General features: G+C 58.5%; 64 protein-coding genes (2 of these 64 running past the window's edge). 41 read left to right on the forward strand and 23 right to left on the reverse strand.

Annotation, left to right across the window (positions count from 1 at the left end):
* The 5 genes in view from GOX66_RS07830 to GOX66_RS07850 are tightly spaced (at most 22 nt apart) and all read left to right on the forward strand, a layout consistent with a single transcriptional unit that may run on beyond the window.
* Window positions 1–382, forward strand: the 3' portion of a protein-coding gene (locus GOX66_RS07830) for a flagellar hook-basal body complex protein (RefSeq protein ID WP_170761305.1). Its footprint begins 329 nt before the window's first position; 382 of the gene's 711 nt are visible here — the last part of the coding sequence; its start codon lies off the left edge, out of view; its stop codon occupies window positions 380–382.
* Window positions 383–404: 22 nt separating this feature from the next.
* Window positions 405–1190, forward strand: coding sequence for a flagellar basal-body rod protein FlgG (gene flgG, locus GOX66_RS07835; RefSeq protein WP_170761306.1), 786 nt, complete (start codon window positions 405–407; stop codon window positions 1188–1190).
* Complete coding sequence (flgA, locus tag GOX66_RS07840; protein WP_170761308.1) at window positions 1190–1606, forward strand: flagellar basal body P-ring formation chaperone FlgA; 417 nt, start codon at window positions 1190–1192, stop codon at window positions 1604–1606. The genes flgG and flgA overlap by 1 nt, the downstream gene beginning before the upstream one ends.
* Window positions 1606–2337 carry a flagellar basal body L-ring protein FlgH gene (gene flgH / locus GOX66_RS07845; RefSeq protein WP_170761309.1) on the forward strand — a complete coding sequence of 244 codons (732 nt, stop codon included), beginning with the start codon at window positions 1606–1608 and terminating at the stop codon, window positions 2335–2337. Before flgA ends, flgH begins: the two co-directional genes overlap by 1 nt.
* Before the next feature lie 9 nt (window positions 2338–2346).
* Window positions 2347–2868, forward strand: a complete 522-nt coding sequence (locus GOX66_RS07850) for a flagellar basal body-associated protein FliL (RefSeq protein WP_170761311.1) — start codon at window positions 2347–2349, stop codon at window positions 2866–2868.
* Window positions 2869–2899: 31 nt separating this feature from the next.
* On the opposite strand, the gene GOX66_RS07855 is transcribed toward GOX66_RS07850, so the two are convergent.
* The 8 genes from GOX66_RS07855 to GOX66_RS07890 form a co-directional block, all read right to left on the reverse strand.
* Window positions 2900–3286, reverse strand: coding sequence for a hypothetical protein (locus GOX66_RS07855; protein WP_174822674.1), 387 nt, complete (start codon window positions 3284–3286; stop codon window positions 2900–2902).
* Entirely contained in the window at window positions 3283–4371 is a 1089-nt protein-coding gene (locus GOX66_RS07860; RefSeq protein WP_170761313.1) for an EscU/YscU/HrcU family type III secretion system export apparatus switch protein, read from the reverse strand. Before GOX66_RS07860 ends, GOX66_RS07855 begins: the two co-directional genes overlap by 4 nt.
* Complete coding sequence (locus tag GOX66_RS07865; protein WP_170761315.1) at window positions 4368–5141, reverse strand: flagellar biosynthetic protein FliR; 774 nt, start codon at window positions 5139–5141, stop codon at window positions 4368–4370. The genes GOX66_RS07860 and GOX66_RS07865 overlap by 4 nt, the downstream gene beginning before the upstream one ends.
* Window positions 5138–7165 carry a flagellar biosynthesis protein FlhA gene (flhA, locus tag GOX66_RS07870; protein ID WP_174822690.1) on the reverse strand — a complete coding sequence of 676 codons (2028 nt, stop codon included), beginning with the start codon at window positions 7163–7165 and terminating at the stop codon, window positions 5138–5140. Before flhA ends, GOX66_RS07865 begins: the two co-directional genes overlap by 4 nt.
* A gap of 69 nt (window positions 7166–7234) precedes the next feature.
* Window positions 7235–7930, reverse strand: a complete 696-nt coding sequence (locus tag GOX66_RS07875; protein ID WP_170761319.1) for a lytic transglycosylase domain-containing protein — start codon at window positions 7928–7930, stop codon at window positions 7235–7237.
* A 73-nt stretch (window positions 7931–8003) separates the two neighbouring features.
* On the reverse strand, window positions 8004–8471 hold the full coding sequence (locus GOX66_RS07880) for an Lrp/AsnC family transcriptional regulator (protein ID WP_237212537.1): 468 nt from the start codon (window positions 8469–8471) through the stop codon (window positions 8004–8006).
* Window positions 8468–9700 carry an MFS transporter gene (locus tag GOX66_RS07885; protein ID WP_170761321.1) on the reverse strand — a complete coding sequence of 411 codons (1233 nt, stop codon included), beginning with the start codon at window positions 9698–9700 and terminating at the stop codon, window positions 8468–8470. Before GOX66_RS07885 ends, GOX66_RS07880 begins: the two co-directional genes overlap by 4 nt.
* 3 nt (window positions 9701–9703) lie before the next feature.
* On the reverse strand, window positions 9704–9967 hold the full coding sequence (locus GOX66_RS07890; protein ID WP_170761323.1) for a metal-sensing transcriptional repressor: 264 nt from the start codon (window positions 9965–9967) through the stop codon (window positions 9704–9706).
* A gap of 134 nt (window positions 9968–10101) precedes the next feature.
* On the opposite strand from GOX66_RS07890, the gene GOX66_RS07895 reads away from it, so the two are divergent.
* From GOX66_RS07895 to GOX66_RS07925, 7 genes are all read left to right on the forward strand, one after another.
* Window positions 10102–10716 (forward strand): ribonuclease H-like domain-containing protein, encoded by a 615-nt coding sequence (locus GOX66_RS07895; RefSeq protein ID WP_170761326.1) that lies wholly within the window; start codon window positions 10102–10104, stop codon window positions 10714–10716.
* Entirely contained in the window at window positions 10713–11681 is a 969-nt protein-coding gene (locus GOX66_RS07900; protein ID WP_170761328.1) for a KpsF/GutQ family sugar-phosphate isomerase, read from the forward strand. The genes GOX66_RS07895 and GOX66_RS07900 overlap by 4 nt, the downstream gene beginning before the upstream one ends.
* 33 nt (window positions 11682–11714) lie before the next feature.
* Window positions 11715–12296 carry an LPS export ABC transporter periplasmic protein LptC gene (gene lptC / locus GOX66_RS07905; RefSeq protein WP_174822675.1) on the forward strand — a complete coding sequence of 194 codons (582 nt, stop codon included), beginning with the start codon at window positions 11715–11717 and terminating at the stop codon, window positions 12294–12296.
* A 39-nt stretch (window positions 12297–12335) separates the two neighbouring features.
* Window positions 12336–12800: an LptA/OstA family protein gene (locus GOX66_RS07910; protein WP_174822692.1), complete on the forward strand. Its 465-nt coding sequence runs from the start codon at window positions 12336–12338 to the stop codon at window positions 12798–12800.
* The gene (gene lptB / locus GOX66_RS07915) at window positions 12800–13558 is read left to right on the forward strand and encodes an LPS export ABC transporter ATP-binding protein (protein WP_170761334.1); all 759 of its coding nucleotides are present in this window, start codon (window positions 12800–12802) and stop codon (window positions 13556–13558) included. Before GOX66_RS07910 ends, lptB begins: the two co-directional genes overlap by 1 nt.
* Before the next feature lie 252 nt (window positions 13559–13810).
* A complete protein-coding gene (hpf, locus tag GOX66_RS07920; protein ID WP_170761337.1) occupies window positions 13811–14374 on the forward strand; it encodes a ribosome hibernation-promoting factor, HPF/YfiA family in 564 nt (187 codons plus the stop codon).
* 60 nt (window positions 14375–14434) lie between these two features.
* Entirely contained in the window at window positions 14435–14899 is a 465-nt protein-coding gene (locus GOX66_RS07925) for a PTS sugar transporter subunit IIA (RefSeq protein ID WP_170761339.1), read from the forward strand.
* 76 nt (window positions 14900–14975) lie between these two features.
* Here the strand turns inward: GOX66_RS07925 and dalA are convergent, their stop codons facing one another.
* Window positions 14976–15491, reverse strand: coding sequence for a divisome-associated lipoprotein DalA (gene dalA / locus GOX66_RS07930; protein WP_170761340.1), 516 nt, complete (start codon window positions 15489–15491; stop codon window positions 14976–14978).
* A gap of 169 nt (window positions 15492–15660) precedes the next feature.
* Here dalA and GOX66_RS07935 point away from each other — a divergent pair, with 169 nt between their 5' ends.
* Window positions 15661–16260, forward strand: coding sequence for a L,D-transpeptidase (locus tag GOX66_RS07935; RefSeq protein ID WP_170761342.1), 600 nt, complete (start codon window positions 15661–15663; stop codon window positions 16258–16260).
* 139 nt (window positions 16261–16399) lie between these two features.
* Window positions 16400–16582, forward strand: a complete 183-nt coding sequence (locus GOX66_RS07940) for a hypothetical protein (RefSeq protein ID WP_170761344.1) — start codon at window positions 16400–16402, stop codon at window positions 16580–16582.
* A 75-nt stretch (window positions 16583–16657) separates the two neighbouring features.
* Here the strand turns inward: GOX66_RS07940 and hemH are convergent, their stop codons facing one another.
* Entirely contained in the window at window positions 16658–17707 is a 1050-nt protein-coding gene (hemH, locus tag GOX66_RS07945) for a ferrochelatase (RefSeq protein WP_170761345.1), read from the reverse strand.
* Between the two features lie 58 nt (window positions 17708–17765).
* The gene (locus tag GOX66_RS07950; protein ID WP_170761347.1) at window positions 17766–18596 is read right to left on the reverse strand and encodes a methyltransferase domain-containing protein; all 831 of its coding nucleotides are present in this window, start codon (window positions 18594–18596) and stop codon (window positions 17766–17768) included.
* A gap of 16 nt (window positions 18597–18612) precedes the next feature.
* Here GOX66_RS07950 and GOX66_RS07955 point away from each other — a divergent pair, with 16 nt between their 5' ends.
* Genes GOX66_RS07955 through GOX66_RS07970 form a run of 4 tightly spaced genes read left to right on the forward strand, consistent with a single transcriptional unit; the run spans window position 18613 to window position 20921 of the window.
* The gene (locus GOX66_RS07955; protein WP_170761454.1) at window positions 18613–19341 is read left to right on the forward strand and encodes a ComF family protein; all 729 of its coding nucleotides are present in this window, start codon (window positions 18613–18615) and stop codon (window positions 19339–19341) included.
* 37 nt (window positions 19342–19378) lie between these two features.
* A complete protein-coding gene (gene grxC / locus GOX66_RS07960; protein WP_170761350.1) occupies window positions 19379–19636 on the forward strand; it encodes a glutaredoxin 3 in 258 nt (85 codons plus the stop codon).
* Window positions 19636–20466: a carbon-nitrogen hydrolase family protein gene (locus tag GOX66_RS07965; RefSeq protein ID WP_170761351.1), complete on the forward strand. Its 831-nt coding sequence runs from the start codon at window positions 19636–19638 to the stop codon at window positions 20464–20466. Before grxC ends, GOX66_RS07965 begins: the two co-directional genes overlap by 1 nt.
* Window positions 20467–20480: 14 nt before the next feature.
* Window positions 20481–20921 carry a MarR family winged helix-turn-helix transcriptional regulator gene (locus GOX66_RS07970; protein ID WP_170761353.1) on the forward strand — a complete coding sequence of 147 codons (441 nt, stop codon included), beginning with the start codon at window positions 20481–20483 and terminating at the stop codon, window positions 20919–20921.
* A 2-nt stretch (window positions 20922–20923) separates the two neighbouring features.
* Here GOX66_RS07970 and ubiG read toward each other — a convergent pair whose 3' ends face one another.
* A complete protein-coding gene (gene ubiG / locus GOX66_RS07975) occupies window positions 20924–21670 on the reverse strand; it encodes a bifunctional 2-polyprenyl-6-hydroxyphenol methylase/3-demethylubiquinol 3-O-methyltransferase UbiG (RefSeq protein ID WP_170761355.1) in 747 nt (248 codons plus the stop codon).
* Window positions 21671–21718: 48 nt separating this feature from the next.
* Between ubiG and pip the strand changes: the two genes are divergently transcribed.
* The 6 genes from pip (at window position 21719) to infB (ending at window position 29006) form a co-directional block, all read left to right on the forward strand.
* Complete coding sequence (gene pip / locus GOX66_RS07980; RefSeq protein ID WP_170761357.1) at window positions 21719–22696, forward strand: prolyl aminopeptidase; 978 nt, start codon at window positions 21719–21721, stop codon at window positions 22694–22696.
* A complete protein-coding gene (locus GOX66_RS07985; protein ID WP_170761359.1) occupies window positions 22693–23514 on the forward strand; it encodes an ABC transporter substrate-binding protein in 822 nt (273 codons plus the stop codon). Before pip ends, GOX66_RS07985 begins: the two co-directional genes overlap by 4 nt.
* 159 nt (window positions 23515–23673) lie before the next feature.
* Window positions 23674–24264 carry a ribosome maturation factor RimP gene (gene rimP / locus GOX66_RS07990; RefSeq protein ID WP_170334691.1) on the forward strand — a complete coding sequence of 197 codons (591 nt, stop codon included), beginning with the start codon at window positions 23674–23676 and terminating at the stop codon, window positions 24262–24264.
* Window positions 24264–25877: a transcription termination factor NusA gene (gene nusA / locus GOX66_RS07995; RefSeq protein WP_170761361.1), complete on the forward strand. Its 1614-nt coding sequence runs from the start codon at window positions 24264–24266 to the stop codon at window positions 25875–25877. The genes rimP and nusA overlap by 1 nt, the downstream gene beginning before the upstream one ends.
* Before the next feature lie 22 nt (window positions 25878–25899).
* Window positions 25900–26523 (forward strand): RNA-binding protein, encoded by a 624-nt coding sequence (locus GOX66_RS08000; RefSeq protein WP_170761363.1) that lies wholly within the window; start codon window positions 25900–25902, stop codon window positions 26521–26523.
* Between the two features lie 8 nt (window positions 26524–26531).
* Window positions 26532–29006, forward strand: a complete 2475-nt coding sequence (infB, locus tag GOX66_RS08005; protein ID WP_170761365.1) for a translation initiation factor IF-2 — start codon at window positions 26532–26534, stop codon at window positions 29004–29006.
* A 60-nt stretch (window positions 29007–29066) separates the two neighbouring features.
* Here infB and GOX66_RS08010 read toward each other — a convergent pair whose 3' ends face one another.
* The 5 genes from GOX66_RS08010 to GOX66_RS08030 all read right to left on the reverse strand — a co-directional run bounded on the left by GOX66_RS08010 (window position 29067) and on the right by GOX66_RS08030 (window position 33747).
* Window positions 29067–29894, reverse strand: coding sequence for an alpha/beta hydrolase (locus GOX66_RS08010; protein ID WP_170761367.1), 828 nt, complete (start codon window positions 29892–29894; stop codon window positions 29067–29069).
* 3 nt (window positions 29895–29897) lie between these two features.
* A complete protein-coding gene (locus tag GOX66_RS08015; RefSeq protein WP_170761369.1) occupies window positions 29898–30782 on the reverse strand; it encodes a tryptophan 2,3-dioxygenase in 885 nt (294 codons plus the stop codon).
* 62 nt (window positions 30783–30844) lie between these two features.
* On the reverse strand, window positions 30845–31873 hold the full coding sequence (gene tdh, locus GOX66_RS08020) for an L-threonine 3-dehydrogenase (protein WP_170761456.1): 1029 nt from the start codon (window positions 31871–31873) through the stop codon (window positions 30845–30847).
* Between the two features lie 14 nt (window positions 31874–31887).
* A complete protein-coding gene (locus tag GOX66_RS08025) occupies window positions 31888–33072 on the reverse strand; it encodes a glycine C-acetyltransferase (protein ID WP_170761371.1) in 1185 nt (394 codons plus the stop codon).
* A gap of 111 nt (window positions 33073–33183) precedes the next feature.
* Window positions 33184–33747, reverse strand: a complete 564-nt coding sequence (locus GOX66_RS08030; RefSeq protein WP_170761373.1) for a helix-turn-helix domain-containing protein — start codon at window positions 33745–33747, stop codon at window positions 33184–33186.
* A 117-nt stretch (window positions 33748–33864) separates the two neighbouring features.
* On the opposite strand from GOX66_RS08030, the gene GOX66_RS08035 reads away from it, so the two are divergent.
* Window positions 33865–35040 (forward strand): acetyl-CoA C-acyltransferase family protein, encoded by a 1176-nt coding sequence (locus tag GOX66_RS08035; RefSeq protein ID WP_170761375.1) that lies wholly within the window; start codon window positions 33865–33867, stop codon window positions 35038–35040.
* 93 nt (window positions 35041–35133) lie between these two features.
* Here GOX66_RS08035 and ubiB read toward each other — a convergent pair whose 3' ends face one another.
* Together ubiB and ubiE are read right to left on the reverse strand one after the other, a co-directional pair.
* The gene (ubiB, locus tag GOX66_RS08040) at window positions 35134–36663 is read right to left on the reverse strand and encodes a 2-polyprenylphenol 6-hydroxylase (protein WP_170761377.1); all 1530 of its coding nucleotides are present in this window, start codon (window positions 36661–36663) and stop codon (window positions 35134–35136) included.
* A 3-nt stretch (window positions 36664–36666) separates the two neighbouring features.
* A complete protein-coding gene (gene ubiE / locus GOX66_RS08045) occupies window positions 36667–37419 on the reverse strand; it encodes a bifunctional demethylmenaquinone methyltransferase/2-methoxy-6-polyprenyl-1,4-benzoquinol methylase UbiE (RefSeq protein WP_170761379.1) in 753 nt (250 codons plus the stop codon).
* Window positions 37420–37505: 86 nt separating this feature from the next.
* On the opposite strand from ubiE, the gene mutM reads away from it, so the two are divergent.
* The 6 genes from mutM (at window position 37506) to recF (ending at window position 44150) form a co-directional block, all read left to right on the forward strand.
* Window positions 37506–38357, forward strand: a complete 852-nt coding sequence (mutM, locus tag GOX66_RS08050) for a bifunctional DNA-formamidopyrimidine glycosylase/DNA-(apurinic or apyrimidinic site) lyase (RefSeq protein ID WP_170761381.1) — start codon at window positions 37506–37508, stop codon at window positions 38355–38357.
* Window positions 38358–38423: 66 nt separating this feature from the next.
* Entirely contained in the window at window positions 38424–39200 is a 777-nt protein-coding gene (locus GOX66_RS08055) for an enoyl-CoA hydratase (RefSeq protein ID WP_170761383.1), read from the forward strand.
* Window positions 39201–39432: 232 nt separating this feature from the next.
* On the forward strand, window positions 39433–39696 hold the full coding sequence (rpsT, locus tag GOX66_RS08060) for a 30S ribosomal protein S20 (RefSeq protein ID WP_152459792.1): 264 nt from the start codon (window positions 39433–39435) through the stop codon (window positions 39694–39696).
* Window positions 39697–40249: 553 nt separating this feature from the next.
* Complete coding sequence (dnaA, locus tag GOX66_RS08065; protein WP_170761385.1) at window positions 40250–41641, forward strand: chromosomal replication initiator protein DnaA; 1392 nt, start codon at window positions 40250–40252, stop codon at window positions 41639–41641.
* A 230-nt stretch (window positions 41642–41871) separates the two neighbouring features.
* Entirely contained in the window at window positions 41872–42993 is a 1122-nt protein-coding gene (dnaN, locus tag GOX66_RS08070; RefSeq protein ID WP_170761387.1) for a DNA polymerase III subunit beta, read from the forward strand.
* A 59-nt stretch (window positions 42994–43052) separates the two neighbouring features.
* Complete coding sequence (recF, locus tag GOX66_RS08075) at window positions 43053–44150, forward strand: DNA replication/repair protein RecF (protein WP_170761389.1); 1098 nt, start codon at window positions 43053–43055, stop codon at window positions 44148–44150.
* Here recF and GOX66_RS08080 read toward each other — a convergent pair.
* A complete protein-coding gene (locus GOX66_RS08080) occupies window positions 44147–44713 on the reverse strand; it encodes a carboxymuconolactone decarboxylase family protein (protein ID WP_170761391.1) in 567 nt (188 codons plus the stop codon). The two genes, recF and GOX66_RS08080, sit on opposite strands and share 4 nt — an antisense overlap.
* A gap of 99 nt (window positions 44714–44812) precedes the next feature.
* Here GOX66_RS08080 and GOX66_RS08085 point away from each other — a divergent pair, with 99 nt between their 5' ends.
* The 3 genes from GOX66_RS08085 (at window position 44813) to GOX66_RS08095 (ending at window position 49122) form a co-directional block, all read left to right on the forward strand.
* The gene (locus tag GOX66_RS08085) at window positions 44813–45385 is read left to right on the forward strand and encodes a TetR/AcrR family transcriptional regulator (protein WP_170761393.1); all 573 of its coding nucleotides are present in this window, start codon (window positions 44813–44815) and stop codon (window positions 45383–45385) included.
* Window positions 45386–45487: 102 nt separating this feature from the next.
* Window positions 45488–47905, forward strand: coding sequence for a DNA topoisomerase (ATP-hydrolyzing) subunit B (gyrB, locus tag GOX66_RS08090; RefSeq protein ID WP_170761395.1), 2418 nt, complete (start codon window positions 45488–45490; stop codon window positions 47903–47905).
* Window positions 47906–48324: 419 nt separating this feature from the next.
* The gene (locus GOX66_RS08095) at window positions 48325–49122 is read left to right on the forward strand and encodes a hypothetical protein (protein WP_170761397.1); all 798 of its coding nucleotides are present in this window, start codon (window positions 48325–48327) and stop codon (window positions 49120–49122) included.
* Between the two features lie 116 nt (window positions 49123–49238).
* On the opposite strand, the gene GOX66_RS08100 is transcribed toward GOX66_RS08095, so the two are convergent.
* Entirely contained in the window at window positions 49239–50114 is an 876-nt protein-coding gene (locus GOX66_RS08100; protein WP_170761399.1) for a LysR family transcriptional regulator, read from the reverse strand.
* A gap of 88 nt (window positions 50115–50202) precedes the next feature.
* Here GOX66_RS08100 and GOX66_RS08105 point away from each other — a divergent pair, with 88 nt between their 5' ends.
* The 3 genes from GOX66_RS08105 (at window position 50203) to GOX66_RS08115 (ending at window position 51182) form a co-directional block, all read left to right on the forward strand.
* On the forward strand, window positions 50203–50505 hold the full coding sequence (locus GOX66_RS08105; RefSeq protein WP_170761401.1) for a YciI family protein: 303 nt from the start codon (window positions 50203–50205) through the stop codon (window positions 50503–50505).
* Window positions 50506–50715: 210 nt separating this feature from the next.
* Entirely contained in the window at window positions 50716–51042 is a 327-nt protein-coding gene (locus GOX66_RS08110; protein ID WP_170761403.1) for a hypothetical protein, read from the forward strand.
* On the forward strand, window positions 51039–51182 hold the full coding sequence (locus GOX66_RS08115) for a hypothetical protein (protein WP_170761405.1): 144 nt from the start codon (window positions 51039–51041) through the stop codon (window positions 51180–51182). The genes GOX66_RS08110 and GOX66_RS08115 overlap by 4 nt, the downstream gene beginning before the upstream one ends.
* On the opposite strand, the gene GOX66_RS08120 is transcribed toward GOX66_RS08115, so the two are convergent.
* Window positions 51179–51490 carry a hypothetical protein gene (locus GOX66_RS08120; RefSeq protein WP_170761407.1) on the reverse strand — a complete coding sequence of 104 codons (312 nt, stop codon included), beginning with the start codon at window positions 51488–51490 and terminating at the stop codon, window positions 51179–51181. The two genes, GOX66_RS08115 and GOX66_RS08120, sit on opposite strands and share 4 nt — an antisense overlap.
* Window positions 51491–51573: 83 nt before the next feature.
* Entirely contained in the window at window positions 51574–52101 is a 528-nt protein-coding gene (locus GOX66_RS08125; RefSeq protein ID WP_170761409.1) for an RNA 2'-phosphotransferase, read from the reverse strand.
* A 196-nt stretch (window positions 52102–52297) separates the two neighbouring features.
* Here GOX66_RS08125 and GOX66_RS08130 point away from each other — a divergent pair, with 196 nt between their 5' ends.
* From GOX66_RS08130 to GOX66_RS08145, 4 genes are all read left to right on the forward strand, one after another.
* Window positions 52298–52564 carry a helix-turn-helix domain-containing protein gene (locus GOX66_RS08130; RefSeq protein WP_170761410.1) on the forward strand — a complete coding sequence of 89 codons (267 nt, stop codon included), beginning with the start codon at window positions 52298–52300 and terminating at the stop codon, window positions 52562–52564.
* A 203-nt stretch (window positions 52565–52767) separates the two neighbouring features.
* Entirely contained in the window at window positions 52768–53106 is a 339-nt protein-coding gene (locus tag GOX66_RS08135; protein ID WP_170761411.1) for a hypothetical protein, read from the forward strand.
* Window positions 53107–53161: 55 nt separating this feature from the next.
* Window positions 53162–53755: a c-type cytochrome gene (locus GOX66_RS08140; RefSeq protein WP_170761413.1), complete on the forward strand. Its 594-nt coding sequence runs from the start codon at window positions 53162–53164 to the stop codon at window positions 53753–53755.
* Window positions 53756–53764: 9 nt separating this feature from the next.
* On the forward strand, window positions 53765–53786 hold the 5' end (the start) of the coding sequence (locus GOX66_RS08145; protein ID WP_170761415.1) for a c-type cytochrome. 878 nt of this gene lie beyond the right edge of the window; the window shows 22 of its 900 coding nt (coding positions 1–22); it begins with the start codon at window positions 53765–53767; its stop codon lies off the right edge, out of view.

Raw genomic sequence — 53786 nt, forward strand, 5'->3', positions numbered from 1 at the left:
TCTGGTGACGATGGATGGCCACCGAGTGTTGGACGCAAGCGGCGCCCCGCTGTTCATCCCACCGGACGCTGCCTCGATCGACGTGGGCAGTGATGGCACGCTCAGCGTCGAGGGTCAGTTCCTGGGACAGATCGGTGTCTTCCGCGTGGCTGACCCCAAGACACTGGTGCGGGAAGGCAGCACGCATTTCAGGGCCGATGGCGACATAGATCCCGTGGATGAGCCCGTCGTCCTGCACCGTTTCCTTGAAGGATCCAACGTCAACGCCATCGAACAGGTCACCCGGCTCGTCGAAATCCAGCGCGCCTATGAACTGGGGCAGAGCTTTCTGGAAAGTGAGGATGAGCGTGTCCGCGGGGCTCTCAAGGCGCTGATGCGCTGACTTAAAATCGGAGATTTATGACATGCGTGCTTTGAAAATCGCAGCCACGGGGATGACCGCGCAGCAGATGCGGGTCGAGACGATATCGAACAACCTGGCGAACATGAACACCACCGGCTACAACGCGCGCCGGGCCGAATTCGCGGATCTGCACTATCAGCAGATGGCGCGGGCAGGAACGGTAAACGCCAATGACGGAACTGTTTTGCCGACCGGTGTTCAGCTGGGCCTGGGCGTGCGTCCAGCCGCCGTAACGGTGCAGTTGGCCCAGGGCGCCCTGTCGGCCACCGGCAGCGATCTGGATGTGGCCATCGAAGGGCGTGGCTATCTTGAGGTCACATTGACCAACGGGCAATCGGGCTTTACCCGAGACGGTAGTTTGAAACGGTCGGCCGAAGGTCTGATCGTAACTTCGGACGGCTACCCCGTGGCTCCGGAAATCACCATTCCCGACGATGCCCGGTCGATCTCGATCAATGGTTCGGGCGAGATTTACGCCTATTTCGACGACGCCCCCGAAGGGCAGTTGCTGGGCGAACTCACGCTGGCCAGCTTTTCCAATGCCAAGGGCCTCGAGGCGATTGGCAGCAACCTCTTCAAAGAAACCGAAGCCTCAGGCGCACCTGTCGTTGGCAACCCGGGTGAGGATGGGTTGGGTACTTTGCGGCAGGGTTATCTCGAAGACAGCTCGGTGGACGCGGTGCGCGAAGTGACCGAACTGATCGAGGCGCAGCGGGGATATGAGATGAACGCCAAGGTCATTTCCGCTGTCGATCAGATGATGGGCGCAACGACACAGGTGCGGTGATGCGATTTCAGCTCCTATTAGTGGTTCTGCTGGGGCCGATTTCTGTTCAGGCTGAAATTGTCGTGCCGACCCGCACTATTCGCGCCAAAGAGATCATCTCGGCGGGCGATCTTGAAATCAAAGCTCAGCAAGTGCCAGGCGCGGCCTCAAACCCTGATGTGCTGATCGGGCAAGAAGCTCGCATCGCCCTGTACCCCGGGCGTCCTATTCGCGAAGGCGATGTTGGCCCCCCTGCATTGGTGAACCGAAACGACCTCGTTGTTCTGGTTTTCGACCGCCGACCACTGTCGATCACGGCAGAGGGCCGTGCATTGGGCCGAGGCGCGGTCGGGGATCGTATTCGGGTGATGAACCTTGCATCCCGCACGACTGTGACAGGCTTTATCCGGCCGGACGGCCAAATTGAGGTGAAATGATGCCAAAATTTTCAAAGTCTCTGTTGTTTGCCGTTCTCGCTGTATCTGCCTGCGGGCGTGTGGATCATCTGGGAAAGCCACCCAGTTTCACACCGAATGAAGATTCTCCGGAACATGTCGCTATGCTATGGCCCGGCCTGCCCCTGCACACGCATCCCCAGCGCAATGTCGACAGATCCTCGCTTTGGAGTGGAGGGCAACACTCGCTGCTGGGAGATCAGCGGGCGATCAAGAAAGGTGATATCCTGACAGTGGTGATCGAACTGGACGAGAAAGCGGAAATCTCCAACGACACTGAGCGGTCCCGCTCGGGCTCGGAAAGCCTTGGCGTCGTAAGTTTGTTTGGATTGCCGCAACGTGCCGCCGAGCACTTGCCGGACGGGGCATCGCTCGCGGATGCCGTTTCAATTGATTCCGCCTCGGAAAGCAGTGGCGAGGGGTCGGTGAAGCGCAAGGAAAAACTAACACTGCGAGTCGCCGCGACCGTGATTGACGTGTTGCCAAATGGCGTGCTGTCGATCGCGGGTTCGCAGGAATTGCGTGTCAATTTCGAACTGCGAGAGCTTTTGGTTACCGGTTATGTGCGGCCTCAGGATATTTCGCGCCAAAATGAGATCACTTATGACAAAATCGCCTCGGCGCGTGTGTCCTATGGCGGGCGCGGACAGATCACCGACGTGCAGCAACCCCGTTACGGCCAACAGATTCTGGATGCTGTGTTGCCATTCTGAGGTGTGGACATGATGAAAATGCTGATACCCGTTGTTTTTCTTCTGGTCGGCCTTGGTGTCGGCATAGGTGCCGGAGTTGTTTTGTCGCCGTCCGCTGAGCCGAAAGAGGCTCTGGAACATGCCAAGTCCGGGGCCAAGCCGGAAAAGGCCGAAGATAAATCGGTCAAATCGAAATCAGACCTGGCCAAGAAGCAGGACAAGCAGGGTGAGTTTGAGTACCTGAAGCTGACCAAACAATTCGTCATTCCTGTCGTGACCTCAGACCGCATCGCGGCGCTGGTCACCATGTCCCTGAGTCTGGAAATCACTCCTGGCATGACCGAGGCCTTCTACGCGATAGAGCCAAAGCTGCGGGACGGTTTTTTGCAGGTCATGTTCGATCACGCCAACGCAGGCGGCTTCGACGGCGCGTTTACCGAGTCTGACAACCTGGAGGTATTGCGCAAGGCTTTGTTGGAAGTGGCGCGCAAAGATCTGGGCGATGATGTTTCGCAGGTTTTGATCATGAGTGTCAGCCGCCAGGATACCTGAAACTGGCGGGTCCCAGGCGCACCGTGTCTGCTTAATGCGATAATCGTCTTTTGCTCAGCGCACGCAGACGCGCTTCTTTCTGGTTCTCGGATAAGCTAGCCACGGCTTGTTTGCGGCCAAATGTCAAACGCAGGGATTCCAGTGCTGACAGTTTCTGAGCCCGCAACCGGGCAAGTTCCATGTTCAATTGCCGACGCGTTGCCGACTCCCATCCATTCCATAGGACATCCGTGCCGGTAACACGGTACCCTTCTGCCGACGCGCTCTGCTGTCGGCACTGCCGTGCCTGCGCGTCCAGGCGGGCCAGTTGGTGCTGAACCCGGGCTTCCGCCTCGAGCAGAGGGCGCAAAGCGCTGTACTCCTTCTGGAACGCGGCCTCGGCAACTTTTTCGAGATCGGGAATTTCAGCCTGTCTCATCTGATCTGACCTTTTGCCCGTTTGCGCATCGCCTCGGCAAACCGGATAGCGGCTGCAACGGGACGGTAGTGTTCTTCGGAGATTTCCTGCCCGATTTCGACCGTTGCGTGCAAAGCGCGTGCGGTCGGTGGATCGGAATGAATCGGGACACCGGCCTCGGCTGCGGCCGCGCGGATCGCTGCGGCCACTTCGTCCACGCCTTTGGCTACACAGACCGGGGCGGAACCTGCTGTTCTCGCCCATTTCAGCGCCACAGCGTAGTGGGTTGGATTGACGATTAGCACGTCTGCCGTCGGAACATCCGCCATCATCTGGTTCGAGGCGATATCCTGTGCACGCTGGCGGCGCTGTTGTTTGACGTGCGGGTCGCCCTCGGCGTCCTTGGTTTCATCTTGAATTTCTTTGCGCGACATCCGGTTTTTGCGCATGTGTTCGGAGTACTGCCAAAGGTAATCAACCGCGCCAATCACCAGCGCCACAGCGATGACGATGAATAGAAAACGAAACAGCAAGTTCATCATCAACACCACGGATGACCGCGCTGGTGCCGTACTGGCGGACAGGATTTCGCTCAGATTAGAGCGCAGGAACAGCGTCAGGCAGGTGCAGTAGATCGCCAGTTTCGCGAAGCTTTTTGCAAACTCGAACAGCCCGCCGCGCCCGAATTTGTTTTTGGCGTTTGCGGGGATCGAGATACGCGACAGCTTTGGCTTCAGTTTGCTCGGCGCAAAGATCAGCGCGCGCTGCGCGATCAAGCTCAGCAGGACGGCCGCAGCGGGCAATACAAACAATATCGCGGCGGACAAAAGCGCTGTTCTGAGCATCCCTCCTACCGGGTTGGCAGAAGGACCGTCCGTAAGCAGCGGCCCAATCTCGTCGGCCTGATCGATTAACACGACAAACAGGCTTCCCATATGCTGGACGCCGAATTGCCCGGCTGCAAACAAAGCGATGAGAAATCCGGAATAGGCGGCAACAACAGAGAGGTCGTTAGATTTGGCTACCTCGCCTTTCTCCCGCGCCTTTTGAAGCTTCTGCGGTGTCGGCTCGTAGGATTTGTCGCTGTCGTCGTCCGGACCGCTCATCGTGTGCCCTCAAGCGGGTTGACCATGAAGGCGTTAAGGGCGTCGGACCAGACCGAGAGGATCAGAGGCGTGCCCGCGAACAACAAAAACAGGCCTGCGAAAGTGATAGCCGGAGCACCAACGAAAGCGACCATCAACTGCGGCATCGCCCGGTTGATAACCCCAAGCGCGAGGTTGTAGATCAGTGACGCTATGACGAAGGGCATGGCCAGCGTAAAAGCCAGTCCAAAGCTACGGGCAATTCGCTGCACCCCCCATTGCGACAGGTCAGGTGCCGCTGGGCGCGCGCCCATCGGAAACAGGGTGTAGCTGTGGATCAGAAATTGAGCCACGCGGATATGCAGACCAAGCAGCACGGCAAGGGTCAGTCCAGCCAGGGTCAGCAGATACCCCATTGCAGGGACCGGGTCGGCGGCCGCCGGACCCAGAATCTGGGACAATGACGTCGCCTGCGCAGCGATGGACCCTGCCGTTTGCAGCGCCAGCACGAACAGCCGCAGTGCCATGCCAAGGGCCACGCCAATCAGAACTTCCGTCAAAATCACGCGTGTCATCAAAGGCAGTCCGGGTTCAGCGAGCGGAACCTGCACTGCTGGGGAAACGATCAGCGTAAACGCCACCGCAATTCCAAGTTTGACGCGGGTGGGAATGCTGCGATCACCGAATGCGGGCAGCAATGAAACCATGGCTGAAACGCGCAAAAATACGGCAAAGAGCTGCAACAAACCTTCTCCCAACTGGGGCAGAAGTTCTGGTGGCAACGCGATCATGCAGGGACCGTTCCTACCAGAGCCGGGCGCGCCTCAAGCCCGATTTCCTCGAATGACAGAACCGGGTTGGCAATGCCGCGCGCGTGCATGATCGTTCGCAGCAGTCGGCGTCTCCGGGTCGATGTGACCACGGCGGGAAACAGCCCGCGATCGGCGGAGTGCGCCACGCTGTCGACCACCCCATCGGCCAGCTTGTTGAACAGGTTCGGCGGCAGCGCGACGTCCAGCCCGGCGCTGGGCGCGTCGATCTGATACGTGGTGAAGGTGTCTTCCCATTCCGGGGCGAGCTGGATCAGAGGGATTGAACCGTCCTCACGCTTCATCTCAGAGACTAGTTGGAAGCCCATCCGTTGTCGCACCAGCTCGCATATGCCCTCGGGTTGGGTCGTTGTCAGGCGCGCCTCGGCCACGCTTTCCAGGATCAGGGCCATGTTGCGGATTGAGACCCTCTCATCCAGGAGCAGGCGCAGCACCGCGTGCAACGTGTCGATCGGGACCTTGTCGGGGATCAGCTCGTCCAGCAGCTTGCGGTTGGCTTCGGCCCGGACCGGATCGCTGAGGCGGGTCATTTCGGACAACAGGCGGCGAAGAGATTTCAATGTCAGCAGGCGCGAGAAGTTCTGTTTGATGATCTCAAGCAGGTGCGTGGCCAAAATCTCGGGTGGAGAAACAATGGTGGCACCGCCCAACGCCGCGGCTTCCTGATCCTTGGGCAGGATCCATCGGGCGGGTGCACCGTAGACCGGCTCGGTCACATCATTGCCCTCGGGCAGTGTGTCGTGGCCGTCCTGCACCAGTGCCAGCACCAGATCCGGGTTCAAGACGCCGCGTGCCTGTTCGACGCCCTGCACTTTGACCACATAAGTGCCCATGGGCAGATCGGCGCGGTCGGTCAGGCGGATTTCGGGCAGGATCAGGCCAAAGCTCGAGGCGACATAAGTTCGCATATTGGCGATCCGCGCATCCAGGCCGGTGCCGGGATTCAGAACCATGCTGACCAGATCCGGTGCAAACTCCAGATGAACATCATCCAAATCCAGAATGTCCCCGATGGCTTGGGTAACCGGTGTCTCGTCCTGTGAATTCTGGGTGAGCGCCGTGGCCTCTTCGGCCTTTTGTTTGCGTTGAACGCTGTAGGCCGTATAGCCAAGCACGCCCGCGCCCAGGATGAAGGGCAGGAACGGCAGACCGGGGACCAGCGCGAACAGCATCATCAGGACGGCAACCGTTCCCAGCGCGGCCGGGTGCCGTCCCAGCTGCGAGAATATGGCATTGTCTGTCGCCCCTTGCGTGCCGCCCCGCGCCAGCAGCAGGGCTGATGCGATCGAGATGATCACCGCAGGAATTTGCGACACCAGCCCGTCACCGACGGTCAGGATGGCATAGGTCTCAAACGCTGCGGAAATAGGCATCCCGTGCACGATCACGCCCATGATCAGACCCATCACGAGGTTCAGCAGCGTGATCAGCAGTCCGGCCACCGCATCGCCTTTGACGAATTTCGATGCCCCATCAAGCGAGCCGAAGAAGGTGGTTTCCTGCTGTTCGCGCTCGCGCCGTTCCTTGGCTTGCTGGTGATCAATGGCTCCGGCGGACATGTCGCTGTCGATGGCCAGCTGTTTGCCGGGCATCCCGTCCAGTGCGAACCGCGCGCCAACCTCGGCCATGCGCGCGGCGCCCTTGGTGATAACCATGAAATTCACGATCAGCAGGACGCCGAACACCACCAGCCCGAGAAAGATGCTGCCGCCCATGACAAAATCGGCAAAGCCTTCGATCACGTCTCCGGCGGCATTTGGCCCAGTGTGGCCCTGTCCGATGATCAGTTTGGTCGAGGACACGTTCAGCGACAGCCGCAGCATTAGTGAGGCCAGCAAAATCGTCGGGAAGGATGAGAAATCCAGCGGCCGCTCGATAAACAGGGTCAGTGTGAAGATCAGGATCGCCAGCGCAAATGATGCTGCAAGGCCCACGTCCAGAACCCAGGCGGGCATTGGCAGGATCATCATCACGATGACTGTCATCAACGCCAGCGCCAGCAGAACGGTAGGGGAAAACAGGGAACGGGCGTCGATCTTGGGCACACAGAGCTCCTAGTTGAAGGGGATAAAGGCACTGGCCGTGCCCGAGTGCGGAACCAGTGATCCCAGCGCGCTGGGACCGGGACGCTGGGTATGAACAGGGATCAGAGGGGCCGCAGCGGTAGTGAACGGGTCGCGTGCGACCCGTTCCGGTGTGGCAGGCAGGTCCTGATCCAACCGGGCCAGAACTTTCTCAAAACGACCGGAATAGGCATTCGCCAGTGAAGGCGTGCGGGAATGGTAGGCCCCCACGGCGGCGTGCCATGATCCTAGTTCGGCATACAGGTCTTTCAGGAACCGGGCCGCGTAGGCTGCGTTTTCATCCGGGTCGAACATGGCGCCAATGGATCGGAACGCCTTGCCGTGCCAACGGTAATTGATCTGGAAACAGCCGATGTCAAAACTGCGTTTACCCGACCTGAAAATGTTGAATACATAGGATTTTGCTTCCAACTCGGAACTGAACCAATATCCTTGTCCCTCCACGTTGATGGCCCAGGGCCAGGGCTCCAGCCGTCCATCCCTGATCCGCCCCGTTTCCACCCGCGCGATTGCGCGAAGAACATCCAGCGGCACGCCTTCGGACTGGGCGGCACGTGCGGCGGCGGTGTCGCAGATACCGGCTGTCCGGTCATCGGGCAAGGCGAAACCCCGTTGCGCCGCAAGCAGTGCAATGAAACTCAGTGCAAGAAACAATCGATTGGGCATTCTGCCGGTCCGGGATTCTGATCAGTCCCGGCCAAGCTAGGCGCGCTTCGGTTTACATAGGGTTATCAGCCACTCAGATTCGATCAATCCGACGGCCGAACACAACGCTGGTATTGGTGCGCAGAACGCCGGGGATTTTGGCCAGTTCGTCGACCAGAATGTCCAGATCCTCGATTCTTGGCGCCTCGGCGGACAGCAGCAGGTCGAACTCGCCATTGATCGACAGGCACAGTTTGACCTCGGGGTAAGCCTCAAGCCGTTTTATGATCCGTGTCGTCTCTTTTTGCTGCACCTCCAGCAGGACGACGACCTGAACGCGGGGGGCGTCCTCGGGGCTTTTCAGAACCACCGAATAGCCGGCGATCACGCCACGCTCTTCCATCCGTTTGATGCGCTCAATCACGGTAGTCCGGGCCACGCCCAGTTTCGCGGCGATCTTGGTGGTCGATTCGCGGGCGTTGTGTTGCAGGGCGGCGATGATGCGGCGGTCAAGCTGATCCATGATAGTCAAGGTGTAGAGCAGATTGACGGGGGGGCTCAAGACGTGTCAGCGCGTTCTTTTGCAACAGCTTTCTGATCGAAGCGCGGCCAGATGAGTAATGCTGCAACCAGTCCGGGCACAGCGGCGAGTGTCATCCAGGCAAGTGTTGCCGCCGTGCTTGTTGTCGTCATGATCCAGCCAGCCATTGGATACAGAACCAGCCAGCAGGCGTGGGACAGTGTGAACTGAGCGGCGAATACCGCCGGTCGATCCTCGGGCAGGGCCGACCGGGTCAGCAGGCGGCCCGAGGGCGTCAGGATTGCGGAATATCCAAATCCGATGCAGGCCCAGAGCACCGTAAGGCCGGTCAGCGATATAGGAGAAACCGCGAACAGGCCGCCGGACACACCCATAGCAAAGGTTCCGAAAACCGCTCCGGTTAACATGACACTGCGGTCCTTGTACCTGTCCAGAAGGGACGGCAACGCGAATGCGGCCAGCATGGAACCGCCGCCAAACCCGGCCAGCGCGATGGCAACTGCGCTTTCCGACAGACCCAGGTTGGCGCGCACGATGACAACGGTGTTTACGATGATCATCGCGCTCAACGCGGCGGCCGTCCATGTGAGTGCGAGCAGGCCGCGCAAACGGGGTGTGCCCAGATAGATGCGGATACCGCGTGTCGTGCGATCATATACTCCCCGGCGATGTGCCGGTTTGGGCGAGGGTAGGGCAACCGATATCACCAGCAGGGACGAACCGAGGAATCCCAGGCTGGTACCCCAAAACAAGCTGTCGAAGCTGACAAACAGCAACAACGAAGCGGCCAACATCGGGCTGATCAGGCTTTCCATGTCATAGGCAAGCCGCGAAAGAGACAGGGCCTTGGTGTAGTCCTGCTCGTCGGTCAAGACATCCGGAACGGTGGCCTGAAAAGCCGGGGTAAACCCGGCCGAGGCCGATTGGAGAACAAAGATCAGGACGTAGACCTGCCAGATCTCGGTCACGAAGGGCAGACAAGCCGCCACGATTGCGCGGATCAGATCCAGCACTACAAGCATCCTGCGCCGGTCAAGCCGTTCTGCGAATGCTGCAGCTATCGGTGCTATGAGCACATAGGCCACCATCTTGATCGTCAGTGCCGTGCCCAGAACCAGCCCTGCAGCGTCGCCGGCCAATTCATAAGCCAGCAAACCCAGCGCAACGGTTGCCAGACCGGTTCCGGTCAGTGCCACGACCTGAGCGGCCAGCAAATGGCGGTATACGCGATTTTGCAGGACGCTCAGCATGACTCACAGATACTTGGTGATGGCTTTGAAGTCTTCGATGTCGCTCCGGTCATCTTCGGCCACAGGTGACAGGCAATGATCGATGTGATCGTGAATCAAAACCCGTTTGGCGTTGGTGATCGCCTTTTCAACGGCAAAAAGCTGCTGGGCAATGTCGGTACAGGGTGCCTGGTCATCCAGCATTTCAATGACTTTCGCCAAGTGGCCATGCGCTCTTTTGAGGCGCGCTTTGATCTGCGGATGGGATTCGTGGATGGGCTGTGTCATGCTATATCCCTATCCTCCCCATGAGGATATTGTCAATTGATCACAGCGCCGTTAACAGGGATCATACCGATAGCGTTGAGTTTGCGGACCAAACCTCCTATCTCGGGGGCGATACCGCATAAAGGAAGACCCCTGTGGCGAACCATCTCTATAAAAACGACCTGCCGGACGGGTTGGATCTGGGTCCTGTTGTGGCCATTGACTGCGAAACCATGGGGCTGAACCCGCATCGCGACCGCCTGTGCGTGATCCAGATGTCGGGCGGTGACGGCAACAGTCACATTGTACAGGTCGAAAAGGGGCAGACCGAGGCCCCGAACCTGTGTGCGATGCTAGAAAACCCGAACGTGCTGAAGCTGTTCCATTTCGGCCGGTTCGATATCGCCGCGATGTACCACACCTTCGGCGCGCTGGCCGCGCCGGTTTATTGCACCAAGATCGCCAGCCGTCTGGTGCGCACCTATACCGACCGACACGGGCTAAAAAACCTGTGTCAGGAGCTGATCGGCGTCGATATTTCGAAGCAGCAGCAGATGAGCGACTGGGGCGCAGAAACGCTGACGGAAGCTCAGCTGGAATACGCTGCTTCGGACGTGCTTTACCTGCATCAATTGCGTGAGGCGCTGGATGGGCGCCTGGCGCGCGAGGGCCGCGCCGAGATGGCGCAGGCCTGTTTTGACTTCCTGCCGATGCGTGCGAAACTTGACCTCGCCGGTTGGCCCGAAACGGATATCTTTGCGCACTCATGACCGATACCGAAGCATTCCTGAGAACCGCCCGACAGGTCGTCACCGACGAAGCCCGCGCGCTGGACGTGATGGCCGAAGGGCTGGATGAACACTTTGCCGAGGCCGTGCAACTGATCCTGCAGGCAACGGGTCGCATCATCATCAGCGGCATCGGTAAGTCGGGTCATATCGGCCACAAGATTGCCGCCACGCTGGCCAGTACCGGAACGCCCGCCTATTTCGTGCACCCGGCCGAGGCCAGCCATGGCGATTTGGGTATGGTGTCGAAAGATGATGTCGTTCTGGCGATTTCCAACTCGGGCGAAGCGCCGGAACTGGCCAATTTGCTGGCCTTTACCCGTCGGTTCGGCATTCCGCTGATCGGCCTGTCCAGCAAACCCGAAAGCACGCTGATGCGACAAGCGGATGTGCATCTGCTGATCCCCTCGATGGGTGAGGCGTGCGGGTTTGGCATGGTTCCTTCGATCTCAACCACGCTGACCTTGGCAATGGGCGACGCACTTGCGATCGCGCTGATGAAATACCGGGATTTCAAACCCGAAGATTTCCGCGCTTTCCATCCCGGCGGCAAGCTGGGCGCGCGGCTCAGCACCGTGCGCGACCTGATGCACACCGGATCGGCGCTGCCGCTGGTGGCGGCGGATACCCCCATGAGCGAGGCGCTGATCGAAATCAGCCAGAAAGGCTTTGGCGTGGCTGGTGTGACTGATGCAAAGGGGCAACTGGCCGGAATCATCACCGACGGCGACCTGCGCCGTCATATGGACGGTTTGCTTGAAAAGACAACCCGGCAGGTGATGACGGAAAACCCGACCACAATTGGCCCGGACGCCTTGGCCGAAGAGGCTGTGGGCGTCATGAACGACCGCAAAATCACCTCGCTGTTTGTGGTTGCGCCGGGTGCGGACACCCCGGCCGAGGGGCTGCTGCACATCCATGATTGCCTGCGCGTCGGGCTGGGTTAGGCGGAGGACGGATCGGTGGATGGTCACTCGCGCATGGTACAATTCTTCAAGGTGTTGCTGCCGCTGGTGGCCATCCTGATGCTGTCCACCGTGTTCCTGCTGTCACGAAGCATCGAAACCAATGTGACCGTCCCCTTCTCGCAACAGGACATAGACGAGCGGCTGGCCGATCAGGTGGTAACGCAGCCGAATTACCGCGGCACTACCCGCAAAGGTGAAGAGGTTCAGATCGAGGCGACCCGGGCGATGCAGGGGACTGAGGGGTCGGCTCCGACCGCGGCAGAATTCCGTGGCCGCATGGGTCTGTCGAATGGCGGCGTGATAACGCTGGATTCCAATACCGGTGTGATCCGGCCCGACAAGAACACCGCGACTTTTGTCGGTGATGTGGTCATCACTTCGACCGACGGTACCGAAATCACGACTGATCTGCTGAACACTGCACTGGACGAAATTCGGGGGAATACGCCGGGTCAGGTTAACGGTACCGGGATCATCGGCAACTTTTCTGCGGGTCGTATGACTTTTGGGACTGAAAAAAAGGATGGCCCGGTCCATATTATTTTTACAGACGGGGTGAAATTGATATATGAGCCTCAAAAAGCAGAAAGATAACCTGTGTTCAATTTTCGTTTTGCCCTTGTTTGCTGTGCTCTGGTAACCAGTGCTTTCTCTGTTTCGGCACAGGAGGCGCAAGAGGCACAGGTTGCGTTCGGTGCTGTGAAAGCCGATCCGAGCCTGCCGGTCGAGGTTACGTCGGAAAAGCTCAACGTGAATCAGGAAGACGGGTCGGCCGAATTTCTTGGTGATGTTATTGTCATCCAGGGTGAAATGCGTCTAACGGCAGAACGCGTGCTGGTCATCTACAATGAAGAGCGTTCGGGAATTGAACGCATGGAAGCGACCGAGGATGTGGTCCTCGTCAGCCCTCCCGATGCGGCCGAGGGCGACTGGGCGGAATACACCATCGACTCGGGTGAGATCGTCATGAAAGGCAACGTGCTTCTGACTCAGGGGCCCAGCACAATCAGCGGCGATCAGATGAACGCTGACCTGACGGCTGGCACGGCGACGATGACCGGCAATGTCAAAACCATCCTGCAACCGGGAGGCAACTGATGGCGCGGCCAAGTCTGACCGTGGCTGAGGGCAATTCTGGTCTCAGGATCGAAAAGCTGCGGAAATCCTACCGCAAAAAGACCGTGATCCGGGATGTGTCCATGACCCTGGACCGGTCCGAAGTCGTGGCGTTGCTGGGACCGAACGGATCGGGCAAAACCACGACCTTCTATTCCGTGGCCGGGCTGGTTTTTCCCGAGGCGGGCACCGTCACGATTGACGGGCAGACGGTCACGACCTTGCCGATGTATCGCCGCGCGCGGCTTGGGATCGGTTATCTGCCGCAGGAGATGTCGATTTTCCGCGGTATGAGCGTCGAAGACAACATCGCCTCGGTTTTGGACATCACCGTCAGCCATGCGCATCGCCGCAAGGAACGGCTGGAGGAATTGCTGTCGGATTTCTCGATCGAACACCTGCGCCGCGCGCCTGCGCTTGCCCTTTCTGGTGGCGAGCGACGCCGGGTCGAGATTGCACGCTGTTTGGCGGCTGATCCGAAATATCTGTTGCTGGATGAACCATTTGCAGGTGTCGACCCGATCAGCGTGGGCGATATCCGTCATCTTGTTGCGGATCTGAAAAAACGTGGGATCGGCGTGTTGATCACGGACCATAACGTGCGGGAAACGCTGGAGATTGTGGACCGCGCCTACATCCTGCATGACGGTCAGGTTCTGATGTCCGGCACCCCGGACGAAGTTGTCGAAAATGAAAACGTGCGCCGCGTCTATCTGGGCGAAAATTTCCGGATTTCATAGGGTTGGGCAGAAATGCGCCGGGTGCATGGCGGAAATCACGTATATACACTCCTGTTTTGATTGACTCTTCCGCCGTCTCTTGCCTCAATTGGCACATGGCATTTCCTCGGTTCCCGTCTGGATCACGATGCCCCTTCTCCGAAGGGCAAACGATGCGGCTACCGCAGGATATGTCGATATCCCCCACCCGATAAAAAGAAGTGCGTCATGTAACGTGACGTCAGAATGGGTGTGAATTGTGAAGGAGATCACATGCGTTACCAAATCAGCGGAAAACAGATCGACATCGGTGCAGCGCTTCAGACTCACGTGCAAACCGAACTAGGCGAAGTCGTGGGTAAATATGCCCAGCGTCCGACTGATGCCAATGTCGTCTTTTCCCGTTCAGCGCATGAATATGTATGCGAAACTACAGTGCATCTTTCCACTGGTCTGACCGCGCAGGCCAAGGCTCACGCAACCGAGATCTATGCGGCGTTTGAGGGATGCTGCGATAAGATGGAGACACAGCTTCGCCGGTATAAACGGCGGCTAAAAGACCACCACAAGGATCGTTCTGAACCTGTTGAACTCTTTGGGGCATCGTCCTATATCCTCGCCTCTGACGGGTTTGAGTCGGCTGATGAACCCGACTCTCTGCAACCGATGATTGTGGCTGAGATGGAAACCAAGATCCCATCGCTGAGTGTCGGTGAAGCCGTTATGCAGATGGAACTGGCTGGCGCCCCGGTGCTGGTGTTCCGGAATGAAAACAAGGACGGATTGAACGTCGTATATCGCCGGGATGACGGCAATATCGGCTGGATCGATCCGTAACAGGCAAGAATAGCAAGGCACGCCCCTGCGTAAGCGGGGGCCTCGCCATGGAGCGTGAACATGGAGCTTTCGAGCATACTGAAGCCCGAAGCAGTGCGAGTACTGTCTGCGGCTTCCAGCAAGAAGCGGCTGTTTCAGGAAATTGCCGATGTCGCAGAAGCGACTCTCGGACTTGATGCTCAGGTCGTTGTTGACGGGTTGTTGGAGCGTGAAAGCCTGGGGCCAACTGGCGTCGGTCACGGCGTTGCGTTGCCACATGCACGTATGTCCGAGCTTGAGTCTGTCTCGGGTGTGTTCCTGATGCTGGAAAAACCGATTGATTTCGCTTCGGTTGACCGGCAGCCCGTCGATATTGCCTTTGCTCTGTTTGCCCCCGAAGAGGCCGGGGTGGATCATCTGAAGGCGTTGGCGCTGGTGTCCCGTACTCTGCGCGACACAGCGGTTTGCACCAAACTTCGGGCCAATCCCGATCCGGTCAAACTCTATGCGATTCTGACAGAAGCCCAATCAATGCAGGCGGCCTGAACCGACCTGACATCAACTACGGCAACAAAAAAGCCCCCGAGTTTCGGGGGCTTTGTCATTCAGATATTCGGCGTGTTCAGCCACCGGCGCCCATTTCGAGCGTCCACCAGATTTTGCCGCCGCCTTCCTGATGCCAGGCAAACCCCATCTGAGTTGCCTTTGGATCCAGAATCACCGCTCGGGGACCTGGTTCCTGCATCCATGCGGCCAGTGTTTCGGTTTCGGTCTCGTAAGTTTCAGAAATCGCTTCACCCAGGAAGGTTCCAAAATACCCGACGCGCTGAGCACGATCCAGGGGCGACGATCCGTCCGACCCGAAATGCCAGGGGCGATTTTGCCGAGCCATATCCTTTGAGTGCGTCGCCGCAGCTGCGTTCAACTGCGCGTTCAGCTGAACCGGCTGTAGCCCTTGCGCCTGACGCAGCGCGTTGACCGAATCGAGCATGCGGAACTGAAGCTTTTCGGGATTGCCCCGGATTTTGTAGACCGTAGGCAATGGTTGGCCATCCACCCCGTAAGTTGGGGTGCTGCTGGGTGTGCATGCGGCCAGCCCGATAAAGCAGGCAAACAGTAAGGAAAGAAAACGCGTCATGATCGACCTGATAATTGTGTTGACCTACGGCATAGCGCGACAAACGGCCCTGAGCAAACGTACATTGACTCTGCTCTGCGTGATTCTGCCGGTTTGATTTGCGACTGAAGCATTCTGGCAATAGAATGTGGCAGATTTTCAGACTGGCCTTAGCAAAGGACCACCCAACATGGTCAAAAAACACATTCGCCCCTCTACCCGCCGTGGATTTCTGGCCGGAGCGTCGGCCCTGCTGGCGTCACCCGCGATTGCCCAGTACATTCCCGGCGACCCGTTGCGTCCCGCGCCCGAGCCGGAACCGCAGGTACGTCGCAACATCTCGGGATTTCGCGCGTTGGACTGGCAACCGTATTTTTCCAACACGAATAACGGGGCCATTCTTGTCGATACTGTCTCGCGCGCGCTGCATTACTGGTCCGAGGATCAGCGCGTATACAAACTTTACCCGTCCTCCGTGCCCTTGACCGAGGAACTCACCCGACGTGGTCGCACCAGCGTGATCCGCAAAGTCGAAGGACCCAGCTGGTCGCCGACGCCGTCGATGAAGAAAAGAAACCCGGAATGGCCAGATTATATCCCGCCGGGTCCCGATAACCCATTGGGAACGCACGCTTTATATCTAGGCTGGAAATACTATCGTATTCACGGAACGCATGATACGCGCAAAATCGGACGCAGATCGTCTAATGGATGTATTGGCCTGTTCAATGACGATATCGCCGAGCTGTTCTCAATGGCGCAGGTTGGCACGCAAGTGTTGCTAATTTGACGACATTTTCGCGCACGAACCCGCTTGCGGCGCAAGTTGCAATTGCATTCCAGCCGGATAGCTGATTAGAAAAAAACACGAGGTAAGTCTTGGGTGTGCGGTTTCGCTATTTGGAACCGTGCAAATTCTGGAGGTTAATATGAAGAAACTCGTTCTCGCCGCTGCACTGACTGCTGCTGCTTCGACCGCTTATGCTGGCAACCTGGAAGAGCCGATTGTTGAGGCGCCGGTTGTTGTTGAGGAAACTCAAGGTACGTCGCAAGGCATCATCCTGCCGCTGATCCTGCTGGTCGTCGTTGCCGCAGCTGTTGCAGCAAGCTAATTTGACGAGCGAAATCTAGAGAAAAGGCGGTGGATCTCTCCACCGCCTTTTTTCATGCCTGCCTGAGGGAGCCGGTCAGTCCAGCCAGCCCTTCAAATTGTCTTCGATTACCTTGCCCAGTGCGGCGATATGCGAATCATCGTCGTTCAGGCAAGGAATGTAGGTGAAGGTTTCGCCTCCGGCGTCCTCAAAGCTTTCCCTGATCTCTTCATTGATCTCTTCCAGCGTTTCTATGCAATCGGCTGAAAACGCCGGTGCGATGACGGCGATGTTCTTCTTTCCCTGACGCGCCAGTTCGGCCACGTGATCGACGGTATAGGGTTTCAGCCATTCCTCAGGCCCGAATCGCGACTGGAAAGTCGACGCCAACTGGTCGTCGGACCAGCCCAGCCGTTCCTTCAGCAATCGGCTCGTTTTTGCGCATTGGCAATGATAGGGATCGCCCTGCTGCAAATACCGCTCTGGCATACCGTGGTAGGAACAGACCAGAATGTCCGGTTTCGATTCCATCGCGGTATAAGCCCGCTCAACCGAGCCCGCCAGCGCATCGATATAGGCCGGTTCGTCGAAATAGGCGGGCACGGTACGGGTGGCGGGTTGCCAGGCTTCTTCCATCAGGGCGCGAAAGAACTGGTCGTTTGCCGTGGCTGTCGTTGCGCCCGCGTATTGCGGGTAGAGCGGAAAAAACAGAATGCGATCGCATCCTGCTGCCACCATCTCACGCACCTTGGATTTGGTCGATGGGTTGCCGTAGCGCATGCAGAACTCGACCATCACCTGATCGCCATAGCGCGTCTGCATCGCGTCGCGCAGCTTGTCGGTCTGGTCTTTGGTGATCGTCATCAGCGGGCTTTCGCCCTTGTCGTGGTTCCAGATCGACTTGTAGGCCTCGCCCGAGCTGAAGGGGCGCTTGGTCAGGATGATACCCTGCAGGATCGGCTGCCACTTCCACTTGGGATAGTCGATCACACGCTGATCCGACAGAAACTCGTTCAGGTATCTGCGCATGGGCCAATAACTGTAATCGTCCGGCGTACCGAGATTGGCCAGCAGGATGCCGACGCGGCCCATCTTGACCTTGGGGTGGTCAGCGGGGGCATGATCGGGGCGAGTGGCGTCAAACATTTTTGAGCTTCCTGAGATTTCTCTGTTCCGGGGTGAGATAACCGGAAATGTCCGCCCGTCAATTGGACAGTTTGCCTTCTTTCGTGCCCAGCGCGTCGGCAAGCCGTGCTTGCGCTGATCCGGGCCGCAAGGGCTTCTGCTGGCTGTCGTCGGGCGACCAGCCGGTCAGGCAGATCAGTTCGAACGTTGCCGCCAGCCGTCCTTGAGGGGTTGAAAAATGGTCTGAATAGACCTCTTGCGCCCGTTCAAACACCCTTCGCCGGGTCAGGTGCTTCACACGTCCCGACAGATTGTTTGTTTCCCCCATTGCGCGCAGATCGTGCATCAGGTGGGTCAGGTCGCGGTATTCCACCGTCAATCGCGCTGTGTCCGCCACGGGCAGGGCCAGCCCTGCCCGCTGCAGCAGCCCGCCCAGGTCGCGCAGTTCGGCCATCGGAGCGATGCGGGGGCTGAGGCCTCCGGTCACTTCGATTTCGGCCTGTCCGAGTGCCGCGCGCAACTCGTGTAAGGTTTCGCCGCCCAGGCACACCACCAGCAACAACCCGTCAGGGTGTAGAGCACGGTGGCACTGGATCAATTGCCCGACAGGATCATTGGCCCAATGCAAACCCATCGCATGAATCACCAGATCATGCGCGCCAGGGTTCAGGGCCAATACCTCATCATCAGCAGTGATCTCAGCTTCTGGCAACGCATCGCGCCAGATCTGCGCGAAGGGTGTCACAATCGCTGGTGCCGTAAAGGTTTTGTTAACCATGGAGAGCCGATCCTGAACCTCGTCCACGGCGGCGCGGTGCAGGAACAGGGCCTCGTCCCGTGCGCGGGTGCGGTGCAGGGCAAGGGCCGGGCGGTCAAACAGAGAGGGTGCGGTGGACTCGGGCGGTTTCATAGGGCGCAACTATCGCATGTGGCAGCGGATTCAAACCGCTGTCGAACTGATCTACCCGCCGCGTTGTCTGGGATGTGGTGAATTGACCGAGGCGGACTTCGGTCTGTGCGGCCCCTGCTGGCGCGAGACACCCTTTATTGGCGGGGTCGTGTGCGAAAGCTGCGGCGTTCCCCTTCCGGGGTTGGCGGATGGCCACCGGATCGAGTGCGATGACTGCATGGCATCTCCGCGCCCGTGGCAGGACGGTCGTGCGGCACTTTTGTATAGCGGCAAGGCTCGGTCGCTGATTCTGGCGCTGAAACATGGAGACAGGCCGGAACTGGCCCGCCCGGCGGCCCGTTGGATGGCGCAAGCGGGGAGAGAGCTGTTTCGGGATGACATGCTGATTGCACCAGTGCCGCTGCATTGGTCACGGCTGCTTAAACGCCGTTATAATCAGTCGGCATTGCTGGCGCAGCAATTGGGGCGCCGGACCGGGCTGGACGTGTGCCCGGACCTTCTGGTCCGACGGGTGCGGACGCCGGTTCTGGACGGCAAGACCGCGGCGGAACGTACAGAGACGTTGGAAAACGCGATTACTGCCCATCCCAGGCGAAGGCGCAGAATGCAGGGCCGCGATGTTCTGTTGGTCGATGACGTCATGACCTCGGGCGCAACACTGGCAGCCTGCGCGCGTGTCTGCCTTGCATCCGGCGCAAATCATATTTTCGTGTTGACCCTAGCGCGCGTTGCCAAGGATGCCTAATTCGCCCAAGATTGCGCGAAACTCTAAGGTACGGAATATGAAACCGGTTGAAATCTATACCTCGCCGCTCTGCGGTTTTTGCCACGCGGCCAAACGCCTGCTGAATCAGAAAGGCGTCGAATTCAAGGAAGTCGACGTACTAATGCATCCCAAACGCAAGCCTGAAATGATCCAGCGCGCGGGCGGTAAACGTACCGTGCCGCAGATTTTCATCGGCACCACGCATGTAGGCGGTTGTGACGACCTCTATGACCTCGAGCGTCAGGGTAAGCTGGATCCATTGCTGGCGGCCTGATGAAAACCGCGCTGCTGCAAATCACCTCGTCGGACGATCCGGCCGAAAATCTGGACATGGTGCGCGCCATGATGGCCGAGGCGGCTAATCAGGGCGCACGGTTCATCCTGACGCCTGAAGTGACGAATTGCGTGTCCACCAGCACGACGCGGCAGCGCGAAGTTTTGCAGCACGAAGAAGATGATAACACGCTGGCGGGGCTGCAAGTGCAGGCCAAATCCCTTGGCGTGTGGTTGCTGATCGGCTCGCTGGCGATCAAGACCCATGATGCAGATGGTCGATTTGCCAACCGGTCCTTCATGATCGGCCCGAAAGGGCAGATCGTGGCGCGGTATGACAAGATCCACATGTTCGATGTGCAGGTCTCCGAATCGGAGACTTTCCGCGAATCCAAGAATTACCGACCGGGAGACCAGGCTGTGATTGCCGAGACCGATTTCGGCAAGGTTGGTCTGACCGTATGTTACGATATTCGGTTTCCCCACCTCTATGCGGCTTTGGCGCAGGCGGGCGCGCAAATTCTCACCGTACCGGCGGCGTTTTCACCGGTGACAGGGGCGGCGCACTGGGAATCGCTATTGCGTGCGCGGGCTATTGAAAACGGCTGTTGGGTGCTTGCGCCTGCGCAAACAGGTGAACATCCGAAAACCCGTGGAAAAACACGCTATACTTACGGTCACAGCATGGTTGTGGCCCCGTGGGGCGAGGTCGTCATCGACGCAGGGATCGATCCGGGCATTCACTTTTTCGATTTGGATGATAGTTCTGTGACAGAGGCGCGCCGCCGTGTGCCCTCGCTGACTCACGCTCGTTCCTTTGATGGGCCCTGATCCAGAACCGGACCATGACTGACGAAACCAATGCCCTGGCGGTCGCGCTGTTCAGCGAGATCCTGACCGCAGATCAACTATTGCGCAACCGGTTGAGCCGGGTGCTGCCCAAGGGCATGGAGATCTCGCATTTCTCGGTGCTGAACCATCTGGTCTTTGTCGGCGACGAACGCAGCCCGGCGCAGCTGGCCAATACGTTTCACGTCACCCGGGGGGCGATGACCAACACGTTGGCCAAGCTGGAATGGGCCGGGTACATCCATATTCGCCCCGACTGGGACGACGCCCGCCGCAAGATGGTCGCTATCAGCCCCGCAGGGCGGCGGGCGCGTGATCAGGCGATTTCCTCGATTGCGCCTCTGATCAACCGTGTGGTCGGAGAACTGGGCCTGGAACGCGTGCGCAGCACGTTGCCGGTGCTGCGCGATCTGCGCATCCAATTGGAAGACGACTAGCGTCAGCCTGGTTTCACACTGGCTGTGACGTAGTTCACGCTCAGGTCCCGGTCCGAGATCGACCAGTTCCAGAGAATCGGGTTGAACACAAACCCCTTGCGGTCAACCGGGTCCAGGCCAGCCTGACGCAGTAGATCGAACAACTCGTCTGGGGTGATGAACTTGTTCCATTCATGGGTGCCGCGCGGCAGCCAGCGCATGATGACCTCGGCCCCGAATATGGCCATCGCATAGGATTTCGGGTTGCGGTTGATGGTCGAACAAATCAGCAAACCACCCGGTTTCAATAACTGCTGCGATGCGGTCAGGAACTCTGCTGGATCGGCCACGTGTTCGACCACTTCCATGTTCAGGACCACGTCAAACTGTTCGCCTGCGGCTGCCATCGCTTCTGCTGTGGTGTGGCGGTAGTCGATTTCCAGTCCGGATTGTTCGGCGTGAATGCGCGCGACGGGCAGGTTACCCTCGGCGGCGTCCGCACCAACAACTTCGGCCCCAAGTCGGGCCATGGGTTCGCTCAGCAAGCCGCCGCCGCAGCCGATATCCAGCAAACGCAGGCCCTCGAACGGATTCGGGGCTTTCAAATCACGGTCAAATTCGCCTGCGATTTGCCCAGTGATATAATCCAGGCGGCAGGGATTGAGCATGTGCAAAGGCTTGAATTTCCCATGCGGATCCCACCATTCCGCGGCCATCGCTTCAAATTTTGCGATCTCGGACGGGTCCACCGTGTTCGGATGCGCTTGCATTCCTGTCTCCGTGTGCTCTTTTACGTGTAAGGACTATATAGGGCCATAATGGACAAGTACCCGGACCAAAAGCGCGCAGTTCAATATCTGTACCCGCCGATCGACCCGTTCGATCAGCGCATGGTGGATATGGGCGAAGGCCACCGCATATATATGGAACAATGCGGCAATCCCAATGGGATACCGGTTGTGATTCTACATGGCGGGCCGGGTGGCGGATGCAGCCCGGCGATGCGACGCTATTTCGATCCGAGTGTTTACCGGGTGATTCTGTTCGATCAGCGCGGCTGTGGCCGGTCGCGACCTCATGCCTCGGTCATCGACAACACGACCTGGCATCTGGTGGCCGATATCGAACGGCTGCGTACCCTGTTGGATATCGACGACTGGACGGTGTTCGGCGGTAGTTGGGGGGCGACTCTGGCGCTGATCTATGCGCAAACACACCCGGACCGGGTGAACCGGCTGGTTCTGCGCGGGGTGTTTCTGGCGACGAAAGCCGAGCTGGACTGGTTCTATGGCGGCGGTGCGGGAAAGTTCTGGCCCGAGCAATGGGCGAAGTTTACCTCATTGCTGTCCAAAGCTGAGTTGTCCGACACGATCGGTGCGTACAACAAGCGCCTGTTTTCGGGTGACCGCGCCACAGAGATTCTCTACGCGCGGGCTTGGTCGGCGTGGGAAAACGCGCTGGCTTCGATCCATTCGCAGGGCGCGACAGGGGAAAGCCCCGGCGAATATGCACGCGCTTTTGCACGGCTTGAAAACCACTATTTCATGAATGGCGCTTTCCTTGAGAAAGACGGACAGATTCTGGATCGGATGGATAGAATTGCCCATATCCCTGGGCACATTGTGCAGGGACGCTATGACATGATCTGCCCGCCTCAGGCGGCGTGGAACCTGGCAGAGCGCTGGCCGAATGTAGAGCTGAAGATGGTCCGTCAGGCGGGCCACGCCCTGTCCGAACCTGGAATCAGCGCCGAACTGGTGCGCGTCATGGATCGCGTGGCGGAGGGTGTGGCATGACCCGGATCGACCGCCGTGCTCTGTTTGCTTCGGGTGCCGCCGCTGCTTTGCTGACAGCGACCGGGGCTTCGCTGGCGGATACACCGAAATCGGGTGGAACGCTGCGTCTGGCGGTTCCGCGAGATGATAGTCTTGAACAGGTGGCACGCGGCGCGGTATTCGACACATTGACCGAGATTGCGCCCGACGGCACGTTGCGCGGAGAACTGGCCACCAGTTGGCAGACTGATGCAGAGGCGCGAGTCTGGCGATTCGATCTGCGCGCGGACGTTCTGTTCCACGATGGTGCCGCTCTGACCGTTCAGGATGTGCTCGCGGTATTGAACGAAGTTGGCCGGGCCGAGGCGTTGACCATCAATCAAGTGCGTTTGGAGCTGGCCGAGGCCAACCCGGGTCTGCCGTTTCTTCTGGCCGACAACCAGTTTGTCATTACCCGAGACGGGCAGGGCGTCACGCCGTTGCAAGCGGCGAACGGCACTGGGTGCTATCGTGTGGAGCGGGCCGAAGACGGTCGCCATTTCCTTGGGCGCAAAGTAGTCGGACATTATAAGGCCGGGTCCGCAGGCTGGGCTGATGCGGTGGAAATCATCGTCATCCCCGACGCGAGCGTGCGGGCCGAAGCCCTGCGGGACGGTTATGTGGACGTCGCAGCCTTACCGGCTGCCGACGGCCTGAAGGGCCGGCGGGGCGTGCGCTATCATCCCAGCGAGTCGGACATGACGCTGGCCATGGCGTCGCATGTGGGTATGCCGCGCCACATCGGAGCAGCCCGCGCTTTGGACGATGGCCGCATCGCCGAACGGTGGTGGCTGGCGTAATTCCGTTCACGAATCCTGCCGGGGGTTGCAGTTTCGGGAAACCCTGCGTATATGCAGTTTCAACAGCGGCGCGTTGGACTTCTGGTCCAAGGCTCCACCGGAAAATTCGACGGGCCGCGCGCCCGTTTTTTTGTGCCCGTTCGAAGGGTAGAGCACCAGATGACAAACGACCTGATAGCCAAAGCAGCCATCGACCGGCGACTGGCCGAGATCATCACCCCCGTGATTGAAGATCTGGGGTATGAACTGGTCCGCATCCGCCTGATGAGCGGCAAACAGACCACGCTGCAGATCATGGCTGACAAGCCCGACGGCGGTATCGAAGTGGACGATTGCGCCGAGATTTCGAACGCGGTCAGCGCCACGCTGGATGTCGAGGACCCGATCCTTGATGCCTACACGCTGGAAGTGTCCAGCCCCGGCATCGACCGCCCTCTGACCCGTCTCAAGGACTTTGAGACGTTCGAAGGGTATGAGGCCAAGATCGAGACCGCCGAGCTGATCGACGGCCGCCGCCGCTTTAAGGGTGAACTGGCCGGGATCGAAGGGGATGAGGTTCTGATCAACATCCCCGAGGGGGCTGAGACGATTACCATCGGTCTGCAATTCGACTGGCTGAGCGACGCCAAGCTTGTCCTGACCGATGACCTGATCAAGGAAATGCTGCGCCAGCGCAAGGACGCCGGTGCCCTGAACGAAAACGCTTTCGACGAGATTGAGACCGAAGGGTCCGAAGAGGAGACGAACTGATGGCAATCACCTCAGCCAACCAGCTGGAGCTGCTGCAGACCGCCGAGGCCGTGGCCCGCGAAAAGATGATCGACCCCGGTCTGGTCGTCGAAGCGATGGAAGAATCGCTCGCCCGCGCCGCCAAGAGCCGCTACGGCGCCGAGATGGACATCCGCGTCAGCATTGACCGCAAGACCGGCAAGGCGACCTTCACTCGCGTCCGCACCGTGGTCGAGGATGAAGAGTTGGAGAACTACCAGGCCGAGATGACCGTCGAACAGGCCAAGCAATATATGGAATCGCCCGAGGTTGGTGACGTCTTCGTAGAAGAGGTTCCGCCGGTCGAGATGGGCCGTATCGCTGCGCAGTCCGCCAAGCAGGTCATTCTGCAAAAGGTCCGCGAAGCCGAGCGTGATCGTCAGTACGAAGAATTCAAGGATCGTGCAGGCACCATCATCAACGGTGCCGTCAAGCGCGAAGAATTTGGCAATGTCATCGTCGATCTGGGCGGTGCCGAGGCCGTTCTGCGCCGCAACGACAAGATCGGCCGCGAAAGCTATCGCCCGAATGACCGCGTGCGGGCGTATATCAAAGAGGTCCGCCGCGAGGTCCGTGGCCACCAGATCTTCCTGTCGCGCACCGCGCCGGAATTCATGGCTGAGCTGTTCAAGATGGAAGTGCCTGAAATCTATGACGGCATTATTGAGGTTAAGGCCGTGGCCCGTGATCCCGGTTCACGCGCCAAAATCGCCGTTATTTCCTATGACGGTTCGATCGACCCTGTTGGCGCCTGTGTTGGTATGCGCGGCAGCCGCGTGCAAGCCGTTGTGAACGAATTGCAGGGTGAAAAGATCGACATCATCCCGTGGAACGAAGATCAACCGACCTTCTTGGTGAACGCGTTGCAACCCGCCGAGGTTTCCAAAGTGGTTCTGGACGAAGAAGCCGGCAAGATCGAAGTTGTAGTGCCAGAAGAACAGCTGAGCCTCGCCATCGGTCGCCGCGGTCAGAACGTACGTCTGGCCAGCCAATTGACCAATCTGGACATCGACATCATGACCGAAGCCGAAGAATCGGCGCGTCGTCAGAAGGAATTCGAAGCCCGTACCAAACTGTTCATGGACAGCCTGGATCTGGACGAATTCTTTGCTCAGCTTCTGGTGTCCGAAGGCTTCACCAACCTCGAAGAGGTGGCCTATGTGGAAATCGACGAACTGTTGGTGATCGACGGCGTCGATGAAGGTACCGCGCAGGAGTTGCAGACCCGCGCCCGCGAATTCCTGGAAGCACAGGCCAAGGCGGCGCTGGACAGCGCCCGTGCGCTGGGCGCCGAGGACAGCCTTATTGAATTCGAAGGCCTGACGCCCCAGATGGTAGAGGCGCTGACAAAGGACGACGTGAAAACGCTTGAGGACTTTGCCACCTGTGCCGACTGGGAACTGGCTGGCGGCTGGACCACGGTCGATGGTGAGCGTATCAAGGATGACGGTGTGCTTGAGCCCTTCGGTGTTACTCTGGAAGAGGCGCAGGATCTGGTCATGACCGCGCGTATCATGTTGGGCTGGGTCGATCCGGCCGAGTTGGAACAAGCCGAAGAAGAAGGCGAAGCAGTAGACGAGGAGGCCGAGGCCTGATCTCAGGCCTCGGGTGGCGCGCATGGGTCGCGGTGGCGTCCATAAGGATCGGTCCGAAGGGCCTGAACGCAAGTGCATCGCCACGGGCGAGATTCAACCTAAATATGGGTTGATACGCTTTGTGACGGGGCCGGACGGTCAGGTCTTTCCGGATGTCGCGGCGAAACTACCGGGACGCGGGGTCTATGTGGCGGCGGATCGTGCCGCCATGGACAAGGCCGTGGGCAAGAAACTGTTCGCGCGTGGGTTCAAGGCGCAGGTGACCGTACCGCAGGATCTGGCCGATGAGGTCGAGCGGCAGGTCTCGCGCCGGGTGATTGAGTTGCTGAGCCTTGCCCGAAAGTCCGGCGACGCGGTCGCGGGCTATGAAAAGGTCAAGACGTGGTTGGACCGGGAAGAGGCGAGTGTCCTGATTCAGGCAGCCGATGGATCGGGGCGCGGCAAGTCGAAACTGAGCACGCCGCACTTCGGTAAATACATCGGCTGGCTGACGGCGGACGAATTAGGACAGGCATTTGGGCGCCAAACCGTGATTCATGCGGCGCTGGCCTCTGGCGGACTCGCCAAACGTGTTGTAGAGGAAGCGCAGCGCCTGCGTGGCTTGCGCGAAACGGATGACGGCGGCAGGGGCCGCGCGGAAGGGTAAGAAGCTTTATGAGCGATAATGACGGCAAAAAGACATTGGGTCTTCGTGGCGGGGCACGCCCCGGAAATGTGAAACAGAGTTTCAGCCACGGGCGCACCAAGAATGTCGTGGTGGAAACCAAACGCAAGCGCGTGGTGGTTCCCAAGCCGGGTGCCGGCAAACCGGGTGGCGGAGCTGCGCCATCGGGTGATCCGTCACGCCGCCCCGCGGGTATCTCTGACGCGGAAATGGCACGCCGCATGAAGGCGCTTCAGGCTGCCAAGGCCCGTGAAGTCGAAGAGGCTGCCGCGCGCGAAGCCGCCGAAAAGGCGCGCGAGGAAGAACGCGCCCGCCGCCGGGCGGAGCAGGAAGCCAAGGAACGCGAGCAGCGTGAGGCCGAAGAACGTGCCCGTCAGAAGGCGGAAGAGGAAGAGCGCAAGCGCAAAGAGGCGGAAGACGCTGCCAAACGCGCTGCTGCTGCCCCGGCCCCCGAAGAGCCCAAAGCGGCCCGTGCTCCGGCTAGCAAACCGGCACCGGCTGCGACTCCGCGCAAGCAGGAGCGTGAACGCGAGCAGCGTGGCCGCGGCAAAGGGCGTGATGACAACCGTCGTTCGGGCAAGCTGACACTGGGTCAGGCAACCGGTGGCGAAGGCAACCGGCAGCGTTCGATGGCGTCGATGAAGCGCAAGCAGGAGCGTGCGCGTCAAAAAGCCATGGGTGGCCCGGTCGAGCGGGAAAAGGTAATCCGCGACGTGCAGCTGCCAGAGGCGATCACGGTATCCGAGCTGGCCAACCGTATGGCCGAGCGCGTGGCCGATGTGGTCAAGTCACTGATGCAGATGGGTATGATGGTTACTCAGAATCAGACCATCGACGCCGATACCGCCGAGCTGATCATCGAAGAATTTGGCCACAAGGTGACCCGCGTCTCTGATTCGGATGTTGAGGACGTCATCAAAGAGGTCGAAGACGACGATGCCGATCTGAAACCGCGTCCGCCGGTCATCACCATCATGGGTCACGTTGACCATGGTAAGACCTCATTGCTGGATGCGATTCGTGACGCGCGTGTTGTTGCGGGTGAGGCCGGTGGCATTACTCAGCATATCGGCGCCTATCAGGTGAAAACCGATGGCGGTACAACACTAACCTTCCTGGATACGCCGGGCCACGCGGCCTTTACCTCGATGCGTTCGCGTGGGGCCCAGGTGACGGATATCGTTGTTCTGGTGGTTGCAGCCGATGACGCGGTGATGCCGCAGACCATCGAGGCAATCAACCACGCCAAGGCGGCCGAAGTCCCGATGATCGTGGCGATCAACAAGGTCGACAAGCCTGATGCGAATCCGGACAAGGTGCGCACCGATTTGCTGCAGCATGAAGTGATCGTTGAGAAGATGTCCGGTGAGGTACAGGACGTCGAAGTGTCCGCCGTAACCGGCCAGGGTCTGGACGAGCTGCTGGAAGCCATCGCGCTTCAGGCCGAGATTCTGGAACTGAAAGCCAACCCCAACCGCGCCGCTCAGGGTGCTGTGATCGAGGCGCAGCTGGACGTGGGCCGTGGTCCCGTGGCAACCGTTCTGGTTCAGAACGGTACGCTGCGTCAGGGCGATATCTTCGTTGTGGGTGAGCAGTACGGTAAGGTCCGCGCGCTGATCAACGACAAGGGCGACCGCGTGAAGGAAGCCGGCCCGTCGGTTCCGGTCGAGGTTCTGGGTCTTAACGGTACGCCCGAGGCCGGTGATGTTCTGAACGTGACCGAGACCGAAGCGCAAGCCCGTGAGATCGCCGAATACCGTGAACAGGCGGCCAAGGACAAACGTGCCGCCGCTGGTGCCGCGACCACGCTTGAGCAGCTGATGCAGAAGGCCAAGGAGGACGAGAACGTCACCGAACTGCCGATTCTGATGAAGGCGGATGTGCAAGGTTCGGCCGAGGCCATCGTTCAGGCGATGGAGAAAATCGGCAACGACGAAGTACGCGTGCGCGTGCTGCACTCGGGCGTAGGGGCGATCACCGAGACGGATGTCGGGCTGGCAGAGGCCTCCGGCGCACCGATTTTTGGCTTCAACGTCCGTGCCAACGCATCGGCGCGGAACACGGCGAACCAGAAGGGTGTGGAAATCCGTTACTACTCGGTGATCTATGACCTGGTGGATGACGTGAAAGCTGCCGCATCCGGCCTCCTGAGCGCCGAGATCCGTGAGAAGTTCATCGGCTACGCCGAGATCCGCGAAGTCTTTAAGGTCACCGGTGTGGGCAAGGTTGCCGGCTGTCTGGTCACCGAAGGCGTGGCGCGTCGTTCCGCGGGCGTCCGCCTGTTGCGCGACAACGTGGTGATCCACGAAGGCACGCTGAAGACGCTGAAGCGCTTCAAAGACGAAGTGGCCGAGGTTCAGTCGGGTCAGGAATGCGGTATGGCGTTCGAGAACTACGACGACATCCGCCAGGGCGACGTGATCGAAATCTTCGAGCGCGAAGAGGTCACCCGCACGTTGGATTGATCCGGGCATTTACCGAAACAGAAAGCAGCGGCTCATTCGGGCCGCTGTTTTTCTTTGTGGCTACCGGATGCCGGGCAGGAATGTGCCTGGATGCATGATGATATCGAAATGCTGCATCCCTTTTTGCAGATCGAAACTGACCGAATGCCCGGCCTTGCGCAGCAGTTCGGCGTAATCCCGGCTCTGGCGGACGAATTCTGACGTGTCCCGCTCGGCCACTGTCACCCGGTATCGCGGGCCGGGGGCGGGTAAATGCAGATTGGGCGAAAGATCGTGCACCTCGACCGGTGTCAGTTGCAGGGGGTCGTTCACGGGCGTCAGGCTGATCGGTTCCAGATCGTAGACGCCGCTGATCAGAATCACGTCGCGTATACGCAGTCCGGCGCGGGCCAGCGCGTCAGCTGAGGTCGCCATGACCATCGTTGCCAACTGTGCACCGGCGCTGTGCCCGGACAGGGTGATCCGGGACGGATCGAACCCGAGAGATGCGGCCTCGGAGGCCAGCCAGAGCAGCGCATCGCGGCACTCATTGACCATATGGCCCAGCCGCGCATCCGGGGCGAGCGTATAATTCAGCGTGGCAAAAGACTGCTCTGCTTCGACCATTGCCGGGGCCATCATAGCCGACTCGCGCTGGCTGAGTGCCTGCCAATAGCCGCCGTGAATAAAGATGTGCAGTGGCGCGCCTGCCCCCTTCGCGGGAAAGAAGTCCAGAACCTGCGTGGGACTGTCGCCGTAGGCAAGGTTCTCTTTCACCTCCATCTGCGCCCGGTGCCGCGCGCTCAGCGCGGCATAACTGTCGAGATAGGGTGTCAGATCGCCGCCGATCATCGATTTGGGCGAATATTCCTGATCCAGTTCTTCCTGAGAAAACCCCCGGTACAGCATCTCTTACTCCTGATCGGTATACATCAGTTCGGTGCGCATGTCGTAAAGGTCATGGAAGAACCTCAATTCCAAAGCCTTGCGCAAAAAGGCCACGCCGCTCGATCCGCCGGTTCCGGGCTGCATCCCGATTACGCGTTCGACCGCGGTGACGTGATCAAAGCGCCAGCGCTGGAACAGGGATTCCACGTCCATCAGTTTCTCGGCCAATGCATAGAGGTCCCAATACTTGTCCGTGTCGCGGAACACTTTTACCCAGATTTTAACCACGCGCGGATCGCCGGAATAAGGCTGCGCATAATCCCGTTCCAGCAGGTCCTGTGGTACGTCGAATCCCTGACGGGCCAGCATAAACAGCACTTCATCGTAGAGCGACGGTTTGGTCAGGGCTGCGTTCAACATCTCCATGACTTCTGCGTCATGTTCGTGGACCTTCAGGGTCGAGGCATCCTTGTTACCCAGAATGAACTCGATCTGGCGATAACCATAGCTTTGAAAACCCGAAGAATTTCCCAGAGCCTGCCGAAAAGTCATGTAGTCGGCGGGGGTCATGGTCAACAGCGTTTCCCACGCGGAAATGAGCTGTCGCTGAATCGCTTTGACCCGGTCCAGATTCTTCATCGCCGGGCCGAAATCGTCCTGTTGCAGGAACCGGCGTACTTCGATCAGCTGGTGATGCATCAGCTTCAGCCAAAGTTCGCTGACCTGATGGATGATGATGAATAGCATCTCATCGGGCTGGGCAGGGTCCTGAAAGGTCTTTTGCAGGTTCAGCAGGGTCTTGAGCTGAAGGAAATCGCCATAGCTTTTGCGATGGGTCTGCGCGAAATCGGTGACCAGAGTGTCTTCGATTCCGCGCTCCAGAAACCGGTCGTCTTTTTTGTCACCCATTTGCTCCTCCAACGCCTGAGTTCACCCCTGTTTAGGGACTGAACCCGCGTAGTTCCAGAGCGTTAGGTCCAGTCCAGTACAACCTTGCCGGATTGGCCTGACTTCATCGCGGCAAACCCTTCGGCAAACTCATCCACACCAAAACGATGCGTGATCACCCGGCTGACATCCAGACCGTTCTGCAGCATGGCGATCATCTTGTACCAGGTCTCGAACATCTCACGGCCGTAAACGCCCTTGATGGTGATGGCCTTGAACACGATGCGGCTCCAGTCCACCGGGGATTTGCCGGGCGGGATGCCCAGCAGCGCGATCTTGCCACCCATCACCAGCGCTTCGACCATCTGATCCAGTGCGATCTGAGAGCCGGACATCTCAAGGCCGACGTCAAAGCCCTCTTTCATGTCCAGTTCTGCAATCACATCCTGCAGGTCTTCTTTGCTGACATCGACCGGCCGCACGGTTGGAACAACGTGTTCGGCCAGTTTCAGGCGATCCGGGTTGATATCCGTGATCACCACATTCCGTGCCCCGGCATGGCGCGCGACAGCGGCGGCCATAATGCCGATGGGGCCTGCGCCGGTGATCAGAACATCCTCGCCCAGCAAATCAAAGCTGAGCGCGGTGTGCACTGCGTTGCCCAGCGGATCGAGGATGGCGCCGATCTCATCTGGCACATCATCCGGCAGGGGTACCACATTGAAGGCGGGCAACTTCAGATACTGGGCAAAAGCGCCCTGTTCGTTTACGCCAATCCCCCGTGTGCCGGGGTCGAGGTGAAACTTGCCCGCGCGGCTCTGGCGGCTGTCGGTGGTGATCAGGTGACCTTCACCCGAGCAGCGCTGACCGATTTCCAGACCGGTCACATTGCGGCCCATTTCGACGATCTCACCGGCGAATTCATGGCCAGTGATCATTGGGATCGGAACCGTGGCGGCGGCCCAGTCATCCCAGTTCCAGATATGGATGTCGGTGCCGCAGATGCCGGTCTTGTTGACGCGGATCAGAACTTCGTCCGCGTTGATTTCAGGCACCGGGGCCTGGACCATCCACAGACCTTCCTCGGGTTTGGACTTTTCCAGGGCTTTCATCGTGTTGGGTCGCATCAGATCACTCCCAATTCCTTGCCGACCTTGCCAAAGGCGGCCAGTACACGGTCCAATTCATCTTTTGTTAGAGCCGCATTCATCTGGGTTCTGATCCGCGCTTGCCCACGCGGAACGACCGGGAAGAAGAAGCCTGAGACATAGACGCCCTCATCGAACAGGCGAGACGCCATGTCCTGCGCCAATGTGGCCTCACCCAGCATGACCGGGACAATCGGGTGTTCGCCGGGCAGCAGATCAAAGCCCAGCTTCTCAAGCCCTGCGCGCCAGTATTTTGCGTTGCCGAACAATTGGGCACGCAGCATGTCGCCCTCCTCGACCAGACGGATTGCCTCAATCCCTGCGGCGACAATGGATGGCGGCAGCGAGTTTGAGAACAAATAGGGCCGCGCCCGCTGCCGTAGCAGATCAATCACTGGCTGCGGCCCGGCGATGTAACCGCCGATTGCCCCCCCAAGTGCTTTGCCCAGGGTTCCCGTCAGAATGTCCACGTCAACGCCGAAGTGATCCGGCGTTCCTGCGCCGTTCGGCCCCATAAAGCCAGTGGCGTGGCAGTCATCGACCATGACGATGGCATCATATTTGTCGGCCAGCTCGCGAATCTTGGGCAAGTTGGCCAGATAGCCATCCATCGAGAACACGCCATCGGTCGCAATCATGATATGCCGCGCCCCGTCCTCGCGCGCCTGTTTCAGCCAGGCTTCGAGGTCGTTCATGTCGTTGTTCAGATAGCGATAGCGCTTGGCCTTGCATAGACGCACACCGTCGATGATCGAGGCGTGGTTCAGACTGTCTGAAATGATGGCGTCTTCAGGCCCCAACAAGGGCTCAAACAGCCCGCCATTGGCGTCGAAACAGGCAGCGAACAGGATCGAATCGTCCTTGTTCAGAAACTTCGCCAACTTCTGCTCCAACTCGCGGTGAATGTCCTGCGTGCCGCAGATGAACCGGACCGAGGCCATGCCAAACCCCTTGGGCTCCATCGCGCCCTTGGCCGCCTCGATCAGCGCGGGATGATCGGCCAGACCCAGATAGTTGTTGGCGCACAGGTTAATCACCCGGCTGTCGCCCACCGTAATCTCACCGCCCTGAGGCGAGGTGATCATTCGTTCGCGTTTGTACAGGCCTTCGGATTCGATCTGCGCGAGGGTGTCCGTGATGTGGGACAGGAATGCATCAGCCATGGCGGTCTCCGTTTTATCTGAGTCGCGTATCTAACATAACGGATGTAATTCCCAAATGGGGGAAATACAATATAAAAGAAAAAAATCCGTGAAGGCGGAATTTTGCTCGTGTCAGGCGTTTTTGACGATCAGGAAAACACGCGCGGGCCCCTTGGCGACAATCGAATGGGCAACGTCAGCCGCGTAGCGCGCCGTATCGCCTTGGTGCAGGTCGCTGGCGGCTGTGCCCGAAGTCACGCAAACAGCGCCTTCCAGCACGGTTAGTTGTTCCTGGGCGCCGCGTGCATGGGGCTGGCTGTTCAGGGCACCGTCCTTGTCGAACAGGATATCGTAGACTTCGTGGCCGCCAGCCTCTTCGGGCGGGGACAGAATGCGGATGCGGCAGTTCTGGCCCATATTGTCGATGCTGGGCACTTCGGCTTTGCGCAGCACCTCGATCTGGCTGGAGGCGTCGGCCTCTTCCAGCAGGCCCGCGAAATCCACCTGCAGCGCCCGCGTCAGGTTCCAAAGTGTCGAAATGGTCGGGCTGCTTTCGCCCCGTTCGATCTGGCTGACCATCGACCGGGACACACCGCTGAGATTGGCCACGGCTTCAAGCGAAAGTCCCTTGGCCCGGCGCGCCTCTTTCAGGCGGGCGGGCAAACGGGTCAGGATATCGTCTGTGCTTTCCGTCATGACGGAATTTCATGCGTGTTGAGCGGGCAGATGTCAATTCCAACCGTGACGGGACGTCTCAGGCGACAGGGCCATTCTGCAGGTGCATACTGCGGCCAAATTCAGGAGGAGCTACCCATGACCGAAATCGTTATTCTCGACGGCGCCCGCACCGCGATTGGCACCTTTGGTGGTGCCCTGGCCTCGACCGCACCGATTGATCTGGCAACCGTAGCGACAGAAGCCGCGCTAGAACGTTCGGGGGTCGAAGGCGCACAGATCGGTCATGTGGTGTTTGGTCATGTTATCAACACCGAACCCCGCGACATGTACCTGTCGCGGGTCGCGGCGATGCAGGCAGGGATTCCCAATGGCACACCGGCGATGAACGTCAACCGTCTCTGCGGTTCAGGCGCGCAGGCAATTGTATCGGCAGTGCAGTCGCTGATGCTGGGGGATGCCGATATTGCCGTGGCAGGAGGCGCTGAGAGCATGTCACGCAGCCCCTACATCGTTCCCCAGGCGCGCTGGGGTGCGAAGATGGGGGATGTTACCTCACTGGACATGATGTTGGGAGCGCTGAACTGCCCGTTCGGTACCGGCCATATGGGTGTGACGGCCGAGAATGTCGCGGACGAACACCAGATCAGCCGCGAACAGATGGACGAATTCGCTATGACCAGCCAAACCCGCGCGGCGGCCGCCATCGAAGCCGGGTATTTCGACAGCCAGATCGCACCGGTCCAGATCAAGGTCAAAAGGGATATGGTTGATTTCAAGGTGGATGAGCACCCGAAATCGACCACTGCCGAGGCGCTGGCCGGGTTGCGCCCGGTTTTCAAGAAAGATGGGCGCGTGACAGCGGGCAATGCCTCGGGCATCAATGACGGCGCCGCTGCGATGGTGCTAGCGACTGCGGATGCGGCCGAGAAAGCCGGATTGAAGCCCAAGGCGCGCGTGATCGGCTATGCCCATGCAGGAGTGCGTCCCGAGGTGATGGGCATTGGCCCGGTTCCGGCGGTGCAGAACCTGTTTAGGAAAACCGGTTTGTCGGCGGATGATTTCGATGTGATCGAAAGCAACGAAGCTTTTGCCGCGCAAGCGCTGGCCGTCAATCAGGAACTTGGGTTGGACGCCGCGAGAGTGAATCCGAACGGCGGAGCAATTGCATTGGGCCACCCGGTAGGGGCAACAGGAGCAATTATCACCCTGAAAGCGCTCTATGAGCTGGAGCGCACAGGCGGATCAAAGGGTCTGATCACCATGTGCATAGGTGGCGGTCAGGGGATTGCCATTGCCATTGAGCGGCTCTGATCTGAGATCGGTCGGGGGGGGCTGCCCCCCATCTCGCCCAGGCGCGTTTCCCTCAGAAGATTTTGTTGACCCGAAGTAGCAAGCGGGTCGGCGTCAGCCGAGCGCCATAATTGCCAAAGTGACAGCCACGCCTGCAATGGCGCCAATCGCTGCGGGCAGGAGACTCGCGGAAACGCGCCATTTTTTCGGATCGTCTTTTTGCGTCTGCGCGATCAGGGCGTTTTCGACCAAAGCAGGCAGGCGCGGGCCAAAACGGGCGAGGACCATCGCGGTTTTTCCAAAGTCCCGCAGCGCGGCCCTGGGACCGATGGACTGTTTGATATAGTCTTCGACCACAGGGCGGGCGACTTCCCAGATATTGACGCGCGGGTCGAGAGACCGCGCGACCCCTTCAACGACAACCATGGTTCGCTGCAGCAGGATCAATTCGGTCCGGGTTTCCATGCCAAAGCGTTCGGTGACTTCGAACAGGTAGTTCAGCAATCGGCCCATTGAGATATGCGTCGCGTCCATGCCAAAGATAGGCTCACCCACGGCACGCAGGGCCCGGGCGAATTCGTCTACATCCTGATTGGCGGGAACGTAGCCAGCTTCAAAATGGACCTCGGCCACGCGCTTGTAGTCACGGCGGATGAAGCCAAAGAGGATCTCGGCATAGACCCGGCGGGTGTATTCGTCGATATGGCCCATGATGCCATAGTCATAGGCAATGATGTCGCCATTTGCAGCGACCTTCAGGTTGCCCTGGTGCATGTCCGCGTGAAAATAACCATCGCGCAGGGCGTGTTGCAAGAACAGACGCAGGACCCGTTCGCCCAAACCGTGCCGGTCGTGCCCTGCGGCATCCAACGCGGTGTTGTCCCCCAATGGAACGCCATCCGCCCAACTGAGCGTCATCACGCGGCGTGCTGACAGGGACCAGACAACCGGTGGCAACCAGAAGCCTTCGTCATCCTTGGTGTTGGCGGCATATTCCGAGGCGGCGGCACTTTCCAGTCGCAGGTCCAACTCGCCCCGGACAATTCCGTCAAAGTGTTCGATTACATCCATCGGGCGCAAGCGACGCGCGCCGGGGGCGAACAACTCGACGATTCGGGCAGCGAAATAGAAGGCGTCCACGTCCTTGCGGAAGGCGCGTTCGATGCCGGGGCGCAGGACCTTGACGGCCACATCCTCGCCCGTGCTCGTCAGTTTGGCCTTGTGGACCTGAGCAATCGAAGCAGCCGCTATCGGGTCGCTGAATTCAGAGAACATGTCCGAAACCGGTTGACCCAGTTCCTTTTCCACCTCGGCCATGGCTTCGTCGCGCGAAAAGGGCGGCAGCTTGTCCTGCAGAACGCGCAATTGCTCGGCCAGTTCATCGCCGACCACATCGGGGCGGGTGGACAGAACCTGTCCGAACTTAATGTAGGCCGGGCCCAGCGCGGTCAGGGCGCGGGTGGCGGGCGGCATCCCGGGGTCGCCCTTGTATCCCAGCCATTGGAACGGCTTGCCCAGCGTATGCGCCACGATTCGCAAAAGGCGCGGCGCTTCGAATGCGTCCAGAACCACGTTCATGGCACCGGTGCGCTCCAATGTAGCGCCTGTGCGGATCAGGCGGATGATGTTGTGAGGACCTCGCATATGTCAGATCTTCCAGCCGGAATGCAGCGCGGCGATGCCCATGCTGAGGTTGCGGTATTTGGCGTTTTCAAAGCCGGCCGTGCGGATCATGTTCAGGAAGGTTTCCTGATCCGGGAATTTGCGGATCGATTCCACCAGATACTGATAGCTGTCATAGTCACCAGCGATCAGTTTCCCCATGCGGGGGATGACGTTGAAACTGTAAAGGTCATAGAGCTTTTGCAGCCCGTCATTCGGCAACTGGCTGAATTCCAATACCATCAGGCGACCACCGGGCTTGAGTACGCGGAACGCCTCGTTCAGCGCCTCTTGCGGGCGGGTCACGTTCCGGATGCCGAACGAAATGGTATAAACGTCAAACGTGTTGTCCTCGAAGGGCAGGGCCATCGCATCACCTACCACCCAGTTCAGGCTGTCGACCATCTGATCGGCTTCGGCGCGCTGGCGGCCTTCGACCAGCATCGGCTCGGTCAGGTCCAGAACGGTGGCATGACCATGACCAGCGCGCTTTAGAAAGCGGAAAGAGATATCGCCGGTACCGCCCGCCACATCCAGCAGACGCTGACCGGGGCGCGGGGCCAGCCAGTCCATCATCGCGTCTTTCCAGACCCGGTGGATGCCCATCGACATCACATCGTTCATCACGTCATATTTCGAGGCGACCGAGTTGAACACGCCCTGAACGCGCCCGGCCTTGTCGGCCTCGCGCACGGTTTCGAACCCGAAATGAGTGGTCTTGTCGCTGTTGTCGGACATAAGCCTTGCCGTTTGTCGAATTTCGCCTCTGTTATAGGGCTCTGGAACCGGGGCACAATGCGGCCCTTTGGAATAGGAGCCGTGTAATGCCGGAATTGCCCGAGGTCGAGACAGTAAGACGCGGCCTCAGCCCTGCGATGGAGGGGGTTGTGATCGAACGGGCTGACGTGAATCGTCCTGATCTGCGCTGGCCCTTCCCGGACCGGATGGATGAACGATTGGCAGGGCAGCGTGTGGACCAGTTGCGGCGGCGGTCGAAATACATTCTGGCCGATCTCAGCAGCGGTGAGACCTTGCTGATCCACCTGGGCATGTCCGGACGGATGACGGTGTCCGGTGATCCTCTGGGGCAATTCGCGCATAAGCATCCGATGCCGGAAAAACACGATCACGTGGTGTTCCACATGGCCAATGGCGCGCGGGTGACGTTCAACGACCCGCGCCGGTTCGGGGCTATGGACCTGTTGCCAACGGCCACGGCCGAAGACCATAAACTGTTGTCGGTTCTCGGGCCGGAACCTTTGGGCAATGATTTTCACGAACAACATCTGATCGATGCGTTCCGCGGAAAGAACTCGCCGGTCAAATCTGCCCTGCTGGATCAGGGAATCGTTGCCGGATTGGGCAATATCTACGTTTGCGAGGCGCTTTATCGCGCCGGTGTGTCGCCACGTCGCAAAGCCGGACAAATTTCTGCGGCCCGTGTTGCCGCGTTGGTTCCGATCATCCGGCAGGTGCTGCAGGACGCGATCGAGGCGGGCGGGTCTTCGTTGCGGGATTTCCGCCAAGCTGATGGAGAACTTGGATATTTTCAGCATAGCTTTGATGTTTACGGTCGCGAGGGGGACCCCTGCCGCACCGACGGTTGTGACGCCCTAATCAAGAGAATCACCCAGTCCGGACGCTCATCCTTCTATTGCGCGCAATGCCAAAGATAGCTTGATCCAAGTTTTTCGCGTGGTAAGGAAACGTACCTGAACGGAACAACCGGAAGCTTATACCTCATGGCTTTTGAGACGATCATCGTCGAAATCGAAGACCACGTCGCCCTTATCAAGCTCAACAGACCCGACGCGATGAATGCGTTGAACACCCAGTTGCTGGGGGAGTTGTGCGAGGCGCTTGAAGACGCTGACCAGAACGACAAGGTGCGCTGCATCGTCATCACCGGCTCGGACAAGGCGTTTGCCGCGGGCGCGGACATCAAAGAGATGTCCGAGATGAGTTTTGTCGATGTGTTCAACATCAACCTTTTCGCAGATGCAAATGACCGGGTCACTGCAATTCGCAAGCCGATTATTGCGGCGGTCGCGGGATATGCGCTTGGCGGCGGGTGTGAGTTGGCCATGCTGTGCGATTTCATCATTGCTGCCGATACCGCCAAATTCGGTCAGCCTGAAATCAATCTCGGTGTTATTGCAGGTTTGGGCGGAAGCCAGCGTCTGACCCGCTTTGTCGGCAAGTCCAAATCGATGGACATGAATCTGACCGGGCGTTTCATGGATGCTGAAGAAGCCGAGCGTTCGGGGCTGGTCAGCCGCGTTGTTCCGGCGAAGAAGCTGATCGAAGAGGCCATCGGCGCGGCCCAGAAAATTGCCGAGAAATCGCAGCTGACGGCGATGGCGGCAAAAGAGGCGGTGAACCGCAGCTATGAATTGCCGCTAAGCGAAGGAATGCTGTTCGAACGGCGCGTATTCCATTCGATGTTTGCAACCGAAGACCAGAATGAAGGCATGGCGGCCTTCCTGGAAAAACGGGCAGCGCAGTTCCGGGACAAATAATCTGGCCCGGCAGCGCAGAAGGACAGGCGGGTTCCGGCCCGCCTTTTTCATATCTGCCATACACAATGGAAGAATCCGCTTGGCAAACCCCGCCAACTTGGATATTGAGCGCCGCTATACATGCGCGTGCGGCCCGCTTGGCCCGACTCACACTCGTGATTTCTGATCCGGTGCGGATATTCCGTGGCGCGCAACCCTAGATAACCGTACCGAACAAAGGTCAGAGATTCACATGGCAAATTCGCCCCAGGCTAAAAAGCGCGCTCGTCAGAACGAGAAGCGTTTCGCAATCAACAAAGCACGTCGTTCGCGCATCCGCACCTATCTGCGTAAAGTCGAAGAAGCGATCGCGTCCGGTGACAAAGACGCCGCAACGGCAGCCCTGCGCGCCGCTCAGCCCGAGCTGATGCGCGGCGTCACCAAAGGTGTCTTCCACAAGAACACGGCTGCCCGCAAAATGTCGCGCCTGTCGTCACGCGTCAAAGCGCTGGGCTAACGCCCAAGTTGACCCTAGGTCAATAAAAGCAAGGCTTAATTGTCAAAAGAAGCGCCACAACCTGTGGCGCTTTTTTTATGCTGTTGCCGGAATGCCGCGTCTTCACGAACCCGAGAGATTCTTTCGGCCAAAGACCCGAGTCAACATCAGAGTTTCGTTGCCGTGAGCCGTGGCCTCTTGTTACCACTGAGTCAGCGATTCACTCGCTTGGGGGGACAGGCTGTTTCTCCGATCTTACTGACGGGCATCAGGACGGTCGGGAAACGAATGTCGGCAACCGGTCAAGGCCGGTTTGTTGATCTGCTATGGGTCTTGGGGCAACCGAGGATCCGTGCCCTGTCAGAAAATAGATTGCGACGCGCAACCCGGTTTCTGGGATGTCCTTTATTTTGGATATCAAACTGCCGGCAGTGCTGACTTTCGGGAACAGTCCCGCCAGATCCATGCGGTTTGGCGCAGGGTATCCTATTGCGTGTGAATGCGGAAACCGGGGGACCGGGACATATTAATAAGGCCGACAGGCCAATAAAGAATGGGATGCGTGAGGCGCTTGATGACACAAGAGAAATGGGGACTACTACGCAATAAACTGCTCAAAGCGATCGGACGAAACAACTATACCACCTGGATCGAACCTCTTGAGTTCCAGGAGCTTCAGGATGGTGTAGCCGTGTTTTCCGTGCCGACGAATTTCATGGGCAATTACGTTAGTCAGAACTTTGCGGATCTCATATTGTACGAGATGAATACCGCAGGGGAATCAGTGCAGCGCCTTGCGTTTCGCGTTGCCGCAAATTCTCCGGTACGCCCAGCTATTGACGCGACCACGGCAGCGGCGCAGGTGGTCACTGAGGAGAAGCCTAAGCCACAGCTGGTCGAGTCGGGGAATGATGCCCTCGAATCCCTGCAGGCCGCACCTCTGGATGCACGCTTCACCTTCGACAGCTTTGTGGTCGGTAAACCGAACGAACTGGCCCATGCGGCCGCGCGCCGTGTTTCGGAAGGTGGTCCCGTCACCTTTAACCCGTTGGTCCTCTATGGCGGTGTTGGTCTGGGTAAAACGCACCTGATGCACGCCATCGCATGGGAGCTGAAAACAAAGCGCCCCGATCTGAACGTGCTCTATCTGTCGGCGGAACAATTTATGTACCGCTTTGTGCAGGCTCTGCGCGAGCGCCGGATGATGGATTTCAAACACCTGTTCCGTTCGGTCGATGTTCTGATGGTCGATGACGTTCAGTTCATCGCCGGCAAGGATTCGACTCAGGAGGAGTTTTTCCACACGTTCAACGCGCTGGTGGACCAGAACAAGCAGATCATCATTTCGGCCGACCGCGCGCCGGGTGAGATCAAGGATCTCGAAGACCGGGTGAAATCGCGCCTGCAATGCGGCCTCGTCGTGGACCTGCATCCGACTGATTACGAATTGCGCCTGGGTATCCTGCAGAACAAGGTTCAGCAGTACAGCAATACATATCCTGATCTGACCATCGCCGATGGCGTGCTGGAATTTCTGGCCCATCGTATCTCGACCAACGTGCGCGTGCTGGAAGGCGCCCTGACCCGTCTGTTCGCCTTTGCCTCGCTGGTCGGACGTGAGATCGACATGGAGTTGACGCAGGATTGTCTGGCCGACGTGCTGCGCGCATCCGAGCGTAAGATCACCGTCGAAGAGATTCAGCGCAAAGTGTCGGATTACTACAATATTCGTCTGTCCGACATCATCGGCCCCAAGCGCCTGCGGTCCTACGCCCGCCCGCGTCAGGTGGCGATGTATCTGTGCAAGCAACTGACCAGCCGGTCCCTGCCCGAGATTGGCCGCCGCTTTGGCGGGCGTGACCACACCACTGTCATGCATGGTGTCAAACGCATCGAAGAACTGAAATCGACCGACGGTCAGATCGCGGAAGACGTGGAAATGCTTCGCCGGTCGCTGGAAGCCTGAATTCCACCCCCCCTACCACTCAGGTAACGCCCCGGACCCTCACGCCCGGGGCGTTTTCTTGTGCGCTCTAGTCCACGATTGGGAAGGAACTGTGCCCGTGAGGCCACGTGACCCTTGACGCTTTGGGCAATCCGACCCAGAAATCCGTAAAAAATCCTTGTGCCTCAGGGTGGAACCGCTAACGTGCCAGTCCCGCCCATTTCGGCACGCAAGTCAGAGGAATTGAGGGTATGAAGATCAGCATCGAACGCGGCACCCTTCTCAAGGCCGTTTCGCAGGCCCAATCCGTTGTAGAACGTCGCAATACAATTCCCATACTTGCCAACGTCCTGATTGAGGCCGAGGGCGATCAAGCCCAGTTCCGTGCCACCGATCTGGATATCGAGGTGGTCGACAAGGCACCGGCACAGGTCGAGAAGGCGGGCGCCACAACTGTTGCGGCGACAACCCTGCATGAGATCGTACGAAAGCTGCCGGATGGCGCTTTGGTAACGCTGACTGCCGACAGTGCCGCGGGGCGTTTGACGGTTGAGGCCGGGCGTTCGAACTTCTCTCTTGCGACGCTGCCTAAAGAGGATTTCCCGGTGATGGCGTCCTCGGAGTACCAATCGAACTTTACGGCCTCGGCGGCGTTGCTGCGCCGGTTGTTCGACAAATCGAAATTCGCCATCTCGACCGAAGAGACCCGGTATTATCTGAACGGCGTCTATATGCACGTGGCGGATGGACCTGAAGGCGGCAAGGTGCTGCGCTGCGTGGCCACCGATGGGCACCGCCTGGCGCGGATCGATGCGGATTTGCCGGATGGCGCGGCGGACATGCCAGGTGTGATCGTGCCGCGCAAAACCGTGGGCGAGCTGCGCAAGCTGCTGGACGATGATGAGATGGATATCGCCGTGTCGGTCAGCGAAACCAAGGTGCGTTTTGCAACGCCGGATATCACGCTGACTTCGAAAGTGATCGACGGTACCTTCCCCGACTACACACGGGTGATTCCGCAAGGCAACACACGACAGTTGGAAGTGGACGCGGCAGAATTTGCGCAGGCGGTGGATCGCGTGGCAACGGTTTCGTCCGAACGGTCGCGCGCCGTGAAACTGCAGCTGGATGCCGACAAGTTGGTTTTGTCAGTGAATGCACCGGATAGTGGTGCAGCCGAAGAAGAACTGGCCGTCGCCTATGGCGACGAGCGGCTGGAGATCGGATTCAACGCCAAGTACCTGCTAGAGATCGCCTCGCAGGTGGATCGGGAAAATGCGGTGTTCCTGTTCAACTCGGCAGGGGATCCGACCCTGATGCGCGAAGGCAATGATCAGAGCGCGGTTTACGTTGTCATGCCGATGCGCGTCTGATCGCGCTGGCGCGCGATGCCTCCGGCGGGAGTATTTTTGAAAAGATGAAGGGAGGGGTCATGGCTTTGGCCCTGACCGAGCTTACGGTCTCGCATTTTCGGTCTCACAAGCTGGCGCGGTTGGCGCTGGATGGGCGGCCAGTGGCCATTCATGGGCCAAACGGGGCGGGTAAAACCAATTTCCTTGAAGCTGTGTCTTTATTCTCGCCCGGGCGTGGCCTGCGGCGGGCAAGCGCGGCCGAGATGACCCGGCGGCCCGAGGCGCTGGGATGGAAACTGTCCGGGTTGTTGCGGGCGCAGAACCAGAACTATGAGATCGAGACCTGGTCAGAAGGCGGCGCTGCGCGGCAGGTTCGGATTGACGGCAAGGCAGCCAGCCAGATTGATCTGGGCAAGCTCGCGCGTGTGGTCTGGCTGATCCCGTCAATGGACCGACTGTGGATCGAAGGGGCCGAAGGACGGCGCCGGTTCCTGGACCGGATCGCACTAAGCTTTGATCCGGCCCATGCCGAGGCGTCACTTGCATACGAAAAGTCGATGCGGGAACGGAACCGCTTATTGAAAGAGCAGGTGCGGGATGCCCATTGGTATACGGCGCTGGAAGGACAGATGGCCGAGACGGGGCACCGGATACATGCGGCGCGGATGTCGGCACTGGATCATTTGCGCGCAGCTCAGGATCAGGCCGAAACGACTTTTCCGTCTGCTCAGTTGGAACTTATCCAAACTGAAGGTGCGATGCCTGAAACTGCGGACGACCTGCGCGGGGCGTTGAGTGAAAGTCGCTTTCGCGATCTTGCGGCTGGGCGGACGCTGGTCGGGCCGCATCGATCTGATCTGTGTGGCGTATTCGCGGCCAAAGGCGTGCCCGCCAGGGATTGTTCGACCGGAGAGCAAAAGGCGTTGCTGGTTTCGCTGATCCTGTCCAACGCACGAGCTTTGGCCGGTAGGATTGGCGCGCCACCGATTGTTTTGCTGGATGAGGTGGCCGCGCATCTGGATGCAGGACGGCGGGCGGCGCTATATGATGAGATCTGCGCGCTGGGGGCTCAGGCCTGGATGACGGGCACCGGGCCTGAACTGTTTGCGGAACTGGGCGACCGGGTCCAGACGCTGGTCGTCACCGAAGGCGATGGCGGCTCGGTCGTGTCGTCCTAGGCAGGCTCGGCGACTTTGCGTTTCCAGAGCAAAGGGTGAAAAACTTCATCCACCGGCGTTTGCGCCATGTGGTTGACGTAGTTCGACATGGTTTTCTGTGCCAGACCCAGAACCACGTCCAGAACCGCGCGATGCGAATAGCCCGCGTCAAAAAAGACTTGCAGTTGCTCGTCCGTCACGTTGCCGCGCTGGTTCATAATCTGCAGAGTAAAGGTGCGCAGCGCCTCAAGCCTGGCGTTGGGCAGTGGGGTCTCGTCACGAAGCGCGTTGGAGATTTCGTCCGAAACCTTCATCATCCTGGCGATGCCGGTATGGGCGGGTACGCAGTAATGGCATTCGTTTTCTACGTTGATGGTCTGCCAGACGACGGTTTTCTCGTCATTGTCGAAATCGGTCTGCAGGAACAATTGGTGCAGAAGCTGATAGCCTTCCAGATGCTGCGGGCTTTCGGCCATCACCTTATGCAGGCCGGGCAGGCGACCAAAAGCAGCCTGAGATTTTTCCAGCAGCGGCTTGGACTCTTCGGGGGCAGATTCGAGGTCGTGCGAGGGAAAGTTGGCCATGTCGGAACTCCTTTTTCTGGCGGATGAGTTCGAAATAGTCTTTCTTGAGTGATCGCTCAAGTATATATTTGAGCGAACGTTCAAGAATTGGTGAAGCAAATGCCTCGCAAACCCGCATATGATCGAGACGCGCTGATCGTGAAAGCCAGAGACATCTTCTGGCGCCAGGGTTGGGCTGGGACATCGCTGAAGGATCTGGAGCGTGAGTTGGATCTCAAGCCGGGCAGTTTCTATGCGGCTTTTGGATCCAAGGATGCGCTTTATGCGCTGACGCTGGAAAGATACGCGCAAGATGGCGTGGCACGCCTTTTGGTGCTGGCCGATGAACTGGGGCCCCTCGAGGCGCTCAAGGCGCAGCCGAGGGCTGTGGTCGATTCCACTCAAATGCCCGTGCGGGCCTGTATGTTGGCCAAGACCTATGCCGAGTTGCAGGCGAAAGGCCACGATCTCGCTGAACAGGCGAGCAAGCACATGGTCGAAATGAAGGCGTGTTTTTCCACGCTGTTTCATCGGGCACAACAGGCCGGTGAAATTGGCTCGGGTCGTGATCCGGACCGTCTTGCCGCGCGGTATCAATCCGACCTTTTAGGCCTGCGTTTGTCGGCCGAGCGCAGCGATGTGAATGCGGCTGAAATTGCGGCAGATATCGCCGCAGACCTTGATCGGCTATGACCTGCAGGAAATGCCAAAACCGACCACAAAATGTTGGGGGATCGCGTGACATTCCCCACCAGAAAACGTATAAGTTACCAAAATAATATAGGTACTAACGGCATGTCCGAAGACGCACAGGCACCACAAGAATATGACGCGGATTCTATCAAGGTTCTCAAAGGCTTGGAGGCTGTCCGCAAGCGCCCCGGTATGTATATCGGCGATACCGATGATGGCTCGGGTCTGCACCACATGGTGTACGAGGTCGTGGACAACGGAATTGACGAGGCCTTGGCCGGTCACGCCGACCATGTAACGGTGAAAATTCACGCCGATTCCAGCGTCTCGGTCAGTGACAACGGCCGCGGAATTCCGGTGGATATCCATCCCGAAGAGGGTGTTTCCGCCGCCGAGGTTATCATGACCCAGCTGCACGCGGGCGGTAAGTTCGACAGCAACTCGTACAAGGTGTCGGGCGGTCTGCATGGCGTGGGTGTTTCGGTGGTGAATGCGCTGTCGGACTGGTTGGAGTTGCGCATCTGGCGCAAGGGCAAGGAACACGTCGCCCGCTTTGAAGGCGGTGAAACAGCCGAACACCTGAAAGTCGTAGGCGAATGTGGCGATCGCACAGGGACCGAAGTGCGCTTTCTGGCCTCGACCAACACGTTTTCGAATCTCGAATACTCGTTCGAGACACTGGAAAAACGTCTGCGCGAACTGGCCTTCCTGAACTCGGGCGTGCGGATCATCCTGATCGACGAGCGCCCAGCGGAGCGGCTGGAGACCGAGCTGTTCTACGAGGGCGGCGTCAAAGAATTCGTCAAATATCTGGACCGTTCGAAAACAGCCGCAATGCCTGAGCCGATTTACATCAAGGGTGAGCGCGACGATATCGGCGTTGAAATCGCCATGTGGTGGAATGACAGTTATCACGAGACGGTGCTGCCCTTTACCAACAACATCCCGCAGCGCGATGGCGGCACCCACGTGGCCGGTTTCCGCGGTGCCCTGACCCGGACGATCAACAACTACGCGCAATCCAGCGGGATCGCCAAGAAAGAGAAGGTCAGCTTTACCGGCGATGATGCCCGCGAAGGTCTGACCTGTGTGCTGTCGGTCAAAGTGCCCGATCCGAAATTCTCGTCGCAGACCAAGGACAAGCTGGTCAGCTCCGAAGTTCGCCCGGCGGTCGAAGGGATGGTGAACGAAAAACTGGCCGAATGGTTCGAAGAAAACCCCAACGAGGCCAAGACCATCGTCGGCAAGATCATCGAAGCCGCTCTGGCTCGCGAAGCCGCCCGTAAGGCTCGCGAACTGACCCGCCGCAAGACAGCGATGGATGTGAACTATCTGGCGGGTAAGCTGAAAGATTGTTCCGAGAAAGATCCCTCCAAGACCGAAGTCTTCCTGGTCGAGGGGGACTCGGCCGGTGGATCTGCGCAGACAGGTCGGGACCGGCTGACGCAGGCTGTTCTTCCCCTGCGCGGGAAAATCCTGAACGTCGAACGGGCGCGGTTTGACCGGATGCTGTCGTCGCAGGAAATCGGCAACCTAGTCATGGCGTTGGGTACCGGGATAGGGCGCGATGAATTCAATGTCGAAAAGCTGCGCTACCACAAGATCGTCATCATGACCGATGCGGACGTGGACGGCGCGCATATCCGCACGTTGCTGCTGACCTTCTTCTATCGTCAGATGCCGGAACTGATCGAGGGCGGATATCTCTATATCGCGCAGCCGCCACTGTATAAAGTATCGCGTGGCAAGTCCGAAGTGTATCTGAAAGATCAGGCGGCGCTAGATGATTACCTGATCAATCAAGGGGTTGAAGGCGCAGTTCTGAAACTTGGATCGGGCGAGGAGATCATCGGTCAGGACCTGACCCGCATCGTCGATGAGGCGCGTCAACTGAAACGCGTGCTGGATGCCTTCCCGACCCATTACCCGCGTCACATTCTGGAACAGGCCGCAGTGGCCGGGGCCTTTGTGCCCGGTGCCGTGGATGCCGACCTTCAGGGGGTGGCTGACAAGGTTGCAGCGCGGCTCGACTTGATCGCACTGGAATATGAGCGTGGCTGGCAGGGTAGGATCACCCAGGATCACGGCATCCGCCTGGCACGTATCCTGCGCGGCGTGGAGGAAGTCCGCACGCTGGATGGCCCGATGCTACGCTCAGGCGAGGCGCGCAAAACCGGCAGCTTCACGCAAAGCCTGCAAGAGGTCTACAACACTCCTGCCACCCTGGTCCGCCGTGACCGCAACCAGGTAATCCACGGCCCGCTGGAGCTTCTGCGCGCCATTCTGGAAGAGGGTGAAAAAGGGCTGTCTTTGCAACGCTACAAAGGTCTGGGAGAGATGAATCCGGATCAATTGTGGGAAACCACGTTGGACCCTGACGCGCGTACACTCTTGCAGGTTCGCGTTGATGACATGGTCGAAGCCGATGATCTGTTCACCAAGCTAATGGGTGATGTGGTAGAACCCCGCCGCGAGTTCATCCAGCAAAACGCCCTGAGCGTTGAGAACTTGGACTTTTAGCGTGTTGTAGGATCCCCATAATCGCTCGCGATGCCCATAGGATCGCTGATTTGGCGTGCATACAACGATCTCAGTAACACCTGCATTCAATTGGCGATCAAATTTCCTTCCATCAGGGAAGAAGAACTTCGTTTGTTGCTTGTTCTTCGGTTTGGTTGTCCCAAGCTTGAATTGGGCCGTCTGCTACAGACCCTGAAACTGAACATCAGTGGTGCCTTTGGACAATTTTTTGAACGCCGCCTTGTGCTTGATGGGCATCGAGGCCATATTCACAGCCGGGTGAACCCCTGACCTGTCGCTGGGTCAAACCTTCTTTCATTCTTGGTGGTTGAACTTCAATCACACAAAGCTAAACAACTTCGATCAATCAGATCCTGGGTTGTGTGTAATCGGCGACTGCGACTCCCTGGAGAACTGTTATGATCGAAACGAAGATCAAATTCCATTTTTGCGAAACCGACCTGCCGTTACTGAAAGCGGCTGCCGAGCTGCATCATCGGGCCATTTCGCCTACACATCGTCTTGAAATTCTGGCCCGAGGATGCGGCTTTAGGACCTTGGCATCGCTTAAGGCGTCTCTCAACCATTCGCGTGGCAGTGAGATTGAGTTTGACCTTGACCCCGCCGCAGCATTTGAATTCGCAAACGAGCGTGGACACAGTTTCACAGCTTTCGACCTTTATGCCGTGCTCGCTACAGCCGCTCGGCCGAAAGTTGCCCGGGAAAACCCACTTCTTTACAATTGGGGTTTTGGGTTGGGGTGTTTGGAGCCTAAGCGAAACGAACGCGAGCAGATCATCGCAGGGTTGCCCATCCAAGAGCGGTGGAGCGCCGTGCAAAACGCAATCCAAAAAGACCTGAGTGAGCGCCGGATAGAACTTATGCAGATCCAACCTCAGCGTGAATTTCTTCAAGCCTTAGCATTCACCTCGTGCATCAAACCACTCAAGAATCCAAACATGCGTCACGCAAGTTACGGCTTGAAACAAATCGCCGAAAAACTTGCGTTTTCTTTGCTTGGGGAAGTTCTGCTTTCAGAGAGTTATGTCAGCAACACCAATCTGATTGCTGCCGCGCTTTTTTCAGGGTTCCACGCTCACTCTCCGGAGTATGTGCAGGGCTATTTCAATAGTAGCCCTAACCCAGAGTTCAATATGGCAGAGCGGCCGATCAAACCTTTGATCGAAGAGCGTGATAGAAGGCGCCGCGCTGCATGACATAAAGAACAGGAGAGGCCTGCCTGGCCTCTCCACATATGGGGTTGTTTTAAGGATACGCATCCATCACGCGCTCTAGGTCGGGAGAATGCCTCGCAATTAGAGAGAAAATCCGTTCAAACCCACGGTAGTTTAGCCAACCAGGATTTGGCTGCTTTGATTGACAAACGTGTCTCATCGTCAGCGTGAGATAACAACCACAAATCCCGCGTCATGCCTGACTTCGACGGCTCTGTGCCGATGCAACGAAACCTTTTGTCCGCGCCGTAGACCAGCTTCGGCAGGACAGCTTTCCCATAGCCTCTTGCCGTTGCCTCCAGAGCGGTATCGATGTCCGAAACCCGGAAACTGCTTGGGCGCTGTTTGAGGTGCTTTCGAAGCTCCTCTGTCCATCGCGCTTGCGGAAGGGATGCGGATGCGTCGTCATAGCAAATCCAGTCAGCACCATCCTGCTGTTCCGGTGTCAGCTGCGATCCGCAATACGCATCAAACCCCAATTCGCCGAGTTTTTTGGCCTTTGTCGCCAAACCGCCCTGTTCGGGGCGGGAGAAACGGATGGCCAAATCGGCCTCGCGTTTTGTCAGGTCGATGTTTCGCGATTCAGGAACCAGCTCGACGGTCAGGTGGGGATGCTTGTCGCCCAGCTTTCCGAGGTGAGGCAGAATAACGTGATTGATGATCACGGGAACGGCGCTGATCCTGATCGTGCCTCCAACCTGGCGGGAGGACTGATCCAGATGCTCTCTTAGCGCCGTGTTTTCGCGTTCCATGGTTTCAGCGTGATCGAGTATTTGCTGCGCTGCTTCCGCCAACTGGTGCCGACCCGCTTCATTTCGAACAAAGAGGGTCGTTCCCAGCGCCTGTTGCAGCCGTTTCAAACGCCGTGTGACCGTCGTTTCATTCACACCGCACCGCCGTGCCGCATCCGACAGCGTGCCTGTTCTGTGCAGCGCGAGCAGATATTTGAAGTCATCCCAATCATGATCCTGCATTGTTGCAGATTAGGATGGCAAAATGACTTTTCCAAACAGCAAATTTGCCCTGCCATAATCACTTGGCACAGCAAAATGAGGATCCTAAATGAAATTCGTTGTCTTGTTTGAAGATGCAGCTGATGCCGATCCCGGTATTCGGGCGGCTCACATGAAAGAGCATATCGCTTTCCTCGAAGACAACGCCGAGGCCGTGGAAGCCGCCGGACCACTGACGGGCGGCGAGAACAGAGGGCGCGATGGTCTTTGGATCGTTGAGGCAGAGGATCAAAGTGAGGTCGAGAAGCTGATCCACGCCGATCCGTTTTGGCCGACGGGTCTCAGGGCCTCCTTTTCCATTCTGCCCTGGAAGCAGGTTTACCGGGACGGCAGGGGGTTGATCTCTTCCTGAGGTTTGCGAGGGACCGTCTACTATTCAGTTCCGATTGCCAGCATGAGCAGCAGAGCACACGGCGATTGTTGATTTCGTTCAGATCACCTTTTCGCATGAGATATCAACGGGCGGTATCTGCAATTTTCAGCCGCCGCCTGGCTCCGTCAGCTTCTGGCGAAGTCCTTACCAAACATGGCTCTGGGCCTCGTTTTGGATTATGGTCTCAGAATGGACAGCAAGCTCCAATCTCTCAGCCGCGCCGACCTGATTGCACTTCTGCGCAAGTTTGTTCCTGCAGACGAATTGGAGCGCTGTCTGGACGATTTGCTGAAACAGAAAATCAAAAGATCAAATGTTTGGTGTCGTGACAGCGCAGAAGCAGTGGCTGAAGAAGCTGTTGCCGCTTCAGCAGTGGGTGCCATTCTTGAAAGGATTGAGGATGGCCGCCACCCAAATTTCGACGTTCCAGGCGCGCTGAAACCCAAAAGGGATGCTCTGACGGAGGCAATCGAGACAGATACCGATGCAACGACCGAGGGCGAGGAGGATGCTTGATTGCTGGTGACCAAGGGCAAGCAATTGACGGAGCTTGTATCATTGCCACCGCATTGCCGATTTCAATAGTGCAGCTTGTGCTTGTGGTGAGCGACAAGACTACTGAAACTGGACAATTGGAAGCTGAAGAAGGAGCCTAAGCATCCGCTGTTAAGAACCGCGTGCCGATACCAGCCTTCGCAAGATCTGCCTGCAGTGCTCCTCGGTCTTCCACGGTCCGCAGGTGAATGGCGGCCTGACCATCTTTTAAGAAACCCTCCAGGCAACGCTTCGCCTTGAGCATGGAGGCACCCCGACGTGCCAAGGCTATCGCGGCCGACGGCACTTGCGCTTCACTGCCCCGCTTTCGGATCAGGGCAGTGTTTTCTGACGAACCGGACCGCACCTGGTCGATTTCCCTGACAGCACCCAGACATTCGAACCGCTGTTTCAAAGATGGATTGCTCACGACCGTTGCCCTCCATCGCCATGTTCATTCAGTAAGCCCGCTGGGTTAAGGTGCCCGTCCGTTTTGCAAGTATCGCGGTCAGATTAGAAACCCAGGTATTGCGCAGGGACGAAATCCGTCAACCAAACCGCATTGTCCGCCCGATAGAACGCATAACCGTCCCGATGCATACTGCCAGTTTCAATCCGAATGACGGTCGGTTTACCGGGCCGTTGCCCTACCTTTTCAGCGGTTTCAGGATCAGGAGAAAGGTGGACCTGTTGCCGCCTTCCGGGATTCAGACCTTCGCTGAAAATGCTGTCCAGAATTGATCTGGCAGTGCCATGATACAGGATTTCCGGCGGCGCTATGGCTTCGAGACCCAAGTCAACATCGACCGAGTGTCCCTGAGCCGCGCGAATGAGTGTCCCATCGTCCGAGATTGTGAACCGCCTTTTATCGTTGTCCTGTACGATTTTGCGCAGCTCCGCGACATTCAGCGGCTGACCGATACGTTTCATTCCGCGTAAAAGATCGTCAATACGCGCCCAGCCGCCCGGCATAAGGGTCAGTCCGACGAGTTCAGGCTCGTGACGCAGGATCCTTGAAAGAGTCTTGCTTTGTTTCGACATGATCGGCGCTTCCGATTTTTGCTGCATTTGGACGGTTCTGGCCCGGATGTGTCAACATGCGATTGGCGGGATTGACCGGCTTTACGCGTATCCCTTGTCAGTCATGTTTGGCGATGACGCTGCAACGGGTGCCCGGACAGGCAATTTTTAGTAGCATGGCACCGATTTGGAGGGGTTGGTTGGGAAAGGAATCAGTATGAGCGTCGAAGAACTGAAGCAAGAGATTTTGGGGGAGAGGCCAGAACTCAAAGAGCTTCTCGCGCAAAATCAAGAGAAGACGGACCTTGCCCTGGAGCTCTTGAAACTGAGAAAGCTGGCGGGGTTCACGAAAGAAGCGCTGTCGGATGTCTCGGGATTCTCCGTCGAACAGATCGATCGGCTTGAGGCGCCGTCCGGTGATCTGCCTTCCAAGAGCGAGGTAGAGTGCTATAAAACGTCTTGCTGGCGGTATTCCGGGCGTTGATCATGACGGGCCGCCGAATGGAAGTTGTCGGTGCAGATATCACTGCCGGTCTCGGGCTCAACGCTAGGGGATAGAGGCGCGTGAACGCGCATCAGCGTCGGTTCGGCGAGTTGCCGCTGGTCGAAGACTTGACCCGCGCGGACGTTGGGAACATCATCGCCTCGGTAAGAGAGTTGAAACAAGACAATGGGATGAGCTGAGCAGTGCTTTTGGACAATCTCAGATGGATCGGGCTGATGCTCGTCGCGGTCGGCGTGTTCGCCGCTGCTCTGCTTTTGTCCGGCGGTGTCGCTGAGGCCCATGGAAAACATGAGCCCTCCGTGGTTTCCGTCGAAGTCCAAACGCACGCTGAACATTCCGCAAAGGACCACCAGGTCCATTGTCACGGTGGGGCGTTCTGCAGCGGTCCTGCGATCGTCCAACTGTCGAATCTGAACGCGGGTTTATTGGGATGCAGCGAACGGTATGGCCTGCCGCGCGCGACGAAGGGCATCCCGGTGGTTTCGAATTTTGATCCGCCGCCACCCAAAGCCCTGATCTGATCCGTATCCGCACACGCCCTTTGGCGTGATGAGATAAATCAGACAGGGAAATCCGATGAAAACTGAAAAACTGTTGCTGGGCGTGGTGGTTGCGTCCGTTCTGGTTGTGGCAAGCCAATCGGTGTTTGCACATGGCGGTGCCACGGGCGTTGTCAAAGAACGCATGGATGGCATGGGCGTGATGAAAGAGGCGATGAAAGTGCTGACGCCGATGATGCGGGGGCAGGTCGATTATGATGCATCCGTTGTGCGCGAACGTTCGGAGGATATCAGCCGGCATGCCGGCGAGGCGCTGACCAAATTGTTCCCGGAAGGCAGCCTTGACGCGCCGTCCGAGGCGAAGCCTGAGATCTGGCAGGACTGGGATGCGTTTTCAGCACTGGCCGATCAGCTGCGCGTGATGGCGGACGGATTGGCGGACGCTTCCGAAAACGGGTTGATGATGGCGGGCGAAACATCTGCTGTCGGCGGTATGATGGGCGGTCAGGGCGGCTCCATGATAGGCGGTGGCATGATGGGGGGTGGCATGATGGGCGGCGGCGCAGGATCTGACATGATGGACCTGTCCCAGATGCCGGCCGACGGGGTTTTCGCCATGATGGGACAGGTCTGCTCGGCCTGCCATACTCGTTTCCGGGTCGAGAAATAGGCCAGGACGATGCGTATGTTCTATCGTCTGG

It is taken from the genome of Ruegeria lacuscaerulensis, from assembly GCF_013031245.1.
GTDB lineage: Bacteria > Pseudomonadota > Alphaproteobacteria > Rhodobacterales > Rhodobacteraceae > Ruegeria > Ruegeria lacuscaerulensis_C.

What these genes read in the sequence shown, in the direction of transcription:
- flgG (WP_170761306.1), top strand. Translation starts at nt 405, where the DNA reads ATGCGTGCTTTGAAAATCGCAGCCACGGGGATGACCGCGCAGCAGATG.
- flgA (WP_170761308.1), top strand. Translation starts at nt 1,190, where the DNA reads ATGCGATTTCAGCTCCTATTAGTGGTTCTGCTGGGGCCGATTTCTGTT.
- flgH (WP_170761309.1), top strand. Translation starts at nt 1,606, where the DNA reads ATGCCAAAATTTTCAAAGTCTCTGTTGTTTGCCGTTCTCGCTGTATCT.
- GOX66_RS07850 (WP_170761311.1), top strand. Translation starts at nt 2,347, where the DNA reads ATGATGAAAATGCTGATACCCGTTGTTTTTCTTCTGGTCGGCCTTGGT.
- GOX66_RS07855 (WP_174822674.1), bottom strand. Translation starts at nt 3,286, where the DNA reads ATGAGACAGGCTGAAATTCCCGATCTCGAAAAAGTTGCCGAGGCCGCG.
- GOX66_RS07860 (WP_170761313.1), bottom strand. Translation starts at nt 4,371, where the DNA reads ATGAGCGGTCCGGACGACGACAGCGACAAATCCTACGAGCCGACACCG.
- GOX66_RS07865 (WP_170761315.1), bottom strand. Translation starts at nt 5,141, where the DNA reads ATGATCGCGTTGCCACCAGAACTTCTGCCCCAGTTGGGAGAAGGTTTG.
- flhA (WP_174822690.1), bottom strand. Translation starts at nt 7,165, where the DNA reads ATGACAGTCATCGTGATGATGATCCTGCCAATGCCCGCCTGGGTTCTG.
- GOX66_RS07875 (WP_170761319.1), bottom strand. Translation starts at nt 7,930, where the DNA reads ATGCCCAATCGATTGTTTCTTGCACTGAGTTTCATTGCACTGCTTGCG.
- GOX66_RS07885 (WP_170761321.1), bottom strand. Translation starts at nt 9,700, where the DNA reads ATGCTGAGCGTCCTGCAAAATCGCGTATACCGCCATTTGCTGGCCGCT.
- GOX66_RS07890 (WP_170761323.1), bottom strand. Translation starts at nt 9,967, where the DNA reads ATGACACAGCCCATCCACGAATCCCATCCGCAGATCAAAGCGCGCCTC.
- GOX66_RS07900 (WP_170761328.1), top strand. Translation starts at nt 10,713, where the DNA reads ATGACCGATACCGAAGCATTCCTGAGAACCGCCCGACAGGTCGTCACC.
- lptC (WP_174822675.1), top strand. Translation starts at nt 11,715, where the DNA reads ATGGTACAATTCTTCAAGGTGTTGCTGCCGCTGGTGGCCATCCTGATG.
- lptB (WP_170761334.1), top strand. Translation starts at nt 12,800, where the DNA reads ATGGCGCGGCCAAGTCTGACCGTGGCTGAGGGCAATTCTGGTCTCAGG.
- hpf (WP_170761337.1), top strand. Translation starts at nt 13,811, where the DNA reads ATGCGTTACCAAATCAGCGGAAAACAGATCGACATCGGTGCAGCGCTT.
- GOX66_RS07925 (WP_170761339.1), top strand. Translation starts at nt 14,435, where the DNA reads ATGGAGCTTTCGAGCATACTGAAGCCCGAAGCAGTGCGAGTACTGTCT.
- dalA (WP_170761340.1), bottom strand. Translation starts at nt 15,491, where the DNA reads ATGACGCGTTTTCTTTCCTTACTGTTTGCCTGCTTTATCGGGCTGGCC.
- GOX66_RS07935 (WP_170761342.1), top strand. Translation starts at nt 15,661, where the DNA reads ATGGTCAAAAAACACATTCGCCCCTCTACCCGCCGTGGATTTCTGGCC.
- GOX66_RS07940 (WP_170761344.1), top strand. Translation starts at nt 16,400, where the DNA reads ATGAAGAAACTCGTTCTCGCCGCTGCACTGACTGCTGCTGCTTCGACC.
- hemH (WP_170761345.1), bottom strand. Translation starts at nt 17,707, where the DNA reads ATGTTTGACGCCACTCGCCCCGATCATGCCCCCGCTGACCACCCCAAG.
- GOX66_RS07950 (WP_170761347.1), bottom strand. Translation starts at nt 18,596, where the DNA reads ATGAAACCGCCCGAGTCCACCGCACCCTCTCTGTTTGACCGCCCGGCC.
- GOX66_RS07955 (WP_170761454.1), top strand. Translation starts at nt 18,613, where the DNA reads ATGTGGCAGCGGATTCAAACCGCTGTCGAACTGATCTACCCGCCGCGT.
- grxC (WP_170761350.1), top strand. Translation starts at nt 19,379, where the DNA reads ATGAAACCGGTTGAAATCTATACCTCGCCGCTCTGCGGTTTTTGCCAC.
- GOX66_RS07965 (WP_170761351.1), top strand. Translation starts at nt 19,636, where the DNA reads ATGAAAACCGCGCTGCTGCAAATCACCTCGTCGGACGATCCGGCCGAA.
- GOX66_RS07970 (WP_170761353.1), top strand. Translation starts at nt 20,481, where the DNA reads ATGACTGACGAAACCAATGCCCTGGCGGTCGCGCTGTTCAGCGAGATC.
- ubiG (WP_170761355.1), bottom strand. Translation starts at nt 21,670, where the DNA reads ATGCAAGCGCATCCGAACACGGTGGACCCGTCCGAGATCGCAAAATTT.
- pip (WP_170761357.1), top strand. Translation starts at nt 21,719, where the DNA reads ATGGACAAGTACCCGGACCAAAAGCGCGCAGTTCAATATCTGTACCCG.
- GOX66_RS07985 (WP_170761359.1), top strand. Translation starts at nt 22,693, where the DNA reads ATGACCCGGATCGACCGCCGTGCTCTGTTTGCTTCGGGTGCCGCCGCT.
- rimP (WP_170334691.1), top strand. Translation starts at nt 23,674, where the DNA reads ATGACAAACGACCTGATAGCCAAAGCAGCCATCGACCGGCGACTGGCC.
- nusA (WP_170761361.1), top strand. Translation starts at nt 24,264, where the DNA reads ATGGCAATCACCTCAGCCAACCAGCTGGAGCTGCTGCAGACCGCCGAG.
- GOX66_RS08000 (WP_170761363.1), top strand. Translation starts at nt 25,900, where the DNA reads ATGGGTCGCGGTGGCGTCCATAAGGATCGGTCCGAAGGGCCTGAACGC.
- infB (WP_170761365.1), top strand. Translation starts at nt 26,532, where the DNA reads ATGAGCGATAATGACGGCAAAAAGACATTGGGTCTTCGTGGCGGGGCA.
- GOX66_RS08010 (WP_170761367.1), bottom strand. Translation starts at nt 29,894, where the DNA reads ATGCTGTACCGGGGGTTTTCTCAGGAAGAACTGGATCAGGAATATTCG.
- GOX66_RS08015 (WP_170761369.1), bottom strand. Translation starts at nt 30,782, where the DNA reads ATGGGTGACAAAAAAGACGACCGGTTTCTGGAGCGCGGAATCGAAGAC.
- tdh (WP_170761456.1), bottom strand. Translation starts at nt 31,873, where the DNA reads ATGAAAGCCCTGGAAAAGTCCAAACCCGAGGAAGGTCTGTGGATGGTC.
- GOX66_RS08025 (WP_170761371.1), bottom strand. Translation starts at nt 33,072, where the DNA reads ATGGCTGATGCATTCCTGTCCCACATCACGGACACCCTCGCGCAGATC.
- GOX66_RS08030 (WP_170761373.1), bottom strand. Translation starts at nt 33,747, where the DNA reads ATGACGGAAAGCACAGACGATATCCTGACCCGTTTGCCCGCCCGCCTG.
- GOX66_RS08035 (WP_170761375.1), top strand. Translation starts at nt 33,865, where the DNA reads ATGACCGAAATCGTTATTCTCGACGGCGCCCGCACCGCGATTGGCACC.
- ubiB (WP_170761377.1), bottom strand. Translation starts at nt 36,663, where the DNA reads ATGCGAGGTCCTCACAACATCATCCGCCTGATCCGCACAGGCGCTACA.
- ubiE (WP_170761379.1), bottom strand. Translation starts at nt 37,419, where the DNA reads ATGTCCGACAACAGCGACAAGACCACTCATTTCGGGTTCGAAACCGTG.
- mutM (WP_170761381.1), top strand. Translation starts at nt 37,506, where the DNA reads ATGCCGGAATTGCCCGAGGTCGAGACAGTAAGACGCGGCCTCAGCCCT.
- GOX66_RS08055 (WP_170761383.1), top strand. Translation starts at nt 38,424, where the DNA reads ATGGCTTTTGAGACGATCATCGTCGAAATCGAAGACCACGTCGCCCTT.
- rpsT (WP_152459792.1), top strand. Translation starts at nt 39,433, where the DNA reads ATGGCAAATTCGCCCCAGGCTAAAAAGCGCGCTCGTCAGAACGAGAAG.
- dnaA (WP_170761385.1), top strand. Translation starts at nt 40,250, where the DNA reads ATGACACAAGAGAAATGGGGACTACTACGCAATAAACTGCTCAAAGCG.
- dnaN (WP_170761387.1), top strand. Translation starts at nt 41,872, where the DNA reads ATGAAGATCAGCATCGAACGCGGCACCCTTCTCAAGGCCGTTTCGCAG.
- recF (WP_170761389.1), top strand. Translation starts at nt 43,053, where the DNA reads ATGGCTTTGGCCCTGACCGAGCTTACGGTCTCGCATTTTCGGTCTCAC.
- GOX66_RS08080 (WP_170761391.1), bottom strand. Translation starts at nt 44,713, where the DNA reads ATGGCCAACTTTCCCTCGCACGACCTCGAATCTGCCCCCGAAGAGTCC.
- GOX66_RS08085 (WP_170761393.1), top strand. Translation starts at nt 44,813, where the DNA reads ATGCCTCGCAAACCCGCATATGATCGAGACGCGCTGATCGTGAAAGCC.
- gyrB (WP_170761395.1), top strand. Translation starts at nt 45,488, where the DNA reads ATGTCCGAAGACGCACAGGCACCACAAGAATATGACGCGGATTCTATC.
- GOX66_RS08095 (WP_170761397.1), top strand. Translation starts at nt 48,325, where the DNA reads ATGATCGAAACGAAGATCAAATTCCATTTTTGCGAAACCGACCTGCCG.
- GOX66_RS08100 (WP_170761399.1), bottom strand. Translation starts at nt 50,114, where the DNA reads ATGCAGGATCATGATTGGGATGACTTCAAATATCTGCTCGCGCTGCAC.
- GOX66_RS08105 (WP_170761401.1), top strand. Translation starts at nt 50,203, where the DNA reads ATGAAATTCGTTGTCTTGTTTGAAGATGCAGCTGATGCCGATCCCGGT.
- GOX66_RS08110 (WP_170761403.1), top strand. Translation starts at nt 50,716, where the DNA reads ATGGACAGCAAGCTCCAATCTCTCAGCCGCGCCGACCTGATTGCACTT.
- GOX66_RS08125 (WP_170761409.1), bottom strand. Translation starts at nt 52,101, where the DNA reads ATGTCGAAACAAAGCAAGACTCTTTCAAGGATCCTGCGTCACGAGCCT.
- GOX66_RS08130 (WP_170761410.1), top strand. Translation starts at nt 52,298, where the DNA reads ATGAGCGTCGAAGAACTGAAGCAAGAGATTTTGGGGGAGAGGCCAGAA.
- GOX66_RS08140 (WP_170761413.1), top strand. Translation starts at nt 53,162, where the DNA reads ATGAAAACTGAAAAACTGTTGCTGGGCGTGGTGGTTGCGTCCGTTCTG.